The organism is Blastocatellia bacterium, assembly GCA_025054955.1.
In the GTDB taxonomy this organism is placed as follows: domain Bacteria; phylum Acidobacteriota; class Blastocatellia; order HR10; family J050; genus JANWZE01.
Map to the genome: position 1 here is coordinate 1 of JANWZE010000036.1, position 47,365 is coordinate 47,365.

General features: G+C 55.3%; 35 protein-coding genes and 1 pseudogene. 11 read left to right on the forward strand and 25 right to left on the reverse strand.

Annotated features, from left to right (window positions below; genetic code table 11):
• The first annotated feature begins 750 nt into the window (after positions 1-750).
• The 6 genes from NZ823_04970 (at position 751) to NZ823_04995 (ending at position 12,794) form a co-directional block, all read left to right on the forward strand.
• Positions 751-2,502 (forward strand): M1 family aminopeptidase, encoded by a 1,752-nt coding sequence (locus NZ823_04970; GenBank protein MCS6804482.1) that lies wholly within the window; start codon positions 751-753, stop codon positions 2,500-2,502.
• Positions 2,503-2,839: 337 nt separating this feature from the next.
• A complete protein-coding gene (gene betB / locus NZ823_04975; GenBank protein ID MCS6804483.1) occupies positions 2,840-4,294 on the forward strand; it encodes a betaine-aldehyde dehydrogenase in 1,455 nt (484 codons plus the stop codon).
• A 19-nt stretch (positions 4,295-4,313) separates the two neighbouring features.
• The gene (locus NZ823_04980; GenBank protein MCS6804484.1) at positions 4,314-5,228 is read left to right on the forward strand and encodes an alpha/beta hydrolase; all 915 of its coding nucleotides are present in this window, start codon (positions 4,314-4,316) and stop codon (positions 5,226-5,228) included.
• A 6-nt stretch (positions 5,229-5,234) separates the two neighbouring features.
• Complete coding sequence (locus NZ823_04985; protein MCS6804485.1) at positions 5,235-6,035, forward strand: acyltransferase; 801 nt, start codon at positions 5,235-5,237, stop codon at positions 6,033-6,035.
• Positions 6,036-6,225: 190 nt separating this feature from the next.
• A complete protein-coding gene (locus NZ823_04990) occupies positions 6,226-7,299 on the forward strand; it encodes a sorbosone dehydrogenase family protein (protein MCS6804486.1) in 1,074 nt (357 codons plus the stop codon).
• Between the two features lie 680 nt (positions 7,300-7,979).
• Entirely contained in the window at positions 7,980-12,794 is a 4,815-nt protein-coding gene (locus NZ823_04995; protein MCS6804487.1) for a tandem-95 repeat protein, read from the forward strand.
• 144 nt (positions 12,795-12,938) lie between these two features.
• Here NZ823_04995 and NZ823_05000 read toward each other — a convergent pair whose 3' ends face one another.
• From NZ823_05000 to NZ823_05090, 19 genes and pseudogenes are all read right to left on the reverse strand, one after another.
• Positions 12,939-14,090: a DUF1624 domain-containing protein gene (locus NZ823_05000; GenBank protein MCS6804488.1), complete on the reverse strand. Its 1,152-nt coding sequence runs from the start codon at positions 14,088-14,090 to the stop codon at positions 12,939-12,941.
• Position 14,091: 1 nt separating this feature from the next.
• Positions 14,092-14,937, reverse strand: coding sequence for a deoxyribonuclease IV (locus NZ823_05005; protein ID MCS6804489.1), 846 nt, complete (start codon positions 14,935-14,937; stop codon positions 14,092-14,094).
• A 511-nt stretch (positions 14,938-15,448) separates the two neighbouring features.
• A complete protein-coding gene (locus NZ823_05010) occupies positions 15,449-16,174 on the reverse strand; it encodes a Uma2 family endonuclease (GenBank protein ID MCS6804490.1) in 726 nt (241 codons plus the stop codon).
• Between the two features lie 67 nt (positions 16,175-16,241).
• The gene (locus NZ823_05015) at positions 16,242-18,392 is read right to left on the reverse strand and encodes a glycosyltransferase (GenBank protein MCS6804491.1); all 2,151 of its coding nucleotides are present in this window, start codon (positions 18,390-18,392) and stop codon (positions 16,242-16,244) included.
• A 139-nt stretch (positions 18,393-18,531) separates the two neighbouring features.
• Positions 18,532-20,082, reverse strand: a complete 1,551-nt coding sequence (locus NZ823_05020) for an NADH-quinone oxidoreductase subunit N (GenBank protein ID MCS6804492.1) — start codon at positions 20,080-20,082, stop codon at positions 18,532-18,534.
• A 151-nt stretch (positions 20,083-20,233) separates the two neighbouring features.
• Positions 20,234-21,898, reverse strand: a complete 1,665-nt coding sequence (locus NZ823_05025) for an NADH-quinone oxidoreductase subunit M (protein ID MCS6804493.1) — start codon at positions 21,896-21,898, stop codon at positions 20,234-20,236.
• A 6-nt stretch (positions 21,899-21,904) separates the two neighbouring features.
• On the reverse strand, positions 21,905-24,064 hold the full coding sequence (nuoL, locus tag NZ823_05030; GenBank protein MCS6804494.1) for an NADH-quinone oxidoreductase subunit L: 2,160 nt from the start codon (positions 24,062-24,064) through the stop codon (positions 21,905-21,907).
• A gap of 3 nt (positions 24,065-24,067) precedes the next feature.
• The gene (nuoK, locus tag NZ823_05035; GenBank protein ID MCS6804495.1) at positions 24,068-24,403 is read right to left on the reverse strand and encodes an NADH-quinone oxidoreductase subunit NuoK; all 336 of its coding nucleotides are present in this window, start codon (positions 24,401-24,403) and stop codon (positions 24,068-24,070) included.
• A gap of 146 nt (positions 24,404-24,549) precedes the next feature.
• Complete coding sequence (locus NZ823_05040) at positions 24,550-25,149, reverse strand: NADH-quinone oxidoreductase subunit J (GenBank protein ID MCS6804496.1); 600 nt, start codon at positions 25,147-25,149, stop codon at positions 24,550-24,552.
• An 86-nt stretch (positions 25,150-25,235) separates the two neighbouring features.
• A complete protein-coding gene (locus tag NZ823_05045) occupies positions 25,236-25,736 on the reverse strand; it encodes an NADH-quinone oxidoreductase subunit I (protein MCS6804497.1) in 501 nt (166 codons plus the stop codon).
• Positions 25,737-25,987: 251 nt separating this feature from the next.
• Positions 25,988-27,010, reverse strand: a pseudogene (nuoH, locus tag NZ823_05050) (NADH-quinone oxidoreductase subunit NuoH).
• A gap of 7 nt (positions 27,011-27,017) precedes the next feature.
• On the reverse strand, positions 27,018-28,148 hold the full coding sequence (locus NZ823_05055; protein ID MCS6804498.1) for an NADH-quinone oxidoreductase subunit D: 1,131 nt from the start codon (positions 28,146-28,148) through the stop codon (positions 27,018-27,020).
• Positions 28,148-28,789 (reverse strand): NADH-quinone oxidoreductase subunit C, encoded by a 642-nt coding sequence (locus tag NZ823_05060; GenBank protein ID MCS6804499.1) that lies wholly within the window; start codon positions 28,787-28,789, stop codon positions 28,148-28,150. The genes NZ823_05055 and NZ823_05060 overlap by 1 nt, the downstream gene beginning before the upstream one ends.
• Before the next feature lie 1,011 nt (positions 28,790-29,800).
• On the reverse strand, positions 29,801-30,691 hold the full coding sequence (locus NZ823_05065) for a hypothetical protein (GenBank protein ID MCS6804500.1): 891 nt from the start codon (positions 30,689-30,691) through the stop codon (positions 29,801-29,803).
• A 15-nt stretch (positions 30,692-30,706) separates the two neighbouring features.
• Positions 30,707-32,425: an NFACT family protein gene (locus tag NZ823_05070; GenBank protein MCS6804501.1), complete on the reverse strand. Its 1,719-nt coding sequence runs from the start codon at positions 32,423-32,425 to the stop codon at positions 30,707-30,709.
• Positions 32,426-32,440: 15 nt separating this feature from the next.
• On the reverse strand, positions 32,441-33,712 hold the full coding sequence (locus NZ823_05075) for an RDD family protein (protein MCS6804502.1): 1,272 nt from the start codon (positions 33,710-33,712) through the stop codon (positions 32,441-32,443).
• A 296-nt stretch (positions 33,713-34,008) separates the two neighbouring features.
• On the reverse strand, positions 34,009-35,061 hold the full coding sequence (locus NZ823_05080; GenBank protein ID MCS6804503.1) for a deoxyhypusine synthase family protein: 1,053 nt from the start codon (positions 35,059-35,061) through the stop codon (positions 34,009-34,011).
• Positions 35,062-35,066: 5 nt separating this feature from the next.
• On the reverse strand, positions 35,067-36,968 hold the full coding sequence (gene speA, locus NZ823_05085) for a biosynthetic arginine decarboxylase (protein MCS6804504.1): 1,902 nt from the start codon (positions 36,966-36,968) through the stop codon (positions 35,067-35,069).
• Between the two features lie 192 nt (positions 36,969-37,160).
• Positions 37,161-37,886, reverse strand: coding sequence for a M48 family peptidase (locus NZ823_05090; GenBank protein ID MCS6804505.1), 726 nt, complete (start codon positions 37,884-37,886; stop codon positions 37,161-37,163).
• Between the two features lie 23 nt (positions 37,887-37,909).
• Here NZ823_05090 and NZ823_05095 point away from each other — a divergent pair, with 23 nt between their 5' ends.
• Positions 37,910-38,200, forward strand: a complete 291-nt coding sequence (locus tag NZ823_05095; protein MCS6804506.1) for a hypothetical protein — start codon at positions 37,910-37,912, stop codon at positions 38,198-38,200.
• Between the two features lie 51 nt (positions 38,201-38,251).
• On the opposite strand, the gene murJ is transcribed toward NZ823_05095, so the two are convergent.
• From murJ to NZ823_05110, 3 genes are all read right to left on the reverse strand, one after another.
• A complete protein-coding gene (gene murJ / locus NZ823_05100) occupies positions 38,252-39,940 on the reverse strand; it encodes a murein biosynthesis integral membrane protein MurJ (GenBank protein MCS6804507.1) in 1,689 nt (562 codons plus the stop codon).
• A 6-nt stretch (positions 39,941-39,946) separates the two neighbouring features.
• On the reverse strand, positions 39,947-40,432 hold the full coding sequence (rpiB, locus tag NZ823_05105) for a ribose 5-phosphate isomerase B (protein MCS6804508.1): 486 nt from the start codon (positions 40,430-40,432) through the stop codon (positions 39,947-39,949).
• A gap of 119 nt (positions 40,433-40,551) precedes the next feature.
• Positions 40,552-41,853 (reverse strand): HD domain-containing protein, encoded by a 1,302-nt coding sequence (locus tag NZ823_05110; protein ID MCS6804509.1) that lies wholly within the window; start codon positions 41,851-41,853, stop codon positions 40,552-40,554.
• 150 nt (positions 41,854-42,003) lie between these two features.
• Here NZ823_05110 and NZ823_05115 point away from each other — a divergent pair, with 150 nt between their 5' ends.
• On the forward strand, positions 42,004-42,342 hold the full coding sequence (locus tag NZ823_05115; protein ID MCS6804510.1) for a hypothetical protein: 339 nt from the start codon (positions 42,004-42,006) through the stop codon (positions 42,340-42,342).
• Positions 42,343-42,518: 176 nt separating this feature from the next.
• On the opposite strand, the gene NZ823_05120 is transcribed toward NZ823_05115, so the two are convergent.
• Positions 42,519-43,517 carry a nitrilase gene (locus NZ823_05120; GenBank protein ID MCS6804511.1) on the reverse strand — a complete coding sequence of 333 codons (999 nt, stop codon included), beginning with the start codon at positions 43,515-43,517 and terminating at the stop codon, positions 42,519-42,521.
• 424 nt (positions 43,518-43,941) lie between these two features.
• Here NZ823_05120 and NZ823_05125 point away from each other — a divergent pair, with 424 nt between their 5' ends.
• Both NZ823_05125 and NZ823_05130 read left to right on the forward strand, forming a co-directional pair.
• Positions 43,942-44,970: a zinc-binding dehydrogenase gene (locus tag NZ823_05125; GenBank protein MCS6804512.1), complete on the forward strand. Its 1,029-nt coding sequence runs from the start codon at positions 43,942-43,944 to the stop codon at positions 44,968-44,970.
• Positions 44,971-45,126: 156 nt separating this feature from the next.
• Entirely contained in the window at positions 45,127-45,507 is a 381-nt protein-coding gene (locus NZ823_05130; protein MCS6804513.1) for a rhodanese-like domain-containing protein, read from the forward strand.
• Here NZ823_05130 and NZ823_05135 read toward each other — a convergent pair.
• Positions 45,477-45,890 carry a hypothetical protein gene (locus NZ823_05135; protein MCS6804514.1) on the reverse strand — a complete coding sequence of 138 codons (414 nt, stop codon included), beginning with the start codon at positions 45,888-45,890 and terminating at the stop codon, positions 45,477-45,479. The two genes, NZ823_05130 and NZ823_05135, sit on opposite strands and share 31 nt — an antisense overlap.
• Before the next feature lie 55 nt (positions 45,891-45,945).
• Positions 45,946-46,188 carry an RNA chaperone Hfq gene (locus NZ823_05140; GenBank protein ID MCS6804515.1) on the reverse strand — a complete coding sequence of 81 codons (243 nt, stop codon included), beginning with the start codon at positions 46,186-46,188 and terminating at the stop codon, positions 45,946-45,948.
• 193 nt (positions 46,189-46,381) lie between these two features.
• Between NZ823_05140 and NZ823_05145 the strand changes: the two genes are divergently transcribed.
• Complete coding sequence (locus NZ823_05145) at positions 46,382-47,086, forward strand: hypothetical protein (GenBank protein ID MCS6804516.1); 705 nt, start codon at positions 46,382-46,384, stop codon at positions 47,084-47,086.
• Positions 47,087-47,365: the final 279 nt, after the last annotated feature.

Genomic DNA, 47,365 nt, shown 5'->3' on the forward strand with positions numbered 1-47,365 from the left:
CGTCGCCGCTTCGCTCTGCCGGCGCACTCCAAGATAAAGTCAGGAATCGCCCTTATGCTCCGCACACGCCACGAACCATGAAAATGGTTATTCAAGGGAATCGCTCCTATGCAACAGCACGCCACGAAGCAAAAATAGAGCGCAGGCGGGAACGCCTGTGACACATTCCCACAGGAGTGATCTCAGGAAGCGGCGTCGTTAGACGCCGCAAGAGGGTAGCCAGACGTGAAACGTCTGGGTCGAATGTCATCCCCCAATTTCCAGGGCGCCTTGGAGAGGCGCCAGCAGTGCTCCCATTGAGTCGTTCGTGCTGAATCGCTCGCCGTGAACACTCATCTCTTGGCGCGTCTCCAACGCGCCAGGATTGTTTGGTCTGCTGTTCCAGACGTTGCGCGTCTGGCTACCTGCTGTTTGCGCCTCTGGCGCAAGCTGACCTTGGGCGTTTTCCGTTCCAGATGTTGCACGTCTGGCGACCATCGCGTGTGTGGCCGCCGCTGCTGCTCTCCCAGCTCGCTCAGTTCAAAACGCCAAGTTCAGCAGATTTGTACTCGGGCGATTCATCGCCGTTGTGGCGCGCCATTAATGAGGTTGCTGCGAATCTTATTTTCCGTCGTCTGCCCTCACGTATGGGCAAGCCCTTTGGGCTCACGCTTGCCACAGTTGAACGCTCTCCGCTTCGTTTGCCTGATGAATACCCATCATCTATAATCACGCTCGCTTGAAGAGTTGAGCGCAAGGAGCAAGCAAAGCATGAAGCGATACGCATTGTGGGTGATGATGCTGTTGGTGAGTGTTGGTGGCGCGCTGGTTTCTTTGTCGGCGCAACCGGAGAGGTCCGTCTTTGACGAGATCAAACGCGCGCATCAGATGCTACAACGGATGCCGCACCTGCATCCCAGAGCAGCCGGCTGGACGGTTGATCAGCCTTCGTTGGTGGTGCCGCAGCCAATCAATATCAGCCATTACAAGATACAACTGCGGCTGCGACCGCCCACGCCGCTCATCAGCGGTGCCGTTACGATTGAAGGAGAAACGGTCGAGACCATCCACAGCATTCACATTGACGCGCTCAGCAACCTGACGATCGAGAGGGTGACATTCAACGGGATGCCTCAGTCGTTTGAGCGCACGTCGGACAAAATTCGGCTCAATTTCTCCTCATCGCTGCCGGCGGCGTTCGAGTTCACCATTGTGGTGAGCTATTCAGGGCGAGCCGTCACAGGCGGTGTTTTAGGCGGAGGGATGTTGGTGGCGCGTCATAACAATTTCCCTGTCATTGGCACGCTCAGTCAGCCATATTCGGCGCCGAGCTGGTGGCCGTGCATAGACAATCCTGCCGATAAGACAACTGCCGAGATTGAAGTCAATGTGCCTGAAGGCTACGTAGTCGCATCGAACGGTTTGCTCGAAGCGACGCAGCGCCAAGCAGACCGTACCGTCACGTACACCTGGCGCGAGCGCTACCCCATCGCCAATTACCTGATTGCCGTCACGACGACTAACTTTGTCACCTTTGAAGATAGCTACACGGCGCTCGATGGCACGACCATGCCGCTCGTTTATTACGTCTATCCTGAGCATTTGACTCAGGCGCAACGAAAATTCCCCGTGACGCGCCGAGCAATGGAACTGTTCGCTCCGCTCTTTGGTGAGTATCCGTTCCTGCAAGAGAAATATGGGATGGTGGAATTTCCGTGGAGCGGCGCGATGGAACATCAAACATTGACTAGTTTGGGCGATATTATTGTGAACTTTTCTGACTTCGTCGTTCAGGATTTCATCTCTCACGAACTGGCTCATCAGTGGTGGGGAAACTGGGTGACCATGAAGACGTGGAATGACATCTGGTTGAACGAAGGGTTTGCCACCTATTCAGAGGTCTTGTTCTTCGAGCGTTTTCTGCCGGTCCACCCTGGCGAGCTGATGGCGCGCAGTTATGGAGGTGCACTGGTCGGGACCGTATACGCTGAGAACGCGGCAAATCCCTGGGATGATCCTGCGGCTATTTATACCAAAGGCGCATGGGTGCTTCACATGCTCCGGCGCGTGCTGGGCGAAGAGCGATTCTTTGCCGCGTTGAAGGATTATGGGAGACGGTTTGCCTTTGGCAATGCGTCTACGGCCGATTTTCAGCATGTCTGTGAAGCGCATTATGGAGCGTCGCTGCAATGGTTCTTTGAGCAGTGGGTGTATACGCCAGCCCGGCCCATCTACCGCGCTTCGTACGTGGTCAGTCCGTCAAGCGCACAAGGCCGGTATACAGTGACGCTGAACATCGAGCAGCAACAAACGCATCCGATTGCCGGACGTGTGGGCGAGGCGGCAATGGTCTACATCATGCCGATAGACGTCACTTTGTACTACGCTGACGGTAGCAGCGAGACGCGCACCGTCTGGAATGATGCTCGCCGTCAGTCATTCACTTTGACGGCAACGCAACCTGTCACGCGTATTGGCATTGATGAGCAGAATTGGATTCTCAAAGAGTTGATCCAGAACTGAGACGCTGCCGCCGGCCAAGCATCAACATGAAAGGGACGTGGATGCCCCCGGCCAAGCATCAACATGAAGGAAACAGGGATGACACAGGTTGAACAGATGCTCGCTGATTCTCTTTGCATGGCGTCAGCGTTGAATTTATCATACCAAATGCCGAATGAAGATCGCACATGGCCGCTCAGTCAGTTGAAGTCCAGCCATGTTTTTGGTTCCATGAACGCGGTCTTTCCCTCCGCAATTGGTGTCACATCCACGTCATCTGCTCTCTTGAGGGTGGCTCAATCTTTTGCTCCTGCCTTCTGGCTTGTGACTCCTGACTTCTGTAGTGGAGGAAACACACATGCAAGTAGAGATCAAACCGCAGAAATTATTCATCAACGGTGAGTGGCGTGATGCGCTCTCCGGTCAAACGTTCGATACCATCAATCCGGCAACTGGCAAGCCGATCACCCAAGTGGCGCTGGCCGACAGCCACGACGTAGACTTGGCGGTGCAATCGGCTCGTCAGGCGTTTGACGACGGACGCTGGACTGGATTGAGCGCGGCAGACCGTGGCAAAATCCTATGGAAGATCGCTGATCTGGTTCATCAGCAGGCCGACGAGTTGGCCTATCTGGAGACAATAGACAGCGGCAAGCCAATTTCTGAATCGCGCCATATTGACATGGCCATGGTGGCCGAGTTGTTCGAGTATTATGCCGGTTGGGCAACCAAAATTCATGGGGAAACGATTCCTGTCAAAGGGCCGTTTCTCACCTATACATTGCGCGAGCCGGTCGGTGTTGTAGGTGCTATCACGCCTTGGAATTTTCCGTTGCTGCTGGCTACCTACAAGATCGCGCCGGCGCTGGCTGCCGGCAATACAGTCATCCTTAAGCCGTCCGAGCATACACCGCTCACAGCCCTGCGATTGGCTGAGATCATGCAGCAAGCGGGGCTGCCGCCGGGCGTATTCAACGTCGTGACGGGCGCCGGTGAAACCGGTATGGCGCTGGTCAAGCATCCTGGCGTAGATAAAATTGCGTTCACAGGCTCAACGGCGACGGGACAAAAGATTATGGCGGCTGCCGCGTATACGCTGAAGCAGGTGACGCTCGAACTGGGCGGTAAATCGCCCAATATCGTCCTGGCCGATGCCGACCTGGAACAGGCCGCGCGCGGGGCGTTTTTAGGAATTTTCTACAACAATGGTCAAGTGTGCACTGCTGGCTCGCGGTTGTTTGTCGAAGAAGCCGTTCACGATCAGCTCCTGGAGCAACTGGTCGCCAGAACGCGCAAGACAGCGCCGGGCGATCCGCTCAACCCGAAGACGCGGCTCGGCCCGATTGCGTCTCAGCCACAACTGGAGAAAATCATGCGGTACGTGGAAGCCGGCCAAGCTGAAGGCGCCACACTCCTGATCGGTGGCGACCGCCCACAGATTGGCGACGGGCAAGGGTATTACTTCAATCCGACCATCTTCGATAATGTCACCAACTCAATGACCATCGCGCGAGAAGAGATTTTTGGGCCCGTGCTCTCCACGATCCGCGTCAAAGATGTGGAGGACGCCATCCGACAAGCGAACGAAACGATTTATGGGCTGGCCGCAGGCGTCTGGACGCGCGACGTGAAGAAAGCTCATCGGATTGCTCGCGCGCTCAAGGCGGGAACGGTCTGGGTGAACACCTATAACATGTACGATGTCGCTTCGCCTTTTGGCGGCTATAAGCAGAGCGGTTTTGGTCGTGAGCTGGGCCTGCATGCCTTGCAGCATTACACGCAGGTTAAAAGCGTGTGGGTAGATTTGAGTTAATTGAGCCGGATTGTTTCTCGTGAATCTCACACAGTGGAAGAGCGCCGGTCTGATTTTTTCATATCGGGGCCATGCCGTTTTTTATCGGGACGAAGGGGCGGGCGATGTGCTTGTGTGCATTCATGGCTTTCCGACGGCGTCATGGGACTGGCATCGCCTATGGCCGGCGTTGATCGAGCGATTCCGCGTGATCGCGCCGGATATGCTCGGCTTCGGGTTTTCAGATAAGCCGAAGACCTACGCTTATTCGTTGCTCGATCAGGCGACGCTACACGAGGTGTTGCTGGATTCGTTAGGAATTCGCCAGGTTCATATCCTCGCTCATGATTACGGCGATACGGTTGCGCAAGAGCTGCTCGCGCGATATGAAGATCGGTTGAGTTGGAACGGACGCGGCATTGAGATCAAATCGGTCTGTTTGCTCAATGGCGGCATTTTTCCGGAAAGTCACCGGCCACGTCTGATGCAGAAGATGCTGCTGAGCCCGCTGGGTCCGCTCGTTGCGCGGCTGGCTTCGGAGCGAATGTTTCGTCGGAGCTTCTCGGCAATCTTCGCTCCTGAAACCCGGCCCTCGGAAGACGAATTGCATGAGTTCTGGGCGCTGATCCAGCATAATGACGGTATGCGAGTCATGCACCGCATCATTGACTACATGCGCGAGCGCCGCATCTATCGGCAACGTTGGGTTGGCGTCTTACAACAGACACGTGTGCCGCTGCGAATGATCAACGGCGCGGTTGATCCGGTCTCTGGGGCTCACGTTGTCGCGCGTTATCGTCAACTGATTCCGAACCCGGACGTCATCGTGCTCGACACAGTTGGCCACTATCCACAGCTTGAAGCGCCACAAGCCGTGCTGGCAGCCTTTTTCGAGTTTGTTGATCGGGTCCGCCTGGGGCAAGGTTGCGTTTCGAGTCGTTCTCTGCTTGAATGACTGCTCATGCGCGTTGGGTTTTATCAGTTCTGGCCGACGTTTGGCGATGTCAAGGGTAACCTCGAGCAAATCGCTGTCGCGCTCAACGGGATCGAGGCTGAGCTCATCGTGTTGCCCGAATTGGCCAGCAGCGGGTACCTCTTTCTTGAGCAAGACGAAGTCAATGCCATCGCCGAACCGGTGCCGGGGCCGACGACTGAATTTGTGCAAACGCTGGCCCGGCGGCATGGTTGTCATATCGTCATCGGTCTGGCTGAACGCGCCGGCCATCACATTTATAACAGCGCCGTCTTGATTGGCCCGGACGGCGTGGTAGGGACTTACCGGAAAGTCCACTTGTTTTATGAGGAAAAGAATTTCTTCCATCCAGGAGATGCGGGGTTTCCGCTGTTTGAGATTGGGGAAGTGAAAATTGGATTGTTGGTCTGTTTTGATCATCTGTTTCCTGAAGCGGCGCGCACGCTGGCAGTGCAAGGAGCGCAGGTGATCTGCCATCCGTCGAATCTGGTGTTGCCTGAGATCGGGCAATTGACCACGCGCGTGCGGGCGATCGAAAATCGAGTGTTTTGGGTTCTGGCCAATCGCTTCGGCACAGAAGAACGAGGCGGCAAGAAGCTGAGCTACACCGGATGCAGTCAAATCATCGCGCCTGACGGCACGGTGTTGGCCACTGCGCCGGCACAAGAAGCGGCGGTCCGCATTGTGGAGATTGATCCAGCGCAAGCCGTGTGCAAGCGCATCACGCCGCTCAATGACATTTTTGCTGATCGTCGTCCCGAGTTGTATAGACTGACGGCGCCGAGCTGAAATCTTTTGAGGAGTCTTGATGGGCCACGGGCTGCCGCCCTAAAACGATGAAAAACAAGAAAGGCTTGACCGGTTGACTGATTGAAACTCTGTTCGTCAGTGAATCTGTGCCTGCCTTTTCAGAGGAGTTTCTGGCATGACGAAATCGGTTCTGTACAGCATCGCGTTTGTCTGTGGAGTGTTGTTGGTGATGCTCAATTGTTCTCCTGCCGCGAGCAGTTTACAAGAGCTGCCGCTGGAGAAGATCAAGTTGCCGCCGGGATTTCGTATCAGCGTGTATGCTGGCAATGTGCCGAATGCGCGCGCGATGGCGTTGGGCAAAAATGGGACGTTATTTGTCGGCTCCCGTTCGGCTGGAAAAGTCTATGCTGTTATTGATCGCGACAAGGATCAAAAAGCGGATGAAGTGATCACGCTGGCAAGAGGATTGAACATGCCGAGCGGTGTCGCGTTCCGCGATGAATCGCTTTATGTAGCCGAGGTCAATCGGGTGTTACGGTTTGACCAGATCGAGTCGAAGCTGAGCAATCCGGGTGCGCCCGTTGTCGTCAACGATAGCTTCCCTAAAGATCGGCATCATGGCTGGAAGTTCATTGGCTTTGGTCCGGATGGAATGCTCTATGTCCCAGTCGGCGCGCCCTGCAATATCTGCGAGCGCGATGATCCGCGTTACGCCTCAATCATGCGAATGAAGCCCGATGGCACAGGGTTGGAAATTTTCGCTCGCGGCGTCCGTAACACTGTCGGGTTTGATTGGCACCCGCAGACGAACGAGCTGTGGTTCACTGACAATGGGCGTGACATGCTTGGCGATGACATCCCGCCTGATGAATTGAATCGCGCCCCGCAACCGGGACTCCACTTTGGCTACCCGTATTGTCATGGCGGTACAATCCCGGATCCGGAATTTGGCAGCAAGCGCCGGTGTGATGAGTTCGTTGCCCCGGCAATCAACCTCGGTCCACACGTGGCGGCGATCGGCATGCGCTTTTATACAGGTTCCATGTTTCCTGAAGAGTATCGCCAACAAATTTTCATTGCCGAACACGGCTCGTGGAATCGCAGCACGCCGATCGGTTATCGCGTCACGCTCGTGCGCCTGAAAGACAATCGCGCCATCAGCTACGAGCCATTTGCTGAAGGCTGGTTGCAAGGCGGACGCGCGTGGGGGCGTCCTGCCGATGTGCTCGTTATGCCGGATGGCGCGTTACTGGTGTCCGATGATTCGGCAGGCGTGATCTATCGGATCAGTTATCAACGGTAGATCGCATCGCTGATTCAAATAGCTCAAATAGCTCCATATTTAATGATGCTGCTTTTCGCGGAAAGATTACTGCTTCTTCCAAATACTCGCTACTGATCCAACCATGTAACATCAGTTTCATCATCGGAACATTAGGTTCGATAACGAAACGATTCAAAGTTCTACAGCCTGCTGATAAGTTTTAGCTCCGCAATTGATTACCGACGAGCCCCTGAACAGGTATTCGTTGGCACGTCGCTTGCTCCTTGATGGCTCTACAGTAAGTAAGGGGTACCGGTTATTGGCCGCTAGAAAAATAAAACTATGGAGACCCTGATTCGTGGAACGAGTGAAAGCCTGCTTCTGGGGTTGCTGGGTGATCAAAGCCTTCTCAGGGCAAGGACTGCGCCATTGCGTCATCACTCTCCTTAAATTTCCAAGCAAGATCGTAAAAAACATAAAGACCTTCATAGGGGGAAAGAATGAAGAATACGCGTTCAACTGCATTGGTCTGTCTAATGGTTGTAGTGACCTTGACTCTGCTCAGTGTAGCCGATCCGTCATTTGGCGCGCGCCCGGTGGCAGTTCCTCTTCAGTCAAATTCTTCGTGTTTTGAAGACATCCCTGCGGACGAGAGCACTGACTTGCCTGGCCCGCTCTCGAATCAGAGAAACATTCCAGCAGGTTCGTTGATCATTCCCATGGACAATAGCAAGCAAGCGATCGTTGCCCCGTTCAACCTTAAGGCCTATGGATTGGTCAATCACTTGCTTCACAATAATGTTCCTGTGCTATGGGCCATCAGGGCTGGCAAAGCCAAAGACGGTGTAGATTTCACCGCGACGGCCCAACGTCTTTATCCTTCAGCTCAGGCAGCAGCCAATTTAAGTTTCAGCGGGGGGCCATTTATCGTACATCGAGACTATGCTGCCGTGGCCAAGCCGCTAATGACGGCCTTTGGCAACAACGTGGCTGTTTACGAAATGACAGCGGACGCCACGATTGACATTCGCTACCAACTAACACACAAACCGAGGATCGCATTATTAAACAATGGGGGAAATGCATCTATTCATCAAACGATTCTGGATCTTGCCGGCATCCCCAATTACCAGATCGTAGCCAGCGCCGCCTCGCTCGGCACAAGTTCATGCTACACCCTCGCTAGTGAGGCGCACTGGCTCGATCTTACGGCGACAGCCACAGTGGCGGCGGTGAGGCAATTCATTCAATCCGGTGGTAACTTCTTCGCCCAGTGTGAGGGGGTTGATACCTATGAAAATGTCGGCCTTCTACAGACAACGGCTGGGATTACCAAGTCGAATGTGTCCGGCGGTTTTACCTATCCCAACGCCGACCTCTCTTACAGTCAATTCGTGGGTGAGCTCGCCGACGAAGGTGGCTCATTTCGCGATTGGTTGCTCTCTCCGGGCTCCAGTTTCCAGAACGGGGGGCACATCCATGTTCGAAATACGGGCGGTTCACAGCAAATGGTGGCTACCGCTGCCAAATTGAGAACAGGTACCGGGGGCATGGTCTTCATGTTGGGCTCACATAATTACGCAAACACACAGGATTTGCCGCATTACAACGGCCTCCGGATGTATTTGAACGCTGTCATGACGCCCGCCGATAGACCGCTGGGGTGTGGACTTGAGCTCACAGTGAACCGAGTTGAATTGATCTTGACCATGACGGTCAATAATCCAACGCCGAGTGTGGGAGATACGGTTGTCTATACTCTGACGTTGACTAACAACGGCCCGGATGTAGCTACCAACGTCACTGTAACCGATCAGTTACCATCCGGTTTGACTTTTTCTTCCTATACGGCCAGCCAGGGAACCTATAACAGCAGCACCGGCGTCTGGACTGTCGGCAATTTACCCGTGAATGCAACAGTCACCTTGGTCCTGCGCGCGACAGTCAATGCCGGCACAACCGGCCGGACTTTGAACAACAGCGCAACTGCGACTGCCTCCGGACAATGTGAATTAAATCTCACCAACAACACGGACAGTGAACCTATCACGATCACAGCTCCAAATAGGCCGCCAGATGCCGTGAATGACAGTTACGGCGCGACTGAAGACACCACACTGGTTGTAGGCGCAATGAGTGGTGTTCTGTCTAATGATACTGATCCTGACGGTGATCTGCTAACAGTCACCAGCACCGGTGCTATCAACACGGCTCGCGGTGGGACGGTGATGATGAACGCTAATGGCAGCTTCAGTTATTCGCCGCCGGCCAATTATTGTGGGCAAGACTCATTTGCTTACACGATCAGCGATGGTCGAGGTGGGACAGACACGGCCACGGTGACGGTGAACGTGACGTGTGTCAACGATCCGCCTGATGCAGTGAACGATAACGCGAGCACGAACGAGGACACGCCCGTGACGATCAACGTGTTGAGCAATGACACGGATGTGGATGGGAATCCGTTGAGCGTGACGGGTGCGAGTGATCCGCCGCGTGGGAGTGTGACGATCAACGGCAATGGGACGATCACGTACACGCCGGATGCGAACTTGTGCGGACAGGATAGTTTCACCTACACGATCAGCGATGGTCGAGGTGGAACTGACACGGCCACGGTGACGGTGAACGTCGTCTGCGTCAACGATCCACCTGTGGCCAATGATGATACAACGGGCACCAACGAAGGCACGCCGGTGGTCATCCACGTGCTGAGTAATGATTCCGATGTGGACGGTAATCTTGATCCGACGTCGGTGAGCATTACGGTTAATCCGAGGCATGGCACGGTCACGGTCAACCCGGTCACCGGCGCTGTGACGTACACGCCGAATCCGGGCTTCAACGGCATTGACACATTCACGTATCGAGTGTGCGACAACGGTGGAGCATGCGATACGGCTGTGGTGACGATCGGCGTGAATTCCGTTGACGATCCGCCTGTGGCCAATGATGACAGCGCCGTAACCAATGAAGACACGCCGGTCATGATTAACGTGGCGTTGAACGACACCGACCTGGATGGCAATTTGAATGTGGGCAGTGTAACGGTCACGGTCAATCCAGGCCGTGGTACGGTGTCAGTCAACCCAGCAACCGGCGTGGTAACGTATACGCCGAACCCAAACTTCCACGGCGTGGATACGTTCACCTATCGCATCTGCGACACAACGTCGTTGTGCGATACAGCCGTTGTCACGGTCACGATCAGGCCTGTGAATGATCCGCCGGACGCAGTCAATGACAGTTACAATGCGACGGAGGACACGACGCTGACGGTGAGCGCGGCGCAGGGCGTGTTGGCCAATGACGTTGACGTAGATGGTAATCCGTTGACAGTGACCAGCACAGGATTCATCACGACGACTCGCGGTGGAACGGTGAGCATGAACGCCAACGGCAGTTTCAGTTACGATCCGCCGGCGAACTTCTGCGGGCAGGATAGTTTCACCTACACGATCAGCGATGGGCAGGGTGGGACGGACACGGCGACAGTGACCTTGAATGTGGCTTGTGTCAATGATCCGCCTGTCGCGAACGATGATACAAGAGGCACGAGTGAAAACACGCCGGTGGTCATCAACGTGCTGAGTAATGATTCCGATGTGGACGGTAATCTTGATCCGACATCGGTGAGCATTACGGTTAATCCGAGGCATGGCACGGTCACGGTCAACCCGGTCACCGGCGCCGTGACTTATACGCCGAACGCGGGCTTCAACGGCACGGATACATTCACGTATCGCGTGTGTGATACAAACGGCGCATGTGACACTGCCCTGGTGACGGTCATCGTGGATTCCACGAATGATCCGCCTGTGGCCAACAATGACAGCGCGACCACCCCGCAGGGCACACCGGTGACAATCAACGTGCTGGCCAATGACACAGATGTTGACGGCGTTCTTGTCCCGGCCTCCGTGACGATTGTCAGTGGTCCGGCTCATGGCACGGTGTCGGTCAATCCGGTCACAGGTCAAATCACATACACACCCAATCCAAATTTCTATGGCACGGACACGTTTGTCTATCGAGTGTGCGACAACGAGGGAGCCTGCGATACAGCGACGGTGCAGGTCACTGTAACCCAATTGCCGGCCGACCTCGTGGTCACCAAGGTGGTTGATAATCCCGCTCCAGATCTTGGTGAGACGATCACCTATACGATCACTGTTACAAACCTTGGTCCGGGTTTTGCCAGCGGTGTAGAGGTCACAGAGCGACTGCCATCAGGCGTCACATTCATTTCGGCTGAAGCAAGCCAGGGCAGTTATGATCAGACCACCCACGTATGGCTGGTGGGACGTCTGGCCAATGGCGAGAGCGCCGTCCTGCGCATCACGGTGAGAGTGAATCTGAATGCCACCAGCGCCACTATCACGAACACCGTCGTCGCCAGCGCCAATCAACCAGACCCAGCCCCGGCAAACAACACCAGCAGCGTGGATATTGGCATCGAGGCGATCACGCCGCCGAAGGAGCGCGCCACGCATGTTCACATCGTGTTTCAGACGCCGATGGCGCCGAGGAACGGGCCTCAGCCGCCGTACCCGGATAACCAGGGACTGCTGATCGCCGATTACCGCAACGATCAAGTGCGTGTGCTGCTGAGCAACGGCAACGGCACGTTCCGCGTTGGCCAGCAGGTCTCGGTGGGCGATGGTCCATGCGCGATCGCCGTGGGTGACTTCAACAACGATGGTTACACTGATGCAGTCACGGCAAACCAATTGTCGGGCGATCTGAGCATTTTGCTGGGCAGGGGTGATGGCACGTTCCGGGTCCAGCGCGTGCTCGCGGCAGGCAAACAACCGAGCGCTGTGGTCGTCGGCGATTTCAACGGCGATGACAACCTTGACATTGCCGTGACGAATGCCGGTGAGGATAACATCGTGTTGTGGCTCGGCCAGGGCAATGGCGCATTCAGGGCTGGCCGCAGCTATAATACCGGCAAGCAGCCCTTCGGCCTCGTCGTAGGCGATCTGGATCAGGATGGCACACTGGACCTGGCTACCAGCAATTTCGGATCAGAGAATGTCACCGTCTTGCGGGGCACAGGCCGAGGCACGTTTACTCGAATCACAAACTACCTCACAGGAAAAGGGCCACTGGCTATTGTCGCTGGTGATCTGGATCAGGATGGCCGGCTTGATCTGGTGACAGCCGACTTCATATCCAACGAAGTGTCCATCCTTCACAATAATGGTCGCAGCGGGTTCAGCGTGATGCGCCGGTTGCCCGGTGGGTCACAGCGAGGCCCGATTGCTATGGCCACGGATCGTTTCGTTGGCCCGATGTTGGGCATCGCCACTGCCAATATCGCCACGGGCGAGATCGCCGTCTACATAGGCCCCATTGATCGGTCAAATCCGATGAGGCCACAAACCTATCGCGCATTCGACGGTCCGGCTTCTATCGCCACGGGTGATTTCAACAATGATGGACGGCAGGATATTTCCATCCTCGATGCCGATGGGATCACATTAGGCGTTCTGTTGAGCACGAGCGACAACAAGTTCAAACTGACCCAGTAAGCCCGTTCCAGAGGGCACAACGGGGCCATGAACTTGCATTGATGGAAGAGCAACCAGATTGAAGTTTGACGAGCTGGTTGCTCTCCATCACATCACTGGCGCGCTTAGCGAGCCTGAGCGAAGCGTTGAGCGATGATTATCCCGCTAATGTTGTTTGGTGAAAAACCTCAGCAACAGATAACAACCCGTCGCATACGTGGCAAGGCGAGCGAAGGCGAACGAGTGCTGCTTGATACGGCCCCACAGCAGCGCCGCCAAAGACATAACCGTCATCAGCGCCAGCATAGCTAATAGACATTGGCTTGGATCGAGCCGGTTGCCGTACAGGCGCACGAGGCTGGTTCCGCCCCATACGTTTTTGTAAAGCATGATTAGATGAGTGACGTAAACGAGCAACGATTCCCGTCCGATTTGCACGAGCAATGATGCTTCCGATAGGAATTTGCTGGAGAGATGCCAGCCCGCTGTCAGCAGGAGCAACACGAAGCCAAGACGCTTGATGAAGAAAATCGGGCTGGCCCGCAAGCTGCTTGTGCCGTAGCTCAGGTTGACAGGAAGGAGTGCGACAACATAGCTCATGGCAAGCAAACCGGCGCCGATGAGCGCCATATTTTTCATGAACGCGCGCTCGCGCCCGGCGGCCACGGCGTCCAGGTAGGCTGCACCCCAGACGGCGCCAAACAAGAGAAAACCGAGCCAGGGAAACAGAGGGAAAATCGAGTAGTGTTGTTCATTGAGATAGGCCGCTAGCGGCGCCGGCATCATCTGGGTGAAATCAACGTCCCACAGCAACGGTGTTACCAGAACAATCATAATGCCAGAGCCGATCAACCAGCGCCGAAAGTTTGGCTCCGAAGTGATCGCAATCAAGCTGGTGAGCAAAAACAACCAGCCAGCAGCGATACAGTGCAAGGCGTTGGCTTGATAGAAGCGTAACCAACCGTCCGGGGTCGTCGCATGCAACATTTTGTTGAGCGAGTGAAACGGCAGATGTAATGCGTAGGCGATAATCCAGATGAATCCGATTCTTCTCAGGAGCTTCCATAAGGCCGGACCGAAAGAGCGAATATCGTCTTGCTTATTCCGGGTCGCAATGGTGAACACGAGACCGGCCAGGAAGATGAACAACGGTGACATGAGGCCGTTGGCAAAATCCAAGAGGTTGTACCATGAGGTGGCCTTCAGCGTCGGGATGAGCATTTCGTTGAAAACATGCGCTTCCAGCATGAACAGTACGGCGATGCCGCGCATGAAGTCTATGAAAATGAGCCGTTGGTGCGCTGAGGAAGAGGTCATACTATGGCGCTTGCGTTAGCCGTCGCAGTGTGGTCATGTTTTTGTGGTCGTCTTCACGAGTGTGTCGTGGTGTCTCCAAGATGAAGGGCAGCTGCTTGAGTGCTGGATGTCGGACCAGTCGCCGGAATCCTGCGCATCCGATGTTGCCTTGACCGATGTGCCAGTGCCGATCCACGGCGCCGCCCAGCGCAATCCGGGTGTCGTTGGCGTGTATCAGATAGATGCGCTCCCAACCAATGGATGCTGAAATGCTGGCCATCGTGTGTTTGAATCCGGTCGGTGTGGCGATGTCATAGCCGGCGGCATACAGATGAGCTGTGTCCAAGCAACATCCTACAGGCAGCTCATCAAGCCCGTTGAGAATGGCAGCAAGTTGTTCAAAGGTCCGGCCGATTTGCCCGCCTTGCCCGGCTGTATTTTCGATGAGAATGCGCAATCCCTTCAACTGTAATCCACGCGCTGCTGTCTTGATGCCGGCAATGCAACGCGCGATGGCTTGCTCCGCTGAGTCCTGTTTGGCGCTGCCCGGATGAATCACCACATAATCCGCCTCCAGTGCCGCGGCGCGTCGCAGTTCGTCGCGGAAAGCGGAAACCGACAATTGTCGCGTCTCTGCCTCTGCTGAGGCCAGATTGATCAAATAAACGCCATGCACGACGACCGGTGCGATACCTGTTCGCTCACGAGCAGCAATGAAATCGTTCACGTCCTGCTTGGAGAGCGGTCGGCTCGCCCAGCCGCGCGGATTACGCGAGAAGATTTGTACGGCCTCGCAACCGAGCTGGTGCGCTTCGGCGATTGCGTTGGCCAGAGACCCAGCAATGGAAGCATGTACACCGATTCGCATGACTTTTTAAAAAGCCAAGAGGCTACAGTCGGTCTGTGAATTTGTCCAGCGGTTCTGGTCAGTCAGCCAAAAGATCGTGCCCGAGCCAGCAACTGAAAGTGATTGATGGGTTGATGGGAAATCACCCATGAGCGACCGCTCGCCACGAACGCTGAAAATGAAGCGACCGAGGTCGCAAAGTCCACTGAGAGCCCTCTGCCCTCTCTGTGGTCTCTGTGGCTATTCTCGGGAGAGAGGCAAGCAACCCCAGAATGCCGTCGCGCTGGACGTGAGCCGGAGGGGGCGGCTCATCAAGCCTCGACGATACGAAGACCATCAGGAGCGACGGCCAACTCAGTCGCTCTAAATAGCCCAAGAAACAAGCCTACGACGCGAAAGAATTTCTGTTTCATCATTCGTGGCGTGGCTGGGCACAGGGGGCAATTCTCATGGAAACAGAGTTTTCTTCATGGATCGTTGTGAGCTGATGCTCCATGAGCGACGGTGTTGTTAAACACCCTTGCCTCAAGTCCTATTCCTGGTCTGGGTCGTGACCTAACTGCCGCAGGCGTTCGGCCAAGCGAGCGGCGCGTTGCCGCTCCTGCTCCAGTTGCCGGAGCGCCGCTTCCTTCTCCATTCGTTCCCGTTCGGCGCGTTCTTTGCCGGTCGGGATGATTTGACCGTGCTCATCTGTCCAACGCAGCCACGTGTCGTGTTTACCTTCGTACTCTCCCTCCCACAGCGTCAATCCCAGCTTCAGTTCGGGAAATCGTGGCTCTGGTTGCAGCACATACGAATACCCGCGCAACTGATAGACGGTCAATGGCTCCTTCATTACCTGCCGCAACGGATCATAGATCACGTAATACTGCACTCTCATCCGCTCGTATTTTCGCTTCTTCTCGTCATCTTCGCCGCCTTCCGTGTTGGAGACGATCTCGATGACCACGTCCGGTGATTTGCCAAACTCCCAGAGAAAGTACGACCGATGCTCCTTCTTCCACCAGTCCGGCGCGACCTCCACGTCCACACTGAGGAAAACGTCCGGCACAATTGCCGGTGATCGCACCATGTAGAAAATCCCCACATTGGCCGCTACCAGGAAAGGCCGTCCTTCTCCAGGGCCGCTCCATGAGCTATAGAGCGGCTCGGTTAAAAGTCGTTGATGTTTCTCGGAAGGCAGATTATCCACAGGCGTATCATCCTCCGTGATCAGGTGGCTAATATCTGGCTTGACGTCAATCAACGGTTGAGACATAACCGACCTCACTTAAATTGATTTGCTGCGCAGCAGCATTGTAACACGGGCGGCCAGCTTCGCACAGTCACGGCGCGAGCCCGACACGGCGCGCCAACGTGACGAACCGAGGGTCAGACCGCCAACGGTCCCACAGCGGATGAACCTTGAAAAACGACGGCGGGAGGGTGCGTTGCTCATAAGCCTTTTTGAGCCAGATGAACATCTTCTCTTGATCGTCGAGCCCGGCATAGACGAGCGCAATGGCATAGGCTGAGGCGTAGGTCTGTTGAGCCGAAGCGAGCAGGTTGCTCAGAATTTTCCTGGCCTCCTCTTTGTTTCCCGATACAGCATAGGCATGAGCGAGTAAGGCTGCTGTGGTTTTGTGGCCAGTGTATTCGACAGCGCGTTGTAATTCTGAGATGGCGTCACGAACGCGGCCGGTTTGCAAGTAGACTAGTGCCAAGTCACGGCGTGCCGAAGCTGACGTTGCATCGAGTTCAAGCGCGTGGCGGAAGGCTTCGACGGCTTGATCATACTGACGGGCGAAGTAGTGTCGCAATCCGAGTTGAGCGGCAATGCTCGGTGATGCTCGGTCGAGCGCTTGTGCTTGCCGAATATGCTCGATGGCTTGCTCATGGCGTCCCATGGCCGATAGAAATTCGCTATACCATTGATGAGCTATCAGCAGGGAAGGGTCAAGCGCGAGAGCGCGACGAAAAGCTATTTCGGCGTTATTCCAGTCCCACTCGTATCGCAGGTGAATGTAGCCCAACTGCGCATGCGCGTCGGCCATCGTATCATCGAGCCTCAATGCTTTGGTCAAGGCTTGTTTGGCTTTGGGAAAAAAGTCCTGGGGCGGTCGCGTTTCGTAGTGGCTCTGGATGAGGTAACAGTCGGCCAGGTCAACATAAGCGACGGCCAGGTTAGGGTCAAGCCGGATAGCTCGTTGGAATGAGGCGATGGCGTGATCAAGGGCTTGTCCTGTGCGGCGCTCGTATTGTTCTCGGCCTTGCAAATAAGCTTGTAACGCGGCAGCGTTGCTGGTCTGACGTTTGGCAAGCTCCCGTTTGGCATCTTGACGTATTGCGGTCGGCGTTGGTGTTTGATGGGTCGTCTCAGCGGACGATGGTGACTGTATGGGCGCCTGTGGTTCTGCACAACAGATCATGAAGCCGGTGATGAGCAGCCCCATGAGCATGCTGAGCAGACGAATATCCGGGCGACGCAGGCTGTTGGACAAGAGGTTGGCCAGTTGCCTGTCAGAGCGTTGCACGGCGCGGCGTTCACGCTCTCGCTGCTCCAGAATTGCTGCTCGTCGTTGCCAAGCAGCCCAGAAGGCTCGCCAAAATGAGAAGTTCGCTGTGAGCGGCGCGGCGAACAATAAGAGCAGAACGACGACGATGTGTTCAATCAGGAAGCGCCGATCATGGAGATTGATCCAGTGCGTGATGAGCCGGTTGCGTTGAGCAATCTCTTGAACCTGGCGTTGCTCAAAGTGTGAGCCAATGGTGGAGCTCGTCGCATGATAAACGACTGCCTGCGGTTCGTAGAGAATTTTCCAGCCGCGCTTCCAGGCTCTCCAACTCAGGTCTACATCCTCCCAGTAGAAGGGGGCGAGCAAGCAGTTGAATCCGCCAAGCGCTCGCAGCTTATCAGCAGAGAACGCGGAAAACCCGCCGCTCGCCAGCATGGAATAGTAGTCGCCGGTTACTGGTTGCTGGTGGCCGGTTTCTGGCAACTGTCCACGGGTCACTGTGCACTGTTGACTGTTCACATCGTAGTTGGCATGAACGCGCCAGAAGCCGCGTTTGAATTGACCAACTTTGCCGGCTGTGGCCACCGTGTTGGTGTGCATATCGAGCGCCTTACAGCAGACGGCGAAGACGGACGGGTCAGCGAAGTGAGGGACGAGATACAACAGCACATCTGCATTCACAGAGACATCATTGTTCAAGAGGAAGATAATTGGATATCGAGCCTGCGCCAATCCCACGTTGCAAGCAGGGCCGAAGCCTTCGTTGCGTTCCTTTCTAGCAACGACGATGTGAGGATGGGCGTCGCGTAACCAGTCGGCTGTTGCATCTGTGCTACCGTCATCAACCACGATCACTTCGACATCATAGCCAGTTTGGCTCACATAGGTTTGACCAGCGCGGTGAACTGAACCGAGAAATCGCTCCAGCAAGTGGCGACCATTCCAGGTCGGAATAATGATGGTGACGTCCCAGTCGCTCATGAAGGATGGACGGTCGAAGATCGGGAGTGGTTCGGCACGGTCTTCTTCGCGTGCATCATGTTGTGCAACAAGCGCACTGGCTGGTCGAAGATCGGGAGTGGTTCGGCACGGTCTCCTTCACCCATCCACGCTGTTCAGCTCACAATCCGAGCAGTTGGCGGGCGGCTGTTTCCGTGAACGTGATGAACGGTTTGGGATACACGCCGATGAGCAGCACCAGCACGGTGGCGGCCACCAACGCCGTATGCAAGCTGGTAGAAAGCGCCAGCGGTTCCTTCTCGGTGGCTTGCCCCATGAACATGGCTTTGATAAACCGGGCGTAGTAGTAAAGCGAGACGGCCGTATTCAGCACGGCGATCACAGCCAGAATGACCAACCAACGATTGCCCGTTTCGATCAATCCGGCAAACAGATAGTATTTTCCGATGAAGCCGGCCGTCGGCGGAATGCCGGTAAGACTCAGCAGGAAGATGGTCATCATCACGGCCATGGCCGGATGTCGGTGGATCAGCCCATTGAAGTTATCAACGAGTTCGCCCGGAATGTCAGCGCGTCGCTGTGCGATGATCACGCCCCACGCGCCCAGATTCATGAAGACATAAACGAGCAGGTAGATGACCAAGCCTGTATAGCCAGTTCGATTGCCGGCAATGAGGCCCAGCAGCAAGTAACCGGCGTGTGAGATTGAGGAGTAGGCCATCAGCCGCTTGGCATTGGTTTGTGTGAGCGCCGCCAAGTTGCCCCACGTCATGGTGAGGGCAGAAATGACCACTAGCAAGCCAATCCAGCCAGGAGTGCCTCCGGTAAGGTCGCCACGCAGCCCGCCAAGGCCATCATGGAAAATCCGCGCGAAGATAGCAAACGTCGCTGCCTTCGGCCCGACCGACATGAATGCCGTGACAGAGCTGGGAGCGCCTTCGTAGGCGTCAGGGCACCACATGTGAAACGGCACAGCCGCAATCTTGAACAACAATCCGGCAGCGATGAAGATCATGCCGGCTGTCGCCACGAATCCGCTCAGCAATTCGGCAGGCAATTTGCTAATGGCCGCTGCGATCTTTTCCAGGTTGGTTTCACCGGTCAGGCCATAGATTAACGACATGCCGTAGAGAAAGACGCCGGAGGAGAAGATGCCCAACAGGAAGTACTTCATCGCTGCTTCATTGGAACGCCGGTCGCTCTTGAAGTAGGCGACTAACACATAAGTGGTCACGGCCATCAATTCAAAGCTGATGAAGATCGTGAGCAGGCTGGTACTGGATGCCATCAGCATCATGCCAGAGGTGGCGAATAAGACCAGCGCATAGTATTCGCCGCGCTGCTCCCGTTCGACATCAAGGAACTTGATTGACAAGGCCACGGTGAAGAGCGCGACCAGCAGGAAGATTGCCTTAAACACCAGCGAGAACTCGTCCACAACATAGGTGTCGTAGAATCCCGGCACGGCCGAGCCGGTGGTTCTCAGAAGCCGGAACAGTTGAATCAATGAGACGGCGCCGGCCAGCAGTCCGGCCAAGCTCACATAAGCAGACCATCGCCGTTGCCGCTCCGTCAGCCAGAGTTCCAGCACCAGCAGAAAGCAGGCCACAGCGATGATAATCATTTCTGGCATCAGCAGCGTGATGGCTTGTTCGACCAACGCTCGCCAATCAGGCCCTGTCGTGAGCATCAACAACAATGGCGTCATCATAGGTCTCTTCTCACCGAGCGGATTGCAGATGGCGGATTGCAGACGTGAAGAAGCATCTGACGCACTGGTTGAACAGGACACCAGATACTGGATTCTGGAGTTGCAAAAATTTTTTGACCCTCAGTCCGCAATCCGCCATCTGCAATCGTCCTCATTTTTGAGCCTGCACCGGCAGACTGCTTGCGGCATAACCGGGCTGAACCTGTTGCACAATCGTTTGCACCGGTTTGCCGAAGTAGCTCAAAAACGGCTTGGGATAAATCCCGATCCAGAACGCGAGGATAATCAGCGGCATGAAATAGGCCCATTCACGCGCATACAGATCGGGCAAATTCTTATTCTTCTCGTTAGTGACCGGCCCATACATCGTTCGTTGATACAACCAGAGCATATAAGCCGCGCCGAGCACGATGCCAGAAGCAGCAAATGCTGCCCAAATCTTGTTAGCTTCAAAGACGCCGCGCAGGATCAGGAATTCGCCGATGAACCCATTGAGCATCGGCAAGCCAATCGAAGACATCGTCATGATCATGAAGACAGCAGCAAAGCCCGGCATCACGTGGCTCAGACCGCCATAATCGCTGATCATGCGTGTGTGCCGCCGCTCGTAAACGACGCCGACGAGCAAGAACAATGCCCCGGTCGAGATGCCATGATTGATCATCTGCAAGACTGCGCCGTTCAAGCCATTTTCGTTGAGCGCAAAGATGCCCAGCATGATCATGCCCATGTGACTGACCGATGAATAGGCGACCAGCCGCTTCCAATCCTTTTGCGCCATCGCCACCAACGCGCCGTAGACGATACCGATGATAGACAGCCAAACCATCGCCATGAGGATGGACGGGTGTTTGGTGGCATCAGGAAACATCGGCAGGTTGAAGCGAACGAATCCGTAGGTTCCCAGTTTCAGCAAAATTCCAGCCAGCACGACCGATCCAGCCGTCGGCGCTTCCGTATGCGCGTCAGGTAGCCAAGTGTGAAACGGGAACATCGGCACTTTGATGGCAAAGCTGATGAAGAAGCCGAGGAATAACCAGATTTGCAAGCCGAGCGGGATGATGCTCTGGCCGTCCAGTCGCGCCGTCCCCAGCGCTTGCAGCGCCATGATGTTAAACGTGCCACGACCGTTGGCTGCCAGATCAATGCCGTGACGCATCATTTCGAGCATCGGGCCGTTGGAGCCGGCGATCATCTCTGCTGCCCGCGTCACTGCCTCGCGCACTTGGTTGGCTTGCGAGCCGGTCATGTATTCCGGGAAGATGAAGTAGAGCTTCAAAATGGCCAGCAACATGACAACCGATCCCAGCAGCGTGTAGAGGAAGAATTTGATCGCCGCGTACAACCGGTTCTCACTGCCCCACACGCCGATGACGAAGTACATCGGCACGAGCATCACTTCCCAGAAGACGTAAAACAGAAACAAATCCATCGAAACGAACACGCCGATGATGCCCGTTTGCAGCAGCAGCATGACCACGTAGTATTCTTTGACTCGCTCCTGAATGTAGTCCCACGAACAGTAGATGGCGATCACGCCGGTCAGCGCCGCCAGTATCACCAGCATAATGGCGATGCCGTCCACGCCCATTTGGTAACGCGCGCCGATTTGTGGAATCCAGTTGTAATCCTCGATGAACTGAATGCCGCCCATCTGACGGTCGTACCGCAGCAACCAGAGCGAAGGCAGGAAGCATACGACTGCCCAGAGATTGGCAAATAAGCGAATCCCGCGTTTGTTCTCGCGGTTAAAAAACAGCAGGACGATAGCTCCTACGACCGGTAACCAGGTCACGATGCTGAGAATGTTTGGCATGGAACTCTAACTCCCCCAGAAGAAATAGGCCGCCGTTGCGATCAGCAGGCCAGCGACAATGACCAGCGCGTAGTTCTGTGCCAGTCCCGTTTGGGCCGCGCGAAACACCACCGAGAAAATTCGCATGAAGAAGCCAAGAGCATTAACAAGTAGGTCTACGACATACGTGTCAAACCAGCCACTAACGGCGCTGGACATGCGCGTGAACCACGCTGATCCGTTGACGCCCCCATCCACAACGCTCACATCGGTTTTCCATAAGAGTTTGCTTGAGCCAAGCGTGACGCTACGCACAAAGACGGCTTCATAGAAATCATCTACCCACAGCTTGTTTACACTGGCCGCATAGAGAGGTTTGAGTGATTCGACCAGCGCTTCTTGTTGCTGTCGGCGATGAATGTACAACGTATAGGCCATGTACATGACACCAGCCGCCGCCAGGACCGACACTGCCATCAGCACATATTCCATCGGATCGTGGCCATGAGTGGCCGCGTGCACAGCGCCGTGTGTGGCATTTGCCTTGTAGATGATGGGGTCCAACCAATGTTCAAACCGATTGCTGCCGCCCAGCGCCGCTGGCACGCCAAGGAAGCCGGCCAACGCCGAGCCGGCTGCCAGAATGATCAGCGGAATGGTCATCACACGCGGCGATTCGGTTGGCGGACCGTGATGCTGGTCGTGTTCACCGCTCAGGCCATGATGATGATGCCCTGCGGCAGTGGCAAATCGAGGCTCGCCCCAGAACGTCATAGCCATCAGCCGGGTCATGTAAAATGCCGTCATCATTGCTCCGATCAAGGCAAACAACCACAACACGGGCCCGCCAGGAATCGCGTGAGTCGAATAGGTGCGCCAGAGGATTTCGTCTTTGCTGAAGAAGCCGGCAAACGGAATGATGCCACAGATGGCCAGCCAGCCGATGAGGAAGGTTTTATAGGTCGTCGGCATGTACTTGGCCAGGCCGCCCATCTGGCGCATATCTTGCTGGTGATGCAACGCCACGATCACGCTGCCGGCTCCCAGAAACATCAGCGCCTTGAAGAAGGCATGGGTGAACACATGGAAGATGCCCGCCGTGAAAGCGCCGACGCCACAGCCCAGAAACATGTAACCAAGTTGTGAGATGGTCGAGTAGGCCAAAACTTTCTTGATGTCATTTTGGGCAAAGGCAATGAACGCCGCCAGCAACGCTGTGGCCAGTCCGATCACGGCGACGATGAACATCATCGTCGGCGACTTCTGAAAGATGACATTGGTGCGAGCCACCATGTAAACGCCTGCTGTGACCATTGTGGCCGCGTGAATCAACGCAGAAACCGGCGTCGGGCCAGCCATCGCGTCCGGCAACCAGACATAGAGCGGAATCTGAGCGCTCTTGCCCGTCGCGCCAATGAACAAACCAAGCGCCAGCCACGATGCAAGCCCCCAGCCCCACATCTGCTCCATGGGCAGGTACGCGTCGTCAGCGGCTTTCTGGAAAACTTCGGAAAATTGCCACGTGCCGAACAGCGAGAAAATGCCAAACATGGCTAACATGAAGCCAAAATCGCCAATGCGATTAACGATGAACGCCTTGGTGCTGGCGTACTGGGCATCGTCCCGCGCGAAGAAATATCCGATCAGCAAGTAAGAACACAGCCCGACGCCTTCCCACCCGACAAACATCATCACGAAATTAGAGCCCATCACCAGCGTCAGCATCATGAACATGAAGAGATTCAGTTCGGCGAAAAACCGGTAGTACCCGCCATCCCCGCGCATGTAGCCGACAGCAAACACATGGATCAAGAAGCCGACGAAGGTGACGATGAACATCATGACGCATGAGAGCGGATCAACCTGATAAGACCATTCAACGTACAGTGGCGCCGGCTGGCCGGCCTCCGGCCCATACGTTATCTGGCCTTGTCCGCCGAGCATCCAGGTGAACGAGTGGGGAAATCCACCGGCTTCCGACGAAATGTATGGCTGGCCCGTTTCTGCGCGTCCGCTGGTAGCATAGTCCCAGATTACGCCCAGCGTGATGATCAAGGACAACAACACCGAGCCGCAGGCGATCAGCGAGACCGCCGACTCGGACAGCTTCCATCGCCGACCCAACACGAACAAGAGGAACGAGCTGATCAGAGGAAGCGTTGGAATGAGCCACACCAGTCTCAGCATACGTCACCACTTCAGCAGATCAATCTCATCAATCGCCACCGTCTGGCGATTGCGGTAGAGGGCAATGACAATCCCCAAACCGATCACCGCTTCAGCCGCGGCAACAACGATGATGAATATCGTGAATACATGTCCCATGTGCTCGGTGATACGGCCCGATAATTGCCAATAGCGAGTGAACGCAATGAAATTCAAATTGGCGGCGTTCAAGATGAGCTCGATGGACATGAAGATGATCAGAATGTTGCGCCGCATCAGCACGCCGGCGACGCCAATTGAAAACAGCAGAAAGCTGAGCAAGATGAAATCAGCCGGCCCTTTCCTGAGCGCCGCTTCCAAAAAGCCGCTGGCCTGCGGCGCTGCCGTCGGCGCCTGTTGTATCAACCACCATACTGCCGCTACCACGAGACCTCCTCTAAGTGCACAATAAACTCAGCATGTCGAACGAGGATGAACAGCTTCGCGAGTCGTTTATCGTTCATCGTTCAATCAAATGTCTCCTCCTGTCGTCGCGTGCGCGCTAGGACGACGGAGCCGACGATCGCGACAAGCAGCAGCACGGATGCAATCTCAAACGGCAGAGCCGCATCCTGATATAAGGTCATGCCGACTTCTTGCGTGTCTTCGGAGACCCGCCCAGCGATCGTCGGTTCTTCAGCGGTTTCCGGCGGTGATGCCGGCGCCGGCAACAACGGCGCTGGCGGCTTTTTCCGCACCAATTGGAACGGGTCCTGACGAATCCCGAAGTACATCACGCTGGCCACCATCAGAAAGACGAGCACGCCGGCGACATATCGCTGTCGCGTGTATGTCTGAATCGTCTCGGTCAGCTCCTCACGCACATTGACAAGCATAATGACAAAGATGAACAACACGACCACACCGCCGACGTAGATCAGAATCTGCGCGCCAGCCACGAATTCAGCATGCAACAGAAGAAACAACCCGGCCACGCCAATCAACGCGCCCATCAGAAACAAGGCGCCGCGCACCGCCGTGGGCGCCGTGATCAGCGAGAGCGCCATCAGCAGCGTGAACAACGCCAACACGTAAAAGAAAATCGCTTGTACGCCCGTCAGTTCCACAAATCCCCCTTTTCATTGACCGCGCCATCAAGCGGCCACTTGGTCGGATGAACCGTTCGGTACAGCTCAATCATTGTGTCACCGGCTCATTTCACGTACATCGGCTGATCAACCCCGTTTTCCAACATCGTCCACGTCCAGGCAAAGTCCTTACGTCGGTAGATCGCCATCTCAAAATTTTGCGTCAACTCAATCGCGTAGGTTGGGCAGACATCCTGACAGTAACCGCAAAACATGCAGCGCGAGGTGTCATATAGATAATCGGCCAGAAATCGTTTCTTCTTGATCTTGCCATGCTCGTCGCCGATTTCGCGCACTTCTTCGGTCACCGTGATCAAATTTTCCGGGCAGGCGACAGCGCACAGATTGCAAGCGATGCACAACGATTCGCCCGTTTCCGGATCAAGGTTCAGTCGCGGCGCGCCACGGAATCGTTCGCCGATCTTCGGCCGGACTTTAGGATATTGCTCAGTCACGTTGCGACTCGGCGCCTGCCACTTAAATGTGATGGCCATGCCTTTCAGAAGATCAATCAGTAGGAACCGGGAAATGATCTGCTTCCAATTGCGCTTCGGTGTGAGTGCCATAGCTTGATCTACCTCGCTTAAACTTGCTCGAAAAGATCAGAAGTCCGCTGTTGCTCCAGGCGAATCTGGCGTTGCACACGCAGGTTGAAATCAGCCGAGCGCCGATTGATGATCGCCAGCGTGATCCACGTGATGGGAATGGCAACGAGGAAAGCGGTCAGCACGAAATAGAGCTTGCCTGTTGGCCATACGGTTATCAATCGTTCGCCCAGCGTCGTGGAAACCGTCCGTGCAAAGCCGAGGTGCTGGCCGATGACCAGCAGCACGCCTGTCACCACGATGTTCAACAGCATCGCCGGAATCATCCACTTCCATCCTAAGTCCATCAGTTGGTCATAGCGATACCGCGGCAGCGTCCATCTGACCCACATGAACACGTAGAGAAAGAAGAGAACTTTGGCAGCGAATACCATCGTGCTGAGCAAGGTGAACAACGATGGACTAACCGATTCCAACCGACCCAGAAACGGCGCATGCCAGCCGCCCAAAAAGACCGTCACCGCAATGGCCGAAGAAACAACCATGTTGGTGTACTCAGCGACGAAAAACAATCCCCAACGAAACCCGCTATATTCGGTATGAAAGCCAGCCACTAGTTCGGCTTCAGCTTCCGGCAGGTCGAACGGCGCGCGATTCGTTTCGGCCAGCATCGCTACGACGAAGATGATAAACGCGACCGGTTGGTAGAGCACGTACCAGATGTGATCGAAACGTTGCGCTTCAATCATGCCGGTCATGGAGAGCGTTTTGCCAAACATCAGCGGGCCGATCAATGCCAACCCAATGGCGACTTCATAACTGACCATCTGCGCCGACGAACGCAGCGCCCCCAGCAGCGGATACTTGCTGTTAGACGCCCAGCCGCCCAGGATAATGCCCAACACACCGACTGATGAAACGGACAAGATAAACAGCAGCCCGATGTTGATGTCGGTGATCGTCGCGCGACCTGGCCCGAACGGGACCACCGCCAGAACAACCAGCGCGCAAACCAATGACAGCAATGGAGCCATCTTGAAGATCGTCTGGTCGCCGCGCGCCGGTACCAGGTCTTCCTTCAACAGCAACTTGATGCCGTCAGCCAACGGTTGCAACAAGCCCCACGGGCCGACGCGCATCGGACCCAATCGCGCTTGCATGAACGCGCTCACTTTCCGTTCCGCGTAGGTCAGATATGCCGCCAGCGTCAGAATCACGAAGATCACCACCACCATGACCAGCAGCGGCTGCCAGACATACTGCACGACAATCGGGTTGTTGAGCAATTGTTCCATCAAGCCCTCACCGGTCAACTTCACCCAGAACAATATCAATCGAACCAATCAGCGCAATCACGTCGGCGACCAGATGGCCAATCGAGAGTTTTTTCAGCGCTTGCAGATTGATGAGCGACGGCGGACGGATGCGGAGTCGTTCGGGAAATGTCGTCCCATTACTGACAATGTAGACGCCCAGTTCGCCTTTGGGCGATTCAATCGAATGATACACTTCGCCCACTGGCGGTTTGATCACTTTGGGCACTTTGCCCAGTATCGGCCCATCAGGCAGCCGCTCGACGGCTTGCAGAATGATGTGGCGACTTTGCTTCATCTCCTCCATCCGCACCAGGTAGCGATCGTAGGTGTCGCCGTTTTCCCCGACCGGCACTTCCCAATCCAGTTGGTCATAGACTTCGTAAGGGAATGCCTTGCGAATATCCCACTTGACGCCGGAGCCGCGCAGCGTCGGCCCGGTGACCCCAAGGTCTTTGGCATCTTCAGCAGTGAGCACGCCGATGCCAACGGTGCGCCCCAACCAGATGCGATTCTCGTTCAGAATCGTCTCGTATTCAGCCACCCGCTCAGGAAAGACGCGACAGAACGCTTTGACTTCCTCTTCAAAGCCGGGGTAGGTGTCGTAAAAGAGCCCGCCGATGCGCAGCGCATTGGTAGTCAGCCGCGCGCCGAAGTAATTCTCGAAGATGTTCAGGATTTGCTCGCGTTCACGGAACGCATAGAGGAAGATGGTGACCGCGCCAATATCCATCGCATGGGTCCCCAACCAGAGCAAGTGACTGGCGATGCGCTGCAGTTCGGTCAGGATGACGCGCACATATTTGGCGCGTGGCGTGACTTCGATATTGGCCAGCTTTTCGACCGCTTCGATATAAGCCAGATTGTTGGAGACGCCGGCCACGTAATCCAGCCGATCAAAATATGGCTCGATGTGGGTGTATGGGCGATTTTCGCAAATTTTCTCCACACCGCGATGCAGATACCCAATATCACAGTCCAGGTCCACGACCGTTTCGCCATCCAGCTTCAAGATAACGCGCAGCACGCCGTGTGTGGCCGGATGTTGCGGTCCCATGTTGAGCACCATCTCGCGGGCGCCCATCAAACGTTCAGGTGTGGCGACCTCTGGTTTGTGCATTACTCGAATTTCCCCGTGTATTCTCCGTCAGGACGAAACGGTATCATCTGCAGGTGCTCTGCCGTCCAACGATTGTATTGGAACAGTAAGGGGTATTCCTTGCGCAATGGATGACCCTCCCAATCAGGAGGCAGCAGCAGCCGTCGCAAGTCCGGATGATTCTCAAACTGTATTCCGAACATGTCATAGACTTCCCGCTCCAGCCAATTGGCCGTGCTCCAGACGTGCGAGACACTGGGAACGGACTGGCCATCGGCCAGATCAACTTTCAGTCGCCAGCGCACATTGCGCGGGAATGAGTATAGATGATAGATCGTCTGAAACGGCTTTTCGGCATCGGGCAAATGCCGTCCTGTAACGTCGGTCAGGAAGTCAAACTGTGCATCTGGATCATCCCGAAGGAAGCGGCATACATGAGCCAGCTCGTCGCGCGAGATGTACAACGTCGGCATGTCGAGCTGAACAGCTTGCAGCACGGCATGAGGGAAGCGTTGACGCAGCTTCTCGACCAACGGGTCGTCGGTAATATCCGGCGGCGGAGCCGGAGCCGCTGCCTTCTTCTCAGGCGTTGCCCGGGGCGGTGGCGTCGGCTTTGCTGCTGGTGTTGCTTGATCGGTATCTTTTTTTACCTCTTCACTCATAGCAGGTTATATGATTGAACGCCGTTGCAACGAGGGGGCTTTTTACCATACGCACATAGGGTTGTCAACATGCGCTCATCGCGCACCGCGCCGGTCATTGCCTCTTGGCAAGCAGTTGCAGAGAAGCAATTTCCTAAAGCTTGTTTTCGTTGCCTCTGGGATGAGTGAGCCGCGGCAATGAGACGCCCGCGCCAGCTCACAGCGCCTGTTCAAAACGCGCGGATTCGAGGATGATGCTCAAGCCTCACATCAGATACCAATAGTCCGGCAAAACGCCGTGTTTGATGAAGCGATATGGAGAGCAAACGTCCAAAGCAGTAGTCTACGAGCTTGCGTGGCCATTTGGTATTACTTCGTCATGCTACGCTCGTTTCTGCTGAGCCGCGTCAGCGGCCGGCAAGTTCCGGAGGGTGCGCCTTCCTGGCGCTTTCTGTGGTGGCTTTGCATCTAGAGGCCGCGTCAGCGGCCGGCAAGAAGGTAGCCAGCCGTGAAACGTCTGGGACAGCAGAGCAAGCCAGAACGGCGCGTTGGAGACGTGCACGAGACGCGCGCGTTCGCAGCCACGGGTTGGACAGCATGAACGAGCTAATGGGAAAGCGCGTGGCGTTCCATCAGGGCGCGAAGGATTGTGGAATGACGGCCATCGAGGGCGTTTCACGTCTGGCTACCCGCTGGTGGGCGGCTCCCGCCGCCGCACTGCTCCGAGCACGCTCGGTTTGAAACACTACACGTCAGCAGGCTGTCACACAACGACGCTCCCACAAAGAACCCGGTCTTTCCCTCCGCATTTGGTTGACTACATGCTCCAGGCCCCTCTGCGACCGCCTATAGGATTTTGTCTGTGAGGTCAGTTCGACCAGGATGATGTTACCGGCGAGATCAATGGTTCGCGCTCTTTGCCGCTTCAGAAGGAAACCAATGCGCGGACTCTTCGTGTACTGAAGGGGAACCAGTGGATGGAATCGCTGAAGGCTTTTGTTGATGATGGATGAGCAAGCGTGCCGGCGCCGGTCATACAGGCACCCAGAGCAGCGCGCGACGAATAACTTTAATGTCGGTCGGTTGCAGCCGCACGGGGTATTCGTGACAGTCATTGACTTTGGCATGGTACTCAGCGTGAATCGCGTGCAGGTCCTGCATGAAATCTTGTTCGATGTGGCGTAATTCTTCTTGGAGATTCTTCAATTCATCGGGAATTTCAAGAATGTCGGCGGTGTCCAGCAACGGTGTTGTCGGCGCTTGCGGGTGGCTCATGATGGCTGCCTCCATACGATTTTCCAGCAGGCTGATCATCCGTCGTCGCACGACCTCTAACTCGTCGCTCACGTCCTGGGCGTAGTCGCCTTGTAGGGACAGTTCGCGCAACTGCTCAAGTCGGAATTTGAGTCGTTGCGCTAACATTTTTAATTGCGGTTGCATTTGCGTCAGCACTTCGTCAGCAACGCGGTTGAGGAATTCCTGCCGGTCTTCTCCGAGCTTGGAGTACCATTGAAGGCTGGGATTATGATAGAGCGTTAAATTGGCTTGACGAATCAAGTAGCTCATCAAGTCAGATTGGGCTTGATCCATGCGTCGTTTGGTCAGTCGGACTTTGCCGGGGTAGGGGCAGATACTTGAACGCGGCTCCCATTCCAGGCGATCGGGCGAGATTTCAGGGACTGCCGGCTCGCTCCAGTCTATGACGAGATCTTCGCCCCCGTCAGGGAGCCAGGCTGAGTAGTATGCCTCTTTGGCATGGATCAGTTCAGCCCGGATGTCGCGGAACTCGATCTGACATTCAAACATCAATGCTGGACGATACCGCAAAAGGTGCGGCAATTCAGCTTGAGCCTGATCAGCCGGCGCCAGCCAAAGATGGAGTTCGCCGCGAGCTGATCGCTTTTTCTCTTGCTGCTTGAGCATACTGACCCTTCCGCATCATATATCCACGCGCGTGGCTTGCACGCGCGGTTCAACGGTGATTGATTTGACATTGACGAGCCGCACCCGGCCTGGGGCTGCGCCCGGTATCTTGTGAACGTGTTTTCGCTCCGTATAGTGAACGACCACGGCTGTCGAACCTCGCGCCTGACTGTAAAACGCCGCCAGTTGCGCGGCTTCGATCAACGATTGAAACGGGACCGAGACGCCTTTTTTGCAGCGCAACACGACGTGCGAACCAGGATAATCAGCCGCATGTAACCAGATGTCATGCGGCCGGGCGATCTGAAATGTCAATCGCTGGTTGGCTTCAGCCGTTCGGCCCACCAGGATGTGGTGTTGTTCGGAGGAGAGAAATTGTGCGACGCCTGGAATCTTCTTGAACAACGGGCGGCCACCCAGTGACGCGGGCAACGCTGAAGCAGGACCAAGCAGCTCGTCTGCGTATGACGACAAGGCTTCCAGCGTAGTGGCTGACTGCACGGCTTGATCGAGCGTTGAGAGCTTCAATAGTTCTTGTTCGAGTTGACCGATCTGTTGCTCAAGTGAGTCGGCCTTGCGTTTCTGTTTTCGATAAATTTCAAAATAATCGGTGGCCGTTTGCTGAATAGAGGCGCGCGGCTGGGCTGGAATTTCGACGCTGGGTTGGTCAGGGGCGTAATAATCGGTCACCACGAAGCCCCGCTCACTGCGCGTGGCATGATGAACGTGAGCCAGAAGCAATTCGCCCCACTGCCGGTACTGTTCGTAGTTGCCTAATCGCTCCCTCTCCTGTTTCATGCGTTCCAGCCGTTTCTCGACTTTCTTTCGTTTTTGAAATATCGCTGTAGCCAGCGTTCGTCGCCGTTCCTGAATGAGCCGGCTGGCACTGACCAACTCCTCATAGATTTCAACCGCTTCCAACATAGTGGCAAATGGCGTGACCGTCAAGCCCGCCTGTTCAGAGAGCCAGTGAAGTTGGATAGGAGCAACAATAAGCTCGCGCTCCCACTGAAGCGTCGCTGGTTGAACCAGTGCTAAGGCGGTCGGCGCATACAGGCACGGTTGTGGGTGGTTCGACAGTTGATCCAGTACTTCGCTGAATGCCTGATAAGCCGTGCTGTGACGCGCGCGCCAAACCACTTCCTCGGCCAGTCGCGGGCCGAACCCTTTGATATGTTGGATCAGCGCTTGACGCAATGAGCCTGTTGATTCGCAAAGCGTGTTCAGCTCGGTTTCCGTTACCCGCCACGGGTCCAATTTGCCCGGTTGCTGCGGCAGCACATACTCCATAGCCAGCTCGGATGAAGCAGGCGATCTGGTTTTGAATCGCCCGATGATCCGATCATCAGCGTTCAACAGGTAGAGGTTGGCTCGCCGGTCAATCAGCTCGATGACGAGCGAATATTGGTCAACCACATCTTGATCCGCTTGCCTGCTGAGACGCAGACGAACGATGCGATCATACTCAGCCTGTTCGATACCGCCCAAACGGCATCCAACAAGATGCTTGCGCAGCAGCAACAGCAGTGGAGTGACATGCTCGGTAGCCGATTTTTTTGTGCGTCGCAACAGCCAGAGCGCAGGGTGGCGATCATCAACTGAAACGACTAACGCGCCGGACCTGAACTTCAATAAAAATTGGTTCGACCCAGTTGCTTGAACCCGTTCTAACCTGGCGTGGCCTAAGGCAGCTCGCAGCTCTTGCACCAGTAGGCTCAGGCTGAAGCTGTCCATAATGGGCGAACGCCGTCAAGGTCGGCAGTGATGATAGAGCCAAGGCGCCTGTACGGCTGGAAGCTCTTCATACGTTTGATGCACTGTGGTACGCGAAGCCATGTCTGAGAAGCTCCGTCCCCGTGTGTCGAACCTGGGCGATAAGAAGCTAAGGCCATAGCCGATTGGCGCGACCATAAGCGCACAGGCGCGGCGGATCGCTTGGCCGAATGACGGTTGATTCAAACTTACGGCATCAACCGCGATGATCCCCACCTTATGCATCCCGATGGTTTGCCCCATCGCCATGAGCATGAGGCTCATGTAGAGAAAGTAGAGGATGAGGGCAATCAGCGCATGAATGCACAACACACGAATGTCGGAGAAATTGGCCCGACTGAATTCCGACATGGCAAGAAAGGGCACATTCGCCATAACCATCACACCAAGGTCAATCAACCCGGCAGCGACGCGCTGCGACATATTGGCTTGTTGAAGCGGAAACTCACCGGCATGAGTGGTGTTGGCCGAAGCCGGCGTCCTGGCTTGCCTCTCAGGTGAGTGGTTTGAGTTGAGTATGTGTTCATCTTCACGTGAGTCCAAGGTGGCCAGACTGTCATCAGTGAAGCGGCAACGGGCCTGCTGATCCATACGTTCAATCCAGCTTTCGATGCTTGTCTCTGTTTGGTGCCCGTCGAGTTCAGCTTGAGTAGCCAATGTCTCAAGTACATCTTCGGTAGGACCGGGTTGGGCGGCCATAGCAACTGCCTTGCAGTCTGAGGTGGGGTTGGTCGCGCTCGGTTTTTTCTGAGCGAGTTCAGTAGCCGCCTGAGCCGTCGCAGATGGCTTTCCGTCTTGGGGTGAGCCGGTCGTCAAGGAGGCAGTTGAGTTACCCATTGAGCAATCAGCATTCGCTGAGGCACGCCCCGGACGCAGCTCAGCATCCGGCAACGTTGGTGAATCGTTGCTCAGGTGATGCTGGACATGCTGCGCAAACCGTCTGTGCACGGCTGCGATGGCCGGATGCACCGCCTTACCTTGCGACGTCTCAAGCAGGAGAGGCGGGTAAGCCGGATGTTCAGCCGCTTGGTGAAGTGCCGTCAGGAGTTTTCGACGCGCCCGAATCGCGTTGATTCGTTCCTGTAATTCAACTTTCCACGCTGGTGGCGAAGCCGGCTCCAGATTTTGAGCCACCGAGGCTGCAACGGGGAAAGGAATCAGGACGGGATGGGGTGCAATACGACCACAACCTTTACACATTCGACTATCCGCATGATCCACGTATCCGCATGTTCCGCATTTCATCATTCGCCTGTGCTCCTTACAATGTGTTGATGGTTGTAATGACGGCGCTATGGTAACAGAAAACATCAATCAGATCAATACTTTTTTAACATGTGCTTAAGAAAATACTCGAATAGCATTAAAACCTGTGAATGACTGAGGATATTTTTGACTCAAGCCCGAATGGGAACCGGGCTTGGTCCTAATTATCTGTGTTATTTCAACTGGCTGATGAGGCTCAGCCGGTGAGAGAGGCCGCTAATAAGTGACTTTCAGTTCGCCCGTGTCGCGTTGCTATGTCGCGCATATAAGAGAGGCGGCTAATAGGTGACTTTCAGTTCGCGAGTGATGTTAAAGTTGGGCCGACGGCGATTTTTCGCCTCTTTGGTGGCGCTTTGAGCGAGAGCCGTTACCAGGATAGGCATGGCAATCGTTCCATCACAAAAGACGGTGACTTTCTGGGCGTTTTTGGCGACCTTGCCCCAGCTTTGTGATTCCTCCAGGGTCAGCTCGGCTGACGAACCAAAGTGAGGCGGTTCAGTGACAATTTGAACGGCATACTGGTGCCCGCGAGCGGTGAGTTTGAGCATGTTAGCCGTAGCGTAAGCTTGCTCCAGGAAATCTTTGGGCGAACCGCCACCGAAGCAGACCAAACCCGTCTTAGGCGACTTGGCCGCCAGGTAGGCAACTTCTTCAACGTCTTGCACGATGTCAAAGGTCAGCTCACGCTTACGTTCGACACGGCTCATCGCCAAGCCTGTGCCCATGGCTGAATCTGCGATGCTCGGACAGTAGACCGGTATCTTGGATTTATAAGCCGCCGTCAAGACGCCGTCTTCGGCAGCAATTTCCGACAGCTCGCGCCCTAGCAGGTAGAGGAACTCCCGAGTCGAGTAGGGACGAGAGACATCCAGTTGGGCGACGAAGTTGGCGATCCATTCATGCGCCTCGCGGAATTCGATGTCGCTGCCTAAGGTGTCGTAGGTGCGGTCTACGAGGGCATCACGCAATTCAGCGTCATTCAAATCGGGGCTGCCAATGTAATGGTAGCGTCCGAGTGTTTCGTGCAAGTCGTGGAACAAATTGCCGCCGGTGACAACCAATAGATCAATGAAACGATTTTTGATCAGATAGACCACCAACCGCCGCATGCCTGCTGGAATGAGTAGACCGGACATGCCCATCATGATCAGAGCGCCGTCAGCCAACATGCGCTTCCAGATATGGCGCGCCAGCGCCAGGTTGCGACCTTGATAAGAAATACCTTCCATCTTGTCCAACACACCAGCCACGCTGCGGTCGCGATCAATCTGAAGCGGGCGGGTCGGTGTTGTGAGGAATTTGGAACTTTTCGTTTTTCTTATCACCATCATAGCGGTTATTCCAGATAGGTGTAGTTATGATAGCATTGCTCGTAAAAATTGATCATCTGAGCGCGGGCCTGCTCGCTGAGTTGAAACCGCTTGGTGGCCAGTGCCAGGTTGCGACGGAAGCCATCTTGCAAACTCGGCTTGTCGAATCTGACCAGTTCGAGAACGGACCCAATGTGATGTCCGGGGATGACTTTGTGAACATGGAAGGTGCCTTGCTGATCAATCACGATGTTCGCCTCGTTCACGATACCAAACAGGTTATGGAAACTCCCCATCGCCTCCTGGTAAGCCCCGACCAGCAAGATCGCCAGGTAGTATGGATCGCGGTTGAACGGGTGGACTTCAAGCACTTCTTTCACGTCGCGTAGGTCAACGAACTTGTCAATGATGCCATCCGAATCGCAGGTCAAGTCCACCAGCGTGGCAAACTCCGATGCCGATTCCAGCAACCGATGAATCGGCATGATCGGAAATAAATAATCCAGTCCCCACGCGTCGGGAACCGAGCGAAAGACTGAGAAATTACACAGGTACTTCGCGGCCAACAGTTTCTTCAAGTCTTCCAGCTCTTCGGGAAAGAACTTGGTCTCGCGGGCGAATTTCTCGACCTTTTCCAATAACTGCCAAAATAGGACTTCGCCTTTGGCGCGATCTTCCAGATCAATGTAGCCAAGGTTGAAGAGGGTGAACAGCTCGTCCTTGTGTTCGAGGGCGTCGTGATAGTATTCGAGATAGTTCTTGGCGTTGATATTGTTGCGCAGATCGCGCAGCTCGATCACCACCTGTGGATCATCTTCGTCCACGTCGGGCAGAGCAATTTCGTCAATGACCGTTTCAATTTCATCCTGCACGTTCATGACGATCATGGCGTGATGAGCTGTCAAGATGCGTCCTGATTCACTGATCAAGGTTGGCTCAGGAACGTTCTCATCCTCGCAGATGCTGGCGACGGTATAGATGACATCATTGGCGAATTCCTGCATGGTGTAGTTGGCGCTGGCTTCATACGAGGTTTTGCTACCATCGTAATCAACGGCCATGCCGCCGCCCAAGTCCAGATATTCGATATCCACGTCCAGCTTTCGCACTTTGGCATAGACGCGCGCGGCTTCCTTGACGGCGTTCTTGACCCGTTTAATGTCGGTCATTTGCGATCCCAGATGACAGTGCAAGAGCTTCAGCTCGTCCAGTCGGTTGACTTCTCGCAATCGCCGAATGACTTCGAGCATCTCCGTGGCGGTGAGCCCGAATTTCGCCGTTTCGCCGCCCGATTTCTCCCAACGTCCGCTGCCGCGCGAATAGAGTTTGAGCCGCGCGCCAAGCATCGGCCGGGGCGTGACGTTTTCAGAGAGCCGCAGAAACGTCATCAATTCATTGAGCTTCTCGATGACTACGATGACCCGCTTGCCCAACGAGCTGCCCAAAATGGCCAGGTTGATGAAGGCTTCGTCTTTGAAGCCATTGCAGATGAGCAATGAGTCCGGCGTTTGTTCAAGCGATAAAGCAGCATATAGTTCCGCTTTGCTTCCCGCCTCCAATCCAAAATCATATCGTCGGCCTTCTTGCAAGAAGGCTTCGATGACTTCTCGTCGGGAATTGACCTTCATCGGATAGACGGCCATGTGAGCGCCTTTGTAGCCGAATTCCTGACTTGCGCTTTTGAATGAGTTGTGTAGCGCGCGGACCTGGCTGGCCACGATTTGTGGGAATCGTAGCAAGATGGGAAACTTGAGCTTGTAATCACGGATCAGTTTATCAACGATCTCTTTGATGTCTGCTGTGGCCGAGTCATTCAGTGTCGGTCGAACAATCAGATTGCCTTGTTTGTTAATCCCGAAATAACCTGCGCCCCAATTTTCTACTCCATAAGTTTGTAAAGCTTGTTCCAGGGAAGTCGCTTTGGTCAATTCTGTGACTCCTACGCTTGTTTTAGACTCAGTTTAATGCTGCACAAATGTAGCAGATTGAAACCCATCCTGTCAAAAACTTCTTTTGATAGGATTACTCGTTGAAAATAGAGGGATTGAATGGTTGAGCATGGGCTCAAGTTTGCCTTGGAACGAGCCACTTATGAGGACTTTGACGAGCCGTGTTCGCGTTTATTTGTTTGGACGACGACAACGACGTGAAGCGATTCGTTCCACCCATTGTTGAGCTTGCTCATAGTATCTGAACCGCCGCTCGTCCTGCTGAAACTCTGGCGTATGGTTGTAGCAACGGTTCCCCTTATAGCGTGGGGCGTGTTTCAGATGAAGCATTTCATGGAACATGATGTATTCATAGAAGAATTCCGGAATGCGAGCGTCGTCCAGCAAACGGCTGATCACCAGCGTGCGGTGGATACGATCTAAATAGCCGAGAATGCGCACCGAGCGGCGGGCGCTCCATGTTAGTCGCGGCATTTTCAATGAGCCACCGAAGTACTGCTTATTGAGTTTGTGAAATGTCTTCTCCAGGTCGCGCACGCGCCCGCGCGGCCCGACAAACTGCTTGTGTCCGCGTTGGCGGTGAATTCGTTCAATCGCGCGCCGGATGGGCGGAGATGTTGTATAAGTTTGGTAGACAAGTTCTGATTGGGGATTCGGCGGTTTGTTGAACAGCTTAGCGACCAGAATATCGGCCAGCGCGCGGTGCACCGAGCGGGGTGCATTGTCAAGTAGGTCGGAGAGCTTGACCGTGGCTTTTCCATCCTTGACCTGAATGTAACTATTGAGGCTCGCAAATGGATAAAATCCAATTTCAATATGCGGCGGTGTACGGCGGTGGCCGATGTGTTGAAACGCCTCAGCAAAAATTTTTTGTAATTCACTATGACTCAGTCCCATGATTGTTACCGATTAGGTCAAGGGTGGCTGATGGTAGCTCAGCATCCTCATTCGATGCAAGCGGGATTCGGACAGGTGAAAACGGCCAGGACGGCGAGCAGGCAGCTCACCTGGACTGCCGGAAGCAGGTCATCGAAGGCGTCAGCGTTGATCTATGGCAACGGCGCACCATAGCCCCCCACGTCCCCGCGCGGTGCAGCTCATGGAAGGCGTCGGCGTTGATCTATGGCAACGGCCATCGCAACGGCCTCATCGGCGTGCTGTGTTATCAGCAGGATCATTGTTTGGCGTTCTTGAGCCGGCGCGCACGATGATATTATTTCGATCGGTTCATGAGTCTTTTGCCGGCGTCAAACAAAGGGGCTCTAGCAGACGTCGCTTGGTGGTGGCAGGGCGCTGCTTGGCTGGCGTCTGCCGGCGCGTTGCCAGAAGGCGCTCCATGCCATGTTCAACTCACCGACATGGAGCAGCCGACACGCCAGGATAAAAATCAGAACGCCGACACTTATCGGCATGAAGACATTGATCAGTTGAACCCACAGTCCGCCGTATCCCCACCGTCCGACAAGCCAGTGATAGCTCCACCAACACGCCACAGACATCACAACCGAAGCTGCTGAAATCTTGATGAGTGAGCGCAAAATCGCGCGGCCTTCGATGCGTTGTAGCCGCCGGCGCATCAGCAGAAATAGAGCGAGGAAATTGGTCAGCGCCACGAGCGACGTGGAGAGCGCCAGCCCACGATGGCCGAGCCGCGTCACCAGCAACGAGTTCAGGAGATAATTGGTGAGAATCGAAGCCAAGCTGATCATCATCGGCGTGCGAGCGTCATTGAGGGCAACGAATGCCGGCGCTAGAACGCGAATGGCAGCATAGCCAGCCAGTCCCACGGCATAGAAAGCCAGCGCGCCTGCGGTTTGATGGGTGTCGAATGTGGAGAATTTCCCTTGCTCATAGATCAAACGGATGATCGGCTCGCCCAGAATGATCAAGCCGCAGGCCGAAGGAATGCAGAGAAAGAAGACAAGGCCCAATGCTGAGGCCAGCGTCTGGCGGAACTCCTGTTGATCGTGGCGTGCTGCCGCGCGGGCGATGTTAGGCAGAGCGGCTGTGCCGATGGCAACGCCAAATAGCCCAATGGGTAGATACATCAATCGAAACGCATAGTTGAGCCAGGAGACGGCTCCTTCCATAGGCGAAGCGAAATTGTTGTTGACCAGCACGTTGATCTGAACCGCCGAGGCGCCGATGATGGCCGGGCCCATCAAGCTCATGACGTGGCGCACGCCAGCATCGGAAAAACTGATGATCGGCTGATAGCGAAATCCAACTCGATAGAGCGATGGCACCTGCACCAGAAATTGCAGCGCGCCGCCAATGAGCGTGCCCAGTGCCATGCCGACCATCGCTTGTGGCCCGAATGTTGGATCGAGCCAGTAGGCAAGCGTCAGTCCGGCTAGAATCGAACCAATGTTGAAGAAGGTGGAGGCCGACGCCGGGATAGCGAACCGATCCTTAGTGTTGAGAATGCCCATAGCGACAGCGGCCATCGCCACCAGAATGATGAAGGGATACATGATGCGAGTCAGGTGAGTGGTCAGTTCGACTTTGCCGGGGAAGGCGGCAAATCCGGGCGCAATCAGATGGACCAACTGCGGAGCAAGCCAGATGCCGATCAGGGTGATGAACGATAGGATGACGATCAGGCCGTTCAAAACAAGGTTGGCCAGTCGCCAGGCGGCTGCCTCGTTCTTAGTGGTCAGATATTGAGAAAACGTGGTGACGAATGCGTGACTCAAGGCGCCTTCGGCGAACAGGTCGCGGAGCATGTTGGGAATGCGAAACGCTGTTTGGAAAGCGTCGTATGCGCGACTGGCGCCAAAGAAGTAGGCAAAAACCTGTTCGCGGACCAATCCCATCACGCGGCTTCCCAACACCGCCAGGCTGACAATACCGGCTGAGCGCGTCACGTGATGCTGAATGGTGGTTGCCTCAGGGGTGGCCTTCAGGCGCGATGTGGGCGAGTTGGCGACGGGGTCTGAAGGACTGCTCATGTCATGTTAAGTCCGGCCGAGGAATTTTCGTTCAATCTCCATGATTTTTTCCACCCGGCGGCGGTGTCGTTCGGCTCCAACTTCGGTAGAGAGCCAGACAGTCACGATCTGACGCATGGCTTCCAGCGAAATGGTATTCGCGCCCAGCGTCAACACATTGGCGTCGTTATGTTCACGACTATTGCGGGCCGTATAGACGTCATGACAGCAAGCGGCTCGCACGCCCGGCACTTTATTGGCCGCCATACACGAGCCGATGCCGGCGCCATCAATCACAATGCCTCGCCAGCAACGCCGGCTGGATATGGCTTCGGCAACTTTGTAGGCGAAATCAGGATAATCTACCGGCTGTGTGTCGTGTGTGCCGAAATCGTGAACGGTGTAACCCAGTTCGGTCAACAGCTCTATCACCGCTTGTTTCATCGTGAACCCGCCATGATCGGCGGCCACTGCGACAACGCGGCCAGCCGACCCTGGCTGTTGATAGCAAATTTCTATCTGTTTGCTCGTGGCCAGATCGCGCGCTGCCGGTGTCACGATGGCATCCGCAGGAACATGGAGGCGGCTGCCGGCAGCCACGTGCATCAGATCGCGCTCGGTCAGCACCTGTTTCATCGTGACGATGCCTCGGCCATAGGAAATTGCTGAATCAGAGCGGTGATAGCGTCGGCGACCTGTTCGGGGAAACAGAGCCGGTTTATCTGAAACGGCTGCATGCCGGCCACGACCGGCGACACCGAGGCAATCTCGTGAAGCTGGCCGTGATCGCCAGCAATGTAGATGCCTGATTCAGGGCTTGCCTGCTGCGGCGAGTAAGGACCCCAGTAGGGAATGTCGGAAGCGCGGTCCTCGCCCAGATAGTAACGAGGATCAAATCCAGCGGCGCTGACCAGTCGCTCAGCCTGTTCCATGAATTCGGGCTTCAGATCATCAGGTATCTTGAGGTCAATTGATTTGAGCAGTCGCCGATGCAAAAACCGGTTGGCTAAATCGCTGAGAATCGCGTCGGGTTCGCGCGTCCATTGTTTGATGTAGAACATCATGTCGTGATCGTCCAGTTGCAGGTATTCATCGGTGGTGAGCGGTTGCTGTCCGAGTAGTTTTCCCATCGCTGTGCCGGGAAGCTTAAACCGCAGTTGGTCATCGGCGCTCAATTCCATCGCGCGTTGAAAGATGCTCTTGAGCACGACGCGGGTTGTGCGCAACGCGCGATGGAAGTAGACCTGCCGGAACATGTAGTAACGTGCCTGCAGATATTCTTCGACAGCGTACAAGCCTTTAGACGACACGAACAAGAAATCGTGCACAGGGTCGAGTTCGAGCGCGTGGACGATCCACTCCATGTCATAGACGCCGTATTTGGCGCCCGTCATCAAGCTGTCCCGGAGCAGGTAATCGAATCGGTCAACGTCCAGTTGACTGGAGACAAGTTGGTTGATGAATTTGGGCTGGTATCGGTGCTCAATCACAGCGACGATCTGAGCCGGCAGCTCGGCGTCAGCCTCAACCAGCACCTGGTGCAGCGTCGTGGTCGGGTCCATGATGATCCGGACAGACCAGTCCTCGTGGCGATAACCGAGCAACGATTCGATCACGTGAGAGAACGGGCCGTGGCCAATGTCGTGTAACAAAGCGGCGCAACAGCCAGCGCGTCTGTGCTGCTGGTCAATGTGATGTTTTTGGCCGAGTCGTGTCAGAATACGACGCATCAGGTGCATGACGCCAAGACTGTGAACGAAGCGGCTGTGTTCAGCCCCTTGATAGACGTAGAGCGCCAATCCCAATTGTCGGATGCGACGGAGCCGTTGAAATTCCGGCGTGTCAATCAAGGCGATCAGCAGCCGATCCAATTCGTTGTCTTGGTCAAGCGCGATGATGTTGTGTACCGGGTCTCGGTAAATTCGTTCGGCCATGATCGTGGGGGTTCATTATAGCCGGTTGCATGGGAAGCGCCAATCCGCCTGCTCGCTGCTTGCCAAGACCACAATGGAATCCCGACAGTCGCTTCAGTTGAACCAGAAGCGTCAATCCGCTTGGTCTTCGCTTATGCTATAATCACGGCCATGTCGGGCAGAGCAGAACAACTCGACCTGAAACTTGACCGCGTTCCTGGTTCGCCGCTCATGGATGACGCAGAGTTGCGTCGGAGGACGGAGCTGGGCATCGGTGAGTATCTGCATCGCGGACGTCGCACGTGGCCAGATATGCCGATCGCTCGCATCTTGCGGGCGTTGCAGCGGCAAGGGATTCCTGCTGAACTCGCGCCTAAGGGGCTCGAACTGATCGGCGCACACGTTTATCGCATTCCCGAATATGTGGCCAAGTTTAATTATAAGGTGACGTTCCCACAGGCCGTGCTTGAGCGCTGCCGTCAGGTTTACCAACAAGCGAAACAGGAATGAGAAGTAGGGCTGCCATCGGCACACCTCGTGGATGGGGTTGCAGGTGATCGGCTCAGAGGGTTTGATGTCTGCGGCCTCGTCTGGGGGCGTTGCTGTCAGAAGTTGCTGGTGGTAGATTGCCGCACTTCAGAACCTCGCGCGTTCAGTGTCGAGTTAGTCATGCACACGTTATGACGCTAGCCGTTGTCGCATTTGGCCTGCTCGATCAGTGCAACGTTGCGTTCATACGAAGGCACTGTCTCACCCTGCGGCACAGGCGGCGGATACCGATGCGAGCGATAGACCGGATAAGCTTCGGTTCGCAGATGAGCCAGCATGTGATGACCGAGTCGCGTGCGTCGTTCATGTCGCAATGCCGATAGATCAATCGTTGCCACAACAATCCGCTCACCTGGTCCGGGAGACGCTTGCGCCAAGATGCGTCCGTCGAAATCCACCACCATGCTGCCGCCCGGCCACGAATACGGCGGGTAATGTTTCAAACTCGCGCCTTGATTGGCCGCTACCACGTAGGCGATGTTTTCGATCGCTCGGCAGCGATTGACGATCGTCCACCAATCCATCGGTTCGGTCGCGCCCCACGGGTCCATGTAGGCAGAGACCCGCAGCAGAACCTCAGCGCCATTGGCAGCCAATTGTCGGATTGCTTCGGGAAACAGCCAGTCATAACAAATGGCGCACCCAAGCCTGCCAATTGGCGTGTCAGCCACAGGGAAGAGAGGCTCATCGTAATTGTCCAGATCATGGGGACTGGTGTGCACCTCATAGGGAATCCACGTATTGACTTTGCGGTATTTGTAGCAAATTCCTTCCGGGCCGATCAAACACGTTGTGTTAAACACATGCCCCGGCCAACGCGGATCGGCTTCCAACATTGTGCCACTTTGAATGTAGAGATTGTGCTCTCGCGCCTTCCGCACCAGCCGGTCTGTATGCTCGTTTGGGATCGGCACAGCAAGTTTGTCAAGCAATTCCTTGACCGTAGGAAACACCGGCGCAGCGTGCGCGAATTCTGGAAAGACAACCAACCGAACCGGCATAAAGGGCGCCGCTCCGGCCACTGCCGAATCAATCATGGACAGCATCCGCTCGGTGTTCGCCCGCATCTGGCTACGGTCAAGCGGGTTGGCAAAGTCAGTTTGACAAACGGCTACGGCGTATCGAATGTGTTCCATGGTGTACTCCCTTCCGGTGGTTCTTGATGCAATTTTGCCTCGACCGAGGCCAGCATTGACCGCGCAGCGTCGAGGAAAGCTAGCGTACTCTACAATGGATACACCCCGTTGACAACGGCACATCCATCGCTCACGCGTGTGCTGCGTCTTGTTTTTGCTTTTCACAGAGCAACCGGTGGTCGCCATGAGTGGCCTCTGATCACAAAAGATCATTCGTGCGTGTATGAGCAGCGGTCTATTCTGGGCTCTGGCGCAGGTTGTGTCTTGCTAGTTGCTGTGCTGCTCAGGCCTCGGTAAAATCCCCCCTCCATCCTTGGGATGGCAAAGTCAACATCAACGGGCATTGGGATACGCAGAAGAGCTGCCATCAATCCGCTCATACGCGGACCTGTGTGATCCCGATGACCCGGCTGAGGAGGCGATGATGAAAGCACTCGTGTTCTACGATCATGGGGACCTGGATGTGTTGAGGTATGAGGACGTCCCTACGCCCGAGCCGGCTGAAACAGAAGTATTGGTTAAGATCGAAGCTGCTGCGTTAAACCACCTGGACATTTGGGTGCGCCGCGGTTTGCCTGGATTGAAGTTACCTAAACCCCACATTGGCGGCGCCGATGGCGCTGGCGTAGTGGTCAAGCTGGGCGCGGGTGTCACCGGCATTGAGCTGGGCACGCGTGTCGCGATCAATCCTGGCCTCAATCCGGTTGAGGATGAGTTCACGCGGCGAGGCGAGCATCCGATGAGTCCGGCCTACGGCATATTGGGCGAGTCACGAGCCGGTACGCTGGCTGAATACGTGGTTGTACCGGCAAGCTCGCTGCTGCCCATGCCCGATGGAGCGACATTTGAAGAAACAGCCGCAGCGCAATTGGTCTTCTTGACAGCGTGGCGCATGCTGATCACGCGCGGTCAGTTGCGCGCCGGCGAGACCGTGTTGATCATTGGCGCTGGTGGCGGCGTGAATACGGCAGCCTTGCAAATTGCCAAACTGGCTGGCGCAGAAGTTATCGCGCTAACCAGCACGGAGCAGAAAATGGAGAAAGCGCGCCAGTGCGGCGCTGATCACGTGATCAATTACAAAACGGAGGACTGGGTCAAACGCGTTCAAGAGCTGACTCATCGTCGGGGCGTGGATGTGGTGGTGGATAACGTCGGGCGAGCCACCTGGCAGCAGAGCATTTTGGCGGCCCGGCGGGGTGGTCGAATCATCACCGTTGGCAATACCAGTGGCCCGCTGGTGGAAATGAACATGCGCTATGTCTTCTGGAAACAACTGACGATCCTCGGCTCGACGATGGGAACCCCAGAAGAGTTTCGTGAGGTGATGAACTTGGTCTGGAAGGGCCGTCTGCGACCGATCATTGATCGGGTCATGCCGCTGGCTGAGGGAAAGGAGGCGCAGGCCATCATGGAGCGGGGTGAGCAGTTCGGCAAGATCGTCTTGAAGCCGTGACAGGCTGATAGGCGAGCGTCACCAAGCGAATGGCTTAGGCGTTGACCCAATTCAACTGCACAACAAGGAAATCGCCCCTATGCTATGGCACGCCACGAACGATGAAAATGGAGCACGAGCAGGAATGCCTGTGCCACAGTCTTACAGGAGGATCGCATGAAGCATGCTGAAGGCTTTTTAGCGATTGTCAACGATGCTAAGACCCGCATTCGGGAAATATCACCGCAAGAAGTACTGGCCAAATGGCGCCATGGTGAGTCATTTCATTTCATTGATGTGCGCGAGGACCACGAGTGGAGTCGGGGTCACTGTCAGGGCGCTGTGCATCTGGGTCGCGGCATTATCGAGCGCGACATTGAAGCGAGAATCCCCGACCGTGACGCTCAGATTGTGGTCTATTGCGGCGGTGGCTACCGGTCGGCGCTGGTCGCCGATAACTTACAGAAGATGGGCTACCGGAATGTCTATTCGATGGCGGGCGGCATCCGGTTGTGGCAGGAGCTGGGCTATCCGATGGTTGTGCCGCCCGGCTCCTGATCAGGCGGCAGCAATTGCTCTAACGCTCGACGCAAGCCGACATATTCCTCCAAGAGTTTATTCAAGGTGATGATGAAAGGAATTTGTTTGGCAGCCGCCGCATCGGCGCGACGACGCAGCTTGCGTTTGGCCATTGGCGTCAAATTGGGTTGGTCGAGCGCCTGCATGACTTCGTAGTAGTTCTCGCCACGTGGATGCTGGTGATAGCAATAGGTGATGAAGGCCAACGTCAATCCGTCAATACAGTATCTGATTTGTTCGGGATCATCGAAGGAGATGGGCTGAAGCAGAAAGGAATCGTCCTCGACATTCGTCTGAATCGCAAATTGAAAGATGCGGTCTTGCAGTTGAGCGAGGTTCTGATCATGTTGCGTCTTAGTCATGTCTGACGTTTCGACTCCTCAGGTTCAAAGGCGCCTCTGCTGGAAGCTGATTGAGCTATGCCGCGGCCGGGTCTTCATAGAGATACTTGATGTCGTGGTAAAAAATGAAAAATCGAGACCCGTCAGAGCCGGTGATACGGATGAAACTTTTGTCATAGTATTGGATGTAACCACGCATCTCCTGATTGTTCGTCAGCTTCACTACGATCGGTGTTCTTTCTCGAGCCAGTTGGCTGATGTACTCAATCTGCTTGAACGTTTTCTCCGGCGGAGGCCCTTTTTTCTGAGATGATGGCATAACTTCACTCCACGGCTGGATTATATGGCCTGGCCTAAGATTGCACAATAGCCGTTGTCAGATTCACCTGCTTGCTGAACGCGCTCCCGGAGGGTGGCCCGTCTTGTTCATCGCACACCGATTCAGAGCGGCATCAAACCTTCCGGTTTCAACGCGCGTATGCTAAACTGCAACGCCTTTGATGAGGCACAGTATGAGGTTCGTTGTTATTCTCCTTGCCGTGAGTTGGACGCTGACCGCCAGCGTGCATGCGCAAGACCTGGCCGCGCAGGCCAAAGCCGAATTGGAATTAGCGCAGACTAACCACCTCTACATCACCACCGAGCTGGAGCAGATGGAGAGCCTGCTGAAAGAGGCACAAGCGCATCTGGACCGCCAACGCGATCTTTTTGAACGCGGATTGATTCCCCGGCAAAAGATGGAGCAGGCGGAGCGACTCGTCCGCGAGCGGCAAACATTGGTGGACCTGCTGAGTCAACAAAAGAAGCTCGCCGAGCAATCGGTCGCTTATGCAGAGGAGGCGGTGCGACTGGTCGAGCGACAACAGACCTTACAACGATCCACGCCAGTCTCATCTTCGATCAAGCGCGTCACCAAGAGTTACGGACGAGGCACGTGGAGCGCCACCGATTTTCAGGAGCTGGCACGCGCCTTCCGAGAAACCTTCGGTCGCCCTTTGCCGATCACCGCTCTGGGGCAAACACAAACCCACGATCGCCTTGGCTATAATCATCAACACCGCATGGATGTGGGCGTTCATCCAGATGGACCTGAAGGCCAGTGGATTATTCAGTACCTGGAAAAGCGTGGTATCCCCTACATTGCCTTTCGTAGCGGCGTCCCCGGTCATGCCACAGGCCCACATATTCATATAGGACTGCCATCGCCGCGATTTTAGCCACGTTGCTTCGTTCTCACGAGAGCAGTTTGTGAACGAGTTTATCGCGGGGGCGCACGCTTGCAACGTGCATGAGCCGGCAAGATGTGGGACCCTCAGCCCAAAGGCAATTGAAAATCGCTCCTCTGACAATAGCCCACGAAACACACGAATCTCACGAAAGAATTGTATTTTCATCGTTCGTGGCGGACGCGGAGCTCATGCGCGATTCCTGACTTTATCTTTGGAGTGCGCCGGCAGAGCGAAGCGGCGACGGCGCTTTTGGTTCCAATACTCCGC

Coding starts and splice junctions, on each gene's coding strand:
- NZ823_05110 (MCS6804509.1), bottom strand. CDS start 41,853: ATGGCCGAACGAATTTACCGAGACCCGGTACACAACATCATCGCGCTT.
- NZ823_04970 (MCS6804482.1), top strand. CDS start 751: ATGAAGCGATACGCATTGTGGGTGATGATGCTGTTGGTGAGTGTTGGT.
- NZ823_05010 (MCS6804490.1), bottom strand. CDS start 16,174: ATGTCTCAACCGTTGATTGACGTCAAGCCAGATATTAGCCACCTGATC.
- NZ823_05140 (MCS6804515.1), bottom strand. CDS start 46,188: ATGCCATCATCTCAGAAAAAAGGGCCTCCGCCGGAGAAAACGTTCAAG.
- NZ823_05025 (MCS6804493.1), bottom strand. CDS start 21,898: ATGCCAAACATTCTCAGCATCGTGACCTGGTTACCGGTCGTAGGAGCT.
- NZ823_05000 (MCS6804488.1), bottom strand. CDS start 14,090: ATGACCTCTTCCTCAGCGCACCAACGGCTCATTTTCATAGACTTCATG.
- NZ823_05115 (MCS6804510.1), top strand. CDS start 42,004: ATGTCGGGCAGAGCAGAACAACTCGACCTGAAACTTGACCGCGTTCCT.
- NZ823_05145 (MCS6804516.1), top strand. CDS start 46,382: ATGAGGTTCGTTGTTATTCTCCTTGCCGTGAGTTGGACGCTGACCGCC.
- NZ823_05015 (MCS6804491.1), bottom strand. CDS start 18,392: ATGAGCGACTGGGACGTCACCATCATTATTCCGACCTGGAATGGTCGC.
- NZ823_05065 (MCS6804500.1), bottom strand. CDS start 30,691: ATGCTCAAGCAGCAAGAGAAAAAGCGATCAGCTCGCGGCGAACTCCAT.
- NZ823_05070 (MCS6804501.1), bottom strand. CDS start 32,425: ATGGACAGCTTCAGCCTGAGCCTACTGGTGCAAGAGCTGCGAGCTGCC.
- NZ823_04995 (MCS6804487.1), top strand. CDS start 7,980: ATGGACAATAGCAAGCAAGCGATCGTTGCCCCGTTCAACCTTAAGGCC.
- NZ823_05045 (MCS6804497.1), bottom strand. CDS start 25,736: ATGGCACTCACACCGAAGCGCAATTGGAAGCAGATCATTTCCCGGTTC.
- murJ (MCS6804507.1), bottom strand. CDS start 39,940: ATGAGCAGTCCTTCAGACCCCGTCGCCAACTCGCCCACATCGCGCCTG.
- NZ823_05130 (MCS6804513.1), top strand. CDS start 45,127: ATGAAGCATGCTGAAGGCTTTTTAGCGATTGTCAACGATGCTAAGACC.
- NZ823_05125 (MCS6804512.1), top strand. CDS start 43,942: ATGAAAGCACTCGTGTTCTACGATCATGGGGACCTGGATGTGTTGAGG.
- NZ823_05005 (MCS6804489.1), bottom strand. CDS start 14,937: ATGCGAATCGGTGTACATGCTTCCATTGCTGGGTCTCTGGCCAACGCA.
- NZ823_04985 (MCS6804485.1), top strand. CDS start 5,235: ATGCGCGTTGGGTTTTATCAGTTCTGGCCGACGTTTGGCGATGTCAAG.
- nuoL (MCS6804494.1), bottom strand. CDS start 24,064: ATGCTGAGACTGGTGTGGCTCATTCCAACGCTTCCTCTGATCAGCTCG.
- NZ823_05020 (MCS6804492.1), bottom strand. CDS start 20,082: ATGATGACGCCATTGTTGTTGATGCTCACGACAGGGCCTGATTGGCGA.
- NZ823_05120 (MCS6804511.1), bottom strand. CDS start 43,517: ATGGAACACATTCGATACGCCGTAGCCGTTTGTCAAACTGACTTTGCC.
- NZ823_05075 (MCS6804502.1), bottom strand. CDS start 33,712: ATGATGAAATGCGGAACATGCGGATACGTGGATCATGCGGATAGTCGA.
- NZ823_05060 (MCS6804499.1), bottom strand. CDS start 28,789: ATGAGTGAAGAGGTAAAAAAAGATACCGATCAAGCAACACCAGCAGCA.
- NZ823_05080 (MCS6804503.1), bottom strand. CDS start 35,061: ATGATGGTGATAAGAAAAACGAAAAGTTCCAAATTCCTCACAACACCG.
- NZ823_05090 (MCS6804505.1), bottom strand. CDS start 37,886: ATGGGACTGAGTCATAGTGAATTACAAAAAATTTTTGCTGAGGCGTTT.
- NZ823_05135 (MCS6804514.1), bottom strand. CDS start 45,890: ATGACTAAGACGCAACATGATCAGAACCTCGCTCAACTGCAAGACCGC.
- NZ823_04990 (MCS6804486.1), top strand. CDS start 6,226: ATGCTCAATTGTTCTCCTGCCGCGAGCAGTTTACAAGAGCTGCCGCTG.
- betB (MCS6804483.1), top strand. CDS start 2,840: ATGCAAGTAGAGATCAAACCGCAGAAATTATTCATCAACGGTGAGTGG.
- NZ823_05055 (MCS6804498.1), bottom strand. CDS start 28,148: ATGCACAAACCAGAGGTCGCCACACCTGAACGTTTGATGGGCGCCCGC.